The organism is Ramlibacter sp. GCM10027632, from assembly GCF_042675325.1.
GTDB lineage: Bacteria > Pseudomonadota > Gammaproteobacteria > Burkholderiales > Burkholderiaceae_C > Ramlibacter.
In genome coordinates this window covers 1-53,923 of the sequence record NZ_JBHTGW010000012.1, presented here as the reverse complement: position 1 = coordinate 53,923, position 53,923 = coordinate 1, and the positions used below count along the sequence as shown (strand labels likewise).

General features: G+C 71.5%; 52 protein-coding genes (1 of these 52 cut by a window edge). 29 read left to right on the top strand and 23 right to left on the bottom strand.

Going from position 1 to position 53,923, the window contains the following annotated elements; all coding sequences use genetic code 11:
* Positions 1–860 carry the 3' portion of a malonyl-CoA synthase gene (locus ACFQZY_RS16860; RefSeq protein ID WP_377417960.1) on the top strand. 691 nt of this gene lie to the left of the window's left edge, so only the last 860 of its 1,551 coding nucleotides appear in the window; its start codon lies beyond the left edge, outside the window; it ends in the stop codon at positions 858–860.
* 34 nt (positions 861–894) lie between these two features.
* Positions 895–2,178, top strand: a complete 1,284-nt coding sequence (locus ACFQZY_RS16855; RefSeq protein WP_377417958.1) for a malonyl-CoA decarboxylase domain-containing protein — start codon at positions 895–897, stop codon at positions 2,176–2,178.
* A gap of 25 nt (positions 2,179–2,203) precedes the next feature.
* Here ACFQZY_RS16855 and ACFQZY_RS16850 read toward each other — a convergent pair whose 3' ends face one another.
* The 4 genes from ACFQZY_RS16850 to ACFQZY_RS16835 form a co-directional block, all read right to left on the bottom strand.
* Entirely contained in the window at positions 2,204–3,052 is an 849-nt protein-coding gene (locus ACFQZY_RS16850; protein ID WP_377417957.1) for a 3-hydroxybutyryl-CoA dehydrogenase, read from the bottom strand.
* A 103-nt stretch (positions 3,053–3,155) separates the two neighbouring features.
* Complete coding sequence (locus tag ACFQZY_RS16845; RefSeq protein WP_377417956.1) at positions 3,156–4,139, bottom strand: Bug family tripartite tricarboxylate transporter substrate binding protein; 984 nt, start codon at positions 4,137–4,139, stop codon at positions 3,156–3,158.
* A gap of 18 nt (positions 4,140–4,157) precedes the next feature.
* Positions 4,158–4,553 carry a nuclear transport factor 2 family protein gene (locus tag ACFQZY_RS16840; RefSeq protein WP_377417955.1) on the bottom strand — a complete coding sequence of 132 codons (396 nt, stop codon included), beginning with the start codon at positions 4,551–4,553 and terminating at the stop codon, positions 4,158–4,160.
* 7 nt (positions 4,554–4,560) lie between these two features.
* On the bottom strand, positions 4,561–5,553 hold the full coding sequence (locus tag ACFQZY_RS16835; protein ID WP_377417954.1) for a Bug family tripartite tricarboxylate transporter substrate binding protein: 993 nt from the start codon (positions 5,551–5,553) through the stop codon (positions 4,561–4,563).
* A gap of 165 nt (positions 5,554–5,718) precedes the next feature.
* On the opposite strand from ACFQZY_RS16835, the gene ACFQZY_RS16830 reads away from it, so the two are divergent.
* The 4 genes from ACFQZY_RS16830 to ACFQZY_RS16815 are packed head-to-tail and all read left to right on the top strand — an operon-like array spanning position 5,719 to position 9,465.
* A complete protein-coding gene (locus tag ACFQZY_RS16830; RefSeq protein ID WP_377417953.1) occupies positions 5,719–6,276 on the top strand; it encodes a VOC family protein in 558 nt (185 codons plus the stop codon).
* Positions 6,273–7,802, top strand: coding sequence for a bifunctional 3-(3-hydroxy-phenyl)propionate/3-hydroxycinnamic acid hydroxylase (locus tag ACFQZY_RS16825; protein WP_377417952.1), 1,530 nt, complete (start codon positions 6,273–6,275; stop codon positions 7,800–7,802). The genes ACFQZY_RS16830 and ACFQZY_RS16825 overlap by 4 nt, the downstream gene beginning before the upstream one ends.
* Positions 7,803–7,808: 6 nt before the next feature.
* Positions 7,809–8,561 (top strand): IclR family transcriptional regulator, encoded by a 753-nt coding sequence (locus ACFQZY_RS16820; protein WP_377417951.1) that lies wholly within the window; start codon positions 7,809–7,811, stop codon positions 8,559–8,561.
* 46 nt (positions 8,562–8,607) lie between these two features.
* Entirely contained in the window at positions 8,608–9,465 is an 858-nt protein-coding gene (locus ACFQZY_RS16815) for a fumarylacetoacetate hydrolase family protein (RefSeq protein WP_377417950.1), read from the top strand.
* Between the two features lie 63 nt (positions 9,466–9,528).
* Here ACFQZY_RS16815 and ACFQZY_RS16810 read toward each other — a convergent pair whose 3' ends face one another.
* The 3 genes from ACFQZY_RS16810 to ACFQZY_RS16800 form a co-directional block, all read right to left on the bottom strand.
* Positions 9,529–10,698: an ATP-binding protein gene (locus tag ACFQZY_RS16810; protein WP_377417949.1), complete on the bottom strand. Its 1,170-nt coding sequence runs from the start codon at positions 10,696–10,698 to the stop codon at positions 9,529–9,531.
* 4 nt (positions 10,699–10,702) lie between these two features.
* On the bottom strand, positions 10,703–11,428 hold the full coding sequence (locus ACFQZY_RS16805) for a response regulator (protein ID WP_377417948.1): 726 nt from the start codon (positions 11,426–11,428) through the stop codon (positions 10,703–10,705).
* A 79-nt stretch (positions 11,429–11,507) separates the two neighbouring features.
* Positions 11,508–12,851, bottom strand: coding sequence for an AmpG family muropeptide MFS transporter (locus ACFQZY_RS16800; protein WP_377417947.1), 1,344 nt, complete (start codon positions 12,849–12,851; stop codon positions 11,508–11,510).
* A 26-nt stretch (positions 12,852–12,877) separates the two neighbouring features.
* Here ACFQZY_RS16800 and ACFQZY_RS16795 point away from each other — a divergent pair, with 26 nt between their 5' ends.
* Positions 12,878–13,762: a M48 family metallopeptidase gene (locus ACFQZY_RS16795; RefSeq protein WP_377417945.1), complete on the top strand. Its 885-nt coding sequence runs from the start codon at positions 12,878–12,880 to the stop codon at positions 13,760–13,762.
* Between the two features lie 15 nt (positions 13,763–13,777).
* Here the strand turns inward: ACFQZY_RS16795 and ACFQZY_RS16790 are convergent, their stop codons facing one another.
* Positions 13,778–14,416, bottom strand: coding sequence for an MBL fold metallo-hydrolase (locus tag ACFQZY_RS16790; RefSeq protein WP_377417943.1), 639 nt, complete (start codon positions 14,414–14,416; stop codon positions 13,778–13,780).
* Positions 14,417–14,469: 53 nt separating this feature from the next.
* Positions 14,470–15,291 carry an FRG domain-containing protein gene (locus tag ACFQZY_RS16785; RefSeq protein ID WP_377417941.1) on the bottom strand — a complete coding sequence of 274 codons (822 nt, stop codon included), beginning with the start codon at positions 15,289–15,291 and terminating at the stop codon, positions 14,470–14,472.
* Positions 15,292–15,379: 88 nt separating this feature from the next.
* Between ACFQZY_RS16785 and ACFQZY_RS16780 the strand changes: the two genes are divergently transcribed.
* Together ACFQZY_RS16780 and ACFQZY_RS16775 are read left to right on the top strand one after the other, a co-directional pair.
* Positions 15,380–16,417, top strand: coding sequence for an acyl-CoA dehydrogenase (locus tag ACFQZY_RS16780; RefSeq protein ID WP_377417939.1), 1,038 nt, complete (start codon positions 15,380–15,382; stop codon positions 16,415–16,417).
* Positions 16,418–16,521: 104 nt separating this feature from the next.
* Entirely contained in the window at positions 16,522–18,714 is a 2,193-nt protein-coding gene (locus ACFQZY_RS16775; protein ID WP_377417937.1) for an ATP-binding protein, read from the top strand.
* Positions 18,715–18,757: 43 nt separating this feature from the next.
* Here the strand turns inward: ACFQZY_RS16775 and ACFQZY_RS16770 are convergent, their stop codons facing one another.
* Positions 18,758–19,642 (bottom strand): DMT family transporter, encoded by an 885-nt coding sequence (locus ACFQZY_RS16770; protein WP_377417935.1) that lies wholly within the window; start codon positions 19,640–19,642, stop codon positions 18,758–18,760.
* Between the two features lie 52 nt (positions 19,643–19,694).
* Between ACFQZY_RS16770 and pyrF the strand changes: the two genes are divergently transcribed.
* Complete coding sequence (gene pyrF / locus ACFQZY_RS16765; RefSeq protein ID WP_377417933.1) at positions 19,695–20,519, top strand: orotidine-5'-phosphate decarboxylase; 825 nt, start codon at positions 19,695–19,697, stop codon at positions 20,517–20,519.
* A gap of 13 nt (positions 20,520–20,532) precedes the next feature.
* Here the strand turns inward: pyrF and ACFQZY_RS16760 are convergent, their stop codons facing one another.
* Complete coding sequence (locus ACFQZY_RS16760; RefSeq protein WP_377417931.1) at positions 20,533–21,222, bottom strand: YggS family pyridoxal phosphate-dependent enzyme; 690 nt, start codon at positions 21,220–21,222, stop codon at positions 20,533–20,535.
* Between the two features lie 35 nt (positions 21,223–21,257).
* On the opposite strand from ACFQZY_RS16760, the gene ACFQZY_RS16755 reads away from it, so the two are divergent.
* From ACFQZY_RS16755 to ACFQZY_RS16740, 4 genes are all read left to right on the top strand, one after another.
* Positions 21,258–22,301, top strand: coding sequence for a type IV pilus twitching motility protein PilT (locus ACFQZY_RS16755; RefSeq protein ID WP_377417929.1), 1,044 nt, complete (start codon positions 21,258–21,260; stop codon positions 22,299–22,301).
* A gap of 22 nt (positions 22,302–22,323) precedes the next feature.
* The gene (locus ACFQZY_RS16750; RefSeq protein ID WP_377417927.1) at positions 22,324–22,968 is read left to right on the top strand and encodes a Crp/Fnr family transcriptional regulator; all 645 of its coding nucleotides are present in this window, start codon (positions 22,324–22,326) and stop codon (positions 22,966–22,968) included.
* 28 nt (positions 22,969–22,996) lie between these two features.
* Complete coding sequence (locus ACFQZY_RS16745; RefSeq protein WP_377417925.1) at positions 22,997–24,133, top strand: PilT/PilU family type 4a pilus ATPase; 1,137 nt, start codon at positions 22,997–22,999, stop codon at positions 24,131–24,133.
* Positions 24,134–24,209: 76 nt separating this feature from the next.
* Positions 24,210–25,112 (top strand): NAD(P)-dependent oxidoreductase, encoded by a 903-nt coding sequence (locus tag ACFQZY_RS16740; protein ID WP_377417923.1) that lies wholly within the window; start codon positions 24,210–24,212, stop codon positions 25,110–25,112.
* 85 nt (positions 25,113–25,197) lie between these two features.
* Here the strand turns inward: ACFQZY_RS16740 and ACFQZY_RS16735 are convergent, their stop codons facing one another.
* From ACFQZY_RS16735 to ACFQZY_RS16725, 3 genes are all read right to left on the bottom strand, one after another.
* Entirely contained in the window at positions 25,198–25,854 is a 657-nt protein-coding gene (locus tag ACFQZY_RS16735) for a BON domain-containing protein (protein ID WP_377417921.1), read from the bottom strand.
* Positions 25,851–26,450, bottom strand: coding sequence for a phosphoheptose isomerase (locus ACFQZY_RS16730; protein ID WP_377417919.1), 600 nt, complete (start codon positions 26,448–26,450; stop codon positions 25,851–25,853). Before ACFQZY_RS16730 ends, ACFQZY_RS16735 begins: the two co-directional genes overlap by 4 nt.
* 128 nt (positions 26,451–26,578) lie before the next feature.
* Positions 26,579–26,974 (bottom strand): YraN family protein, encoded by a 396-nt coding sequence (locus ACFQZY_RS16725; RefSeq protein WP_377417917.1) that lies wholly within the window; start codon positions 26,972–26,974, stop codon positions 26,579–26,581.
* Between ACFQZY_RS16725 and rsmI the strand changes: the two genes are divergently transcribed.
* On the top strand, positions 26,973–27,884 hold the full coding sequence (gene rsmI, locus ACFQZY_RS16720; RefSeq protein WP_377417915.1) for a 16S rRNA (cytidine(1402)-2'-O)-methyltransferase: 912 nt from the start codon (positions 26,973–26,975) through the stop codon (positions 27,882–27,884). The two genes, ACFQZY_RS16725 and rsmI, sit on opposite strands and share 2 nt — an antisense overlap.
* Before the next feature lie 56 nt (positions 27,885–27,940).
* Here the strand turns inward: rsmI and ACFQZY_RS16715 are convergent, their stop codons facing one another.
* Together ACFQZY_RS16715 and hemE are read right to left on the bottom strand one after the other, a co-directional pair.
* Positions 27,941–29,977 carry a primosomal protein N' gene (locus ACFQZY_RS16715; RefSeq protein WP_377418036.1) on the bottom strand — a complete coding sequence of 679 codons (2,037 nt, stop codon included), beginning with the start codon at positions 29,975–29,977 and terminating at the stop codon, positions 27,941–27,943.
* A gap of 366 nt (positions 29,978–30,343) precedes the next feature.
* Complete coding sequence (gene hemE / locus ACFQZY_RS16710) at positions 30,344–31,444, bottom strand: uroporphyrinogen decarboxylase (RefSeq protein WP_377417913.1); 1,101 nt, start codon at positions 31,442–31,444, stop codon at positions 30,344–30,346.
* A gap of 120 nt (positions 31,445–31,564) precedes the next feature.
* Here hemE and ACFQZY_RS16705 point away from each other — a divergent pair, with 120 nt between their 5' ends.
* Positions 31,565–33,340, top strand: a complete 1,776-nt coding sequence (locus ACFQZY_RS16705) for a glycoside hydrolase family 2 TIM barrel-domain containing protein (protein WP_377417911.1) — start codon at positions 31,565–31,567, stop codon at positions 33,338–33,340.
* A 31-nt stretch (positions 33,341–33,371) separates the two neighbouring features.
* On the opposite strand, the gene ACFQZY_RS16700 is transcribed toward ACFQZY_RS16705, so the two are convergent.
* The gene (locus tag ACFQZY_RS16700; RefSeq protein WP_377417909.1) at positions 33,372–35,513 is read right to left on the bottom strand and encodes a protein-disulfide reductase DsbD family protein; all 2,142 of its coding nucleotides are present in this window, start codon (positions 35,511–35,513) and stop codon (positions 33,372–33,374) included.
* A gap of 188 nt (positions 35,514–35,701) precedes the next feature.
* On the opposite strand from ACFQZY_RS16700, the gene ACFQZY_RS16695 reads away from it, so the two are divergent.
* A complete protein-coding gene (locus ACFQZY_RS16695; protein WP_377417908.1) occupies positions 35,702–36,868 on the top strand; it encodes a hypothetical protein in 1,167 nt (388 codons plus the stop codon).
* 4 nt (positions 36,869–36,872) lie between these two features.
* Here ACFQZY_RS16695 and ACFQZY_RS16690 read toward each other — a convergent pair whose 3' ends face one another.
* The gene (locus tag ACFQZY_RS16690) at positions 36,873–37,337 is read right to left on the bottom strand and encodes an Lrp/AsnC family transcriptional regulator (RefSeq protein ID WP_377417906.1); all 465 of its coding nucleotides are present in this window, start codon (positions 37,335–37,337) and stop codon (positions 36,873–36,875) included.
* A 121-nt stretch (positions 37,338–37,458) separates the two neighbouring features.
* On the opposite strand from ACFQZY_RS16690, the gene mdeB reads away from it, so the two are divergent.
* The 11 genes from mdeB to ACFQZY_RS16635 all read left to right on the top strand — a co-directional run bounded on the left by mdeB (position 37,459) and on the right by ACFQZY_RS16635 (position 48,768).
* Entirely contained in the window at positions 37,459–40,071 is a 2,613-nt protein-coding gene (gene mdeB / locus ACFQZY_RS16685; RefSeq protein ID WP_377417904.1) for an alpha-ketoglutarate dehydrogenase, read from the top strand.
* A gap of 89 nt (positions 40,072–40,160) precedes the next feature.
* Positions 40,161–40,997 (top strand): creatininase family protein, encoded by an 837-nt coding sequence (locus ACFQZY_RS16680; RefSeq protein WP_377417902.1) that lies wholly within the window; start codon positions 40,161–40,163, stop codon positions 40,995–40,997.
* A gap of 130 nt (positions 40,998–41,127) precedes the next feature.
* Complete coding sequence (locus ACFQZY_RS16675; RefSeq protein WP_377417900.1) at positions 41,128–41,631, top strand: CBS domain-containing protein; 504 nt, start codon at positions 41,128–41,130, stop codon at positions 41,629–41,631.
* Between the two features lie 74 nt (positions 41,632–41,705).
* Positions 41,706–42,182: a DUF1348 family protein gene (locus tag ACFQZY_RS16670; RefSeq protein WP_377417898.1), complete on the top strand. Its 477-nt coding sequence runs from the start codon at positions 41,706–41,708 to the stop codon at positions 42,180–42,182.
* A gap of 5 nt (positions 42,183–42,187) precedes the next feature.
* Positions 42,188–43,372: a PAS domain S-box protein gene (locus ACFQZY_RS16665; RefSeq protein ID WP_377417894.1), complete on the top strand. Its 1,185-nt coding sequence runs from the start codon at positions 42,188–42,190 to the stop codon at positions 43,370–43,372.
* Positions 43,365–44,024: a response regulator gene (locus tag ACFQZY_RS16660; RefSeq protein ID WP_377417892.1), complete on the top strand. Its 660-nt coding sequence runs from the start codon at positions 43,365–43,367 to the stop codon at positions 44,022–44,024. The genes ACFQZY_RS16665 and ACFQZY_RS16660 overlap by 8 nt, the downstream gene beginning before the upstream one ends.
* 119 nt (positions 44,025–44,143) lie before the next feature.
* Positions 44,144–45,511, top strand: a complete 1,368-nt coding sequence (locus ACFQZY_RS16655) for a CmpA/NrtA family ABC transporter substrate-binding protein (RefSeq protein ID WP_377417890.1) — start codon at positions 44,144–44,146, stop codon at positions 45,509–45,511.
* A 3-nt stretch (positions 45,512–45,514) separates the two neighbouring features.
* Positions 45,515–46,375 (top strand): nitrate ABC transporter permease, encoded by an 861-nt coding sequence (gene ntrB / locus ACFQZY_RS16650; protein ID WP_377417888.1) that lies wholly within the window; start codon positions 45,515–45,517, stop codon positions 46,373–46,375.
* Positions 46,365–47,219 carry an ABC transporter ATP-binding protein gene (locus ACFQZY_RS16645; RefSeq protein WP_377417886.1) on the top strand — a complete coding sequence of 285 codons (855 nt, stop codon included), beginning with the start codon at positions 46,365–46,367 and terminating at the stop codon, positions 47,217–47,219. The genes ntrB and ACFQZY_RS16645 overlap by 11 nt, the downstream gene beginning before the upstream one ends.
* A 24-nt stretch (positions 47,220–47,243) precedes the next feature.
* Positions 47,244–47,687, top strand: coding sequence for a cyanase (gene cynS / locus ACFQZY_RS16640; RefSeq protein WP_377417884.1), 444 nt, complete (start codon positions 47,244–47,246; stop codon positions 47,685–47,687).
* Positions 47,688–47,721: 34 nt separating this feature from the next.
* Entirely contained in the window at positions 47,722–48,768 is a 1,047-nt protein-coding gene (locus ACFQZY_RS16635; protein WP_377417882.1) for an RNA methyltransferase, read from the top strand.
* A gap of 15 nt (positions 48,769–48,783) precedes the next feature.
* Here ACFQZY_RS16635 and ACFQZY_RS16630 read toward each other — a convergent pair whose 3' ends face one another.
* Together ACFQZY_RS16630 and ACFQZY_RS16625 are read right to left on the bottom strand one after the other, a co-directional pair.
* Entirely contained in the window at positions 48,784–49,005 is a 222-nt protein-coding gene (locus ACFQZY_RS16630; protein WP_377417880.1) for a KGG domain-containing protein, read from the bottom strand.
* Between the two features lie 136 nt (positions 49,006–49,141).
* On the bottom strand, positions 49,142–49,528 hold the full coding sequence (locus ACFQZY_RS16625; RefSeq protein ID WP_377417878.1) for a thioredoxin family protein: 387 nt from the start codon (positions 49,526–49,528) through the stop codon (positions 49,142–49,144).
* A gap of 101 nt (positions 49,529–49,629) precedes the next feature.
* On the opposite strand from ACFQZY_RS16625, the gene ACFQZY_RS16620 reads away from it, so the two are divergent.
* Positions 49,630–49,845 (top strand): DUF6496 domain-containing protein, encoded by a 216-nt coding sequence (locus ACFQZY_RS16620; RefSeq protein WP_377417876.1) that lies wholly within the window; start codon positions 49,630–49,632, stop codon positions 49,843–49,845.
* 22 nt (positions 49,846–49,867) lie between these two features.
* Here ACFQZY_RS16620 and ACFQZY_RS16615 read toward each other — a convergent pair whose 3' ends face one another.
* From ACFQZY_RS16615 to ACFQZY_RS16605, 3 genes are all read right to left on the bottom strand, one after another.
* A complete protein-coding gene (locus ACFQZY_RS16615; RefSeq protein WP_377417874.1) occupies positions 49,868–50,734 on the bottom strand; it encodes a PhzF family phenazine biosynthesis protein in 867 nt (288 codons plus the stop codon).
* A 30-nt stretch (positions 50,735–50,764) separates the two neighbouring features.
* On the bottom strand, positions 50,765–51,379 hold the full coding sequence (locus tag ACFQZY_RS16610) for a LysE family translocator (RefSeq protein ID WP_377417872.1): 615 nt from the start codon (positions 51,377–51,379) through the stop codon (positions 50,765–50,767).
* Positions 51,380–51,487: 108 nt separating this feature from the next.
* On the bottom strand, positions 51,488–53,365 hold the full coding sequence (locus tag ACFQZY_RS16605) for an ABC-F family ATP-binding cassette domain-containing protein (RefSeq protein WP_377417870.1): 1,878 nt from the start codon (positions 53,363–53,365) through the stop codon (positions 51,488–51,490).
* Positions 53,366–53,923 lie beyond the last annotated feature (558 nt).

Sequence of the window (53,923 nt, the reverse complement as noted above, 5' to 3'; positions counted from 1 at the left end):
AGATGCTGTGGATGTCGAAGTTCGACCCGAAGCAGGTGGTGGCCTGGCTGCCGCGCGCCACCGTCTTCATGGGCGTGCCCACGCTCTACGTGCGCCTGCTCGCCGAGCCCGGCCTCACGAAGCAGGCCTGCGCGAACATGCGCCTGTTCGTCGCCGGCTCGGCGCCGCTGCTGCCCGAGACCTTCAACGAATGGCGCGAGCGCACCGGCCACTTCATCCTCGAGCGCTACGGCATGAGCGAGACGGTGATGCTCACCTCCAACCCCTACGCGGCGGACCCGCGCCATGGCGGGCAGGCCGAGCGCCGAGGCGGCACCGTGGGCTTCCCCCTGCCGGGCGTGCAGCTGCGCGTGCGCGGCGACGACGGCCGCGACCTGCCCACTGGCGAGATCGGCGGCATCCAGGTCAAGGGCCCCAACGTCTTCATCGGCTACTGGCGCATGCCCGAGAAGACGAAGGAGGAATTCACCGAGGACGGCTTCTTCAAGACCGGCGACGTGGGCCTGGTCGACGAGCGCGGCTACGTGCGCATCGTCGGGCGCAGCAAGGACCTGATCATCAGCGGCGGCTACAACGTCTACCCCGCCGAGATCGAGGGCTACATCAACGAGATCCCCGGCGTCGCCGAGAGCGCCCTGGTGGGCGTGCCGCACCCGGACTTCGGCGAGGTCGGCGTGGCGGTGGTCATTCCCAAGCCGGGGGCCCGCGTGGCGCCGGAGGCGGTGATCGCCAGCCTCAAGTCCCGCCTGGCCAACTTCAAGATTCCCAAGCGCTGCTTCGTGGTGGGCGAGCTGCCCCGCAACACCATGGGCAAGGTGCAGAAGAACCTGCTGCGCGACCAGTACAAGGGCCTGTTCTGAGGCCCCCCGGGCCCGCGACCCGCCGGAGACCGCGATGTTCGAACGCTTCACCCGCGACCGCCTGCTCGACGCCACCCGGCAGACCGCCAAGCGCCTGATCAGTGCGCTGGGCGAGGCCAATGCCCAGAGCATCGCGGCCCGGCTGATCGACCACTACGAGCGGCTCGACGCCGCGCAGCGCCTGGCCTTCTTCGAGTTCCTGGCCAGCGAGTTCAACCCGGACCCGGCGCAGGTCAAGGCCGTGGCCGAGGCCTACCACGCCGACCCGAGCGCGAAGAACCTGATCGCCCTGTGCACGGTGGCCGAGCCGCGCCGGCAGGAGCTGCTGCGGCGGATCAACCGCGCGCCGCGCGGCACCGCCGCCCTGATCGGGATGCGGCGCGCGCTGCTCGGGCATCTGAAGGAGCGGCCCGCCTTCGCCGCCATCGACGCGGACATGCACCACCTCCTGAGCTCGTGGTTCAACCCCGGCTTCCTGGAGCTGCACCAGATCACGTGGAACTCGCCCGCGCAGCTGCTGGAGAAGATCATCCAGCACGAGTCGGTGCATGCCATCGACGGCTGGGACGACCTGCGCCGCCGCCTGCAGCCGGACCGCCGCTGCTTCGCCTTCTTCCACCCGCAGCTGCCCGGCGAGCCGCTGATCTTCGTGGAGGTGGCCCTGGTGCCGGCGCTGGCCACCGGCGTGGGCGTGCTGATCGACAAGAAGACGCCGGTGGGCGAGCGCAAGACCTTCAAGGCGGCGATCTTCTATTCGATCAGCAACTGCCAGCCGGGGCTCAAGGGCGTCTCGCTGGGCAACTTCCTGATCAAGCGGGTGGCGCAGAAGCTGCTGGAGGAGATCCCGTCCCTCAAGCTGTATTCCACGCTCTCGCCGATCCCCGGCTTCACCGCCTGGCTGGACGCGGGCGCGCCGCTGCCCGAGGAAGCCGCCGCCGGCGGCCGCCGCCGCAAGCTCGACGAGGCCCTGCAGTCCCTGGGCCTGCGCGAACGCAAGTGGGCCGAGCGGCTCAAGGCCGGCTGGCATCCCCATGAAGCCGGGGAGGGCGAGCAGCGCGCGCTGATGCACCTGTGCGCCGCCTACCTGGCGCTGCACACCCCCACGCGCGGCGGCGACGCGGTGGCCAAGTTCCACCTGGCCAACGGCGCCACCCTGCACCAGATCAACTGGGCCGCCGACCTCTCCCGCAAGGGGCTGCAGCAGTCGGCCGGCATCATGGTCAACTACCTCTACGAACTCGACAAGGTCGAGGAGCAGCACGAGGCCTTCACGCGGGGGGTGATCACCCGCTCGAAGGCCATGCAGCGCCTCACCTGACCCCCATGACGGCCGGGCCGGTGGCTCAGTACTGGTAGAACCCGCGCCCGCTCTTGCGCCCCAGGCGGCCGGCGTCGACCATTTCCTTGAGCAGCGGGGCGGGGCGGTACTTCGGGTCGCCGAAGCCCTCGTGGAACACCTGCATCACCGCCAGCAGCGTGTCCAGGCCGACCAGGTCGGCCAGCGCCAGCGGGCCGATCGGGTGGTTGCACCCGAGCTTCATGCCGGCGTCGATCTCCTCCGGCGTGGCCAGGCCTTCCTGCAGCACCACGATGGCCTCGTTCAGCATCGGGCACAGGATGCGGTTCACCACGAAGCCCGGGCTGTTCTTCACGGTGATGGGCGTCTTGCCCACCGCCTCGGCGAAGGCCACCGCCAGCGCGTGCGTCGCATCGTCGGTCTGCAGGCCGCGGATCACCTCCAGCAGCTGCATCATCGGCACCGGGTTGAAGAAGTGCATGCCCACGCAACGCTGCGGCGCCCTGAGCACCGCGGCCAGCTGGGTGATGGAGATCGACGAGGTGTTGCTCGCGATCACCGCGTCGGCGCCGACCACGCCCTCGATCTGCTGGAGGATGCGCAGCTTCAGCGCGATGTTCTCGGTGGCGGCCTCGATCACCAGCTGCACGTCGCGCAGGTCCTCGTAGGCCACGGTGGGGCGTACGCGGGCCAGGGCGGCGTCCTTGTCGGCGGCGGTGAGCTTGTCCTTCTTGACCAGGCGGTCCAGGCTGTTGGACATGGTGGCCATGCCGCGGTCCAGCGCCTCCTTCGAGACGTCGATCAGGGTCACTTCGAGGCCCGACAGCGCGCACACCTGCGCGATGCCGTTGCCCATGGTTCCGGCGCCGATGACGCCAATGCGTTGGATCTTCATGGTCAGAAAGAGCGTGAGAGCGGGTTGGAAAAAAGGGAGGGCTGCCGGCCGGCCCGCGGGCCGCCAGCATTCCCCCATTCTGCCCGGCGATCCTTGCCGGGCCTTACTCGCGCTCGATGCGGCGCGAGTCCACCACCCGGTTGAAGCGCGCCACCTCGCCCTCCACGCGGGCCTTGAAGGCCTCCGGCGTACTGGGCGCGGCGCCGCCGCCGAGGTCGGCCAGGCGCTTGGCGATCGCCGGGTCGGCCAGCGCGCCGCGGATCGCGGCGTTGACCGCATTCACCACCGGCGCCGGCGTGGTGCCCGGCAGCGCCACCCCCAGCCAGGACTCGTACTGCAGCGAGGGGATCGTCGCGCCCATGGTCGGCACCCCCGGCAGCAGCGCCACCGGCGACGCCGAGCTCACCGCCACCGCGCGCAGCTGGCCCTGCTGCACGAAGGGCAGGGCGGCGGTCATGGTCTCGATCAGCACGTCGACCCGGCCCGCCATCACCTCGGTGGCCGCCGCCGTGCCGCCCTTGAACGGCACGTGCAGCATCTGGATGCCCTGCTCGGCGTTGATCCACTCGCCCAGGAGGTGGTGGGCCGTGCCCACGCCCACCGAGGAAAAGCTCAGGGGGCGCTTGCGCGCGGCCTCGATCACGTCCGCCATCGAGCGGATCGGGGAATTCGGCGGGACGGCCATCACCATCGGGTAGGTGGTGACGGTGGAGGTCCAGGCGAAGTCCGCCACCGCGCGGAACGGCAGCGACTTGCGCATCGCCGCCATCGTCGAGTGCCCGCTGGGCGCCAGCAGCCAGGTGGTGCCGTCGCCGGGCGCCTTGGCCACCGCCTCGGCGGCCAGCGCGCCGCCGGCGCCCGCGCGGTTCTCCACCACCACCGGCTGGCCCAGCGCCTCGCCCAGCTTGGGCGCGAGCAGGCGGGCCACGGTGTCCGAGCTGCCGCCGGGCGCGAAGCCCACCAGCAGGCGGACCGGCTTGTCGGGGCGCCAGGGCGCGGCTTGCGCGAAGGCGGGGAGGCTGGCCAGGCCGGCCAGGCTGGCGGCGCCCAGGCCCAGGGCCTGGCGCCGGGTCGGCAATCGGGTCATCGTGTCTCCTGTCAGTTCTTATTTCAGCGGCGTGCCCTGGTGCGCGCGCAGGCGCCAGGGCTCGCCGGCCGGATCATCGCGCGCCGGGTCGCGGGCCTGCCATACGGTCATGTACTGACTGCGGATGTCCAGGTCCTTGCCGTCACGGTGCACCTTGGCGACCATGCGTCCGGTCACGATGGCGGCGGTGCCCAGGTCGCGGGCCTCGACGTCCTCGAAGTCCACCTGCAGGTAGCGCAGCTTGCCGCTGGTGATGTTGGCCAGCACGCTGGCCTTGCTGTCGGTACCGCCGGAGGAGTGCACGTAGATCACGTCCTCATGCAGCAGCGCCGACAGGGCCTGCGTGTCGTTGGCGCGCATAGCCGCCAGGCGCTTGCCTTCGGCCTGCAGGGCGGGGTGCGGGGTCGTCGCCATCGTGACTTCAGTCCAGCTTGATGCCGGCGCCGCGGATCGCCTGGCCCCAGAGGTTGGAGTCCTGCTTCAGGAAGGCGGCGAAGGCCTCGGGCGTCATGGCCTTCATCTCGCCGCCATAGGAGCGCCACTTCTCCTGCAGCGCCGGGTTCTGCGTGGTGGCCTTCTGCATCGCGGCGGCGAGCTTGTCCACGATGGGCTTGGGCGTGCCGGCCGGCGCGAACAGGCCGATCCAGGCGGTGGGCGAGTAGCTGGCGGGCAGGCCGGCCTCGGCGAAGGTGGGCACGTCGGGGAAGTTGGGGTGGCGGGTGGCGCCGGTCATGGCCAGCACCTTGAGCTTGCCGGCCTTGACGTTGCCGATGGCGGCGGGCAGGGCGTCGAACATCAGCTGCACCTGGCCGGCCACCAGGTCGGCGTAGGGGCTGGAGGTGTTGTACGGGACGAAGGTGATCTTGGTGCCCGCGCCGGCCGCGAACCACTCGCCGGCCAGGTGCGAGTAGCTGCCCACGCCGGAGGTGGCAGCGACGATGCTGCCAGGCTGCGACTTCAGGCGCGCGATCACCTCCCTGGCCGTGGCCTGCGGCAGGCTGGCGTTGGCGATCATGGCCGTGTTCAGCATGCCCACGATGCTCACCGGCGCGAAGTCCTTCTCCGCGTTGTAGGGGACCTTGGCGTACAGGTGCGGCACCACCGACATCGCCGAGGTCGGGCCGATCACCAGCGTGTAGCCGTCGGGCGCGGACTTGGCCGCGGCCTCCATGCCGATCATGGACGAGGCGCCCGGGCGGTTCTCCACCACCACCGACTGCCCCAGCACCTTGGTCAGCTCCTGCGCGATCTCGCGGGTGTTCGCGTCGGGGCCGGTGCCGGTGGGGAAGGGCGCGATCAGGCGGATCGGCTTGTTCGGGTAGTCGTTGGCCTGGGCCTGCGCGGACAGCGCGAAGGGCAGGGCCGCGACGGCGGCGAGGGCGGCCAGCAGGCCGCGGCGAGGGGATCGGCGCATGGGTTTGTCTCCTGTTGCTGTTGATCTCGGATTCCGCGAGCAGGATCGGCGGAATGGATTTGATTATGCATAAAACACGTTTGAATTGTCAGAATCTGATAATTCAACTAGACTTTCGAAAAAATCCATGCCGCATCCCGTGCGGCGTTTTCACGAGGAGACAACATGAGCGACCTGCTCCGGCGACCCGGCTCGCTGGCCTTCAGCCACATGGGCTTCTACGTGCGCGACATCGAGCGCATGGCCCGCTTCTACAAGGAGGTGCTGTGCTTCACCGAGACCGACCGGGGCGACCTGGGGCCGGTGCAGCTGGTGTTCCTCAGTCGTGACCCCGCGGAGCACCACCAGGTGGTGCTGGCCTCGGGCCGGCCGGCCGACCTGTCCTTCAGCGTGATCAACCAGATCTCGCTGCGGGTGCCGGACCTGGCCACGCTGCGCGAGGTCAAGCGCCTCGTCGCCGCCGAGCCGGACGTGACCGACCTGGTCTGCGCCACGCACGGCAACGCCGTCTCCATCTACTTCCGCGACCCCGAGGGCAACCGCCTCGAGGTGTTCATGGACATGCCCTGGTACTGCGAGCAGCCGCTGCGCGAGCCGATCGACCTGGACCAGCCGGACGAGGCCATCCTGGCCCGCGCCGAGGCGCTGGCCCGCAGCCGCCCGCGCTTCCAGCCCCGTGCCGAGTGGATGGCGGAGATGGCCCGCCGCATGGGGCACGCATGACGCCCGGCGCCGACGACCGCGTGTACGACGTCGCCCTCATCGGCTACGGCCCGGCGGGCGCCACCCTGGCCAACCTGCTGGGGCGGGCCGGCCTGTCGGTGCTGGTGCTAGATCGCGAGGCCGGCATCTACCCGCTGCCGCGCGCCATCCACTTCGACGGCGAGGTGATGCGCGTCTTCCAGTCGCTGGGGCTGCGCGCCCGGGTCGAGGCGATCAGCCGCCCCGGCCTGCAGGGCATGCACTTCGTCAACGCCCGGGGCGAGACCCTGATGGTGCGCGGCGGCACGGCCTCGCTCGGCCCGCATGGCTGCGCCACCAACTACTACTTCCACCAGCCCGAGCTGGAGCAGGTGCTGCGTGACGGTGTGGCCCGCTTCCCCAAGGTGCAGGTGCGCCTGCGCGCCGAGGTCACCGCGATCGAGGAACACGCCGACCAGGTGGCCCTCACCGTGACCGACCGCGCCGGCGGCCCCGCCTTCACCGCCCGCGCGCGCTGGGTGGTGGGCTGCGACGGCGCCCGCTCCCTGGTGCGCCGCACGCTCGGCTCGCCGATGGAGGACCTCGGCCTGCGCCAGCCCTGGCTGGTGTTCGACGTGCAGCTCAAGGACGGCGCGCCCGCCCTGCCCGAGCACACCGTGCAGCACTGCGACCCCGCCCGGCCCATGACCTGGTGCAACGTCACCGGCCGCCGCCGGCGCTGGGAGATCATGGTCATGCCCGGCGACGACGAGGCCGACCTGGTCAAGCCCGAGACGCTGTGGAAGCTGGTGGGCCGCTGGATGACGCCGGCGCATGCCGACATCGAGCGCGCCGTCATCTACACCTTCCACTCGCAGATCGCGCAGGGCTGGCGCCGCGGCCGGCTGATGCTCGCGGGCGACGCCGCCCACCTCACGCCCCCCTTCCTGGGCCAGGGCATGTGCGCCGCGATCCGCGACGCCTCCAACCTGGCCTGGAAGCTGGCCGCAGTCGCCCGGGGCGAGGCCGGCGACGAGCTGCTGGACACCTACGAGGCCGAGCGCCGCCCGCACGTGCACGCCTTCATCTCGCTGGCGGTGCGCCTGGGCGACGTGATCCAGACCACCGACCCGCAGGCCGCCGCCGCGCGCGACGCCCGCTACCGCGCCGGCGAGCCGGAGGAATTCACCTTCCCCGCGCCGAGGCTGGGGCCCGGCGCCTGGCAGGGCGCGCAGGCCGCGGTGGCCCGGCCCTTCCCGCAGCCGCGCCTCGCGGATGGCCGCCTGCTGGACGAGGCCCTCGACGGCGAGGCCGGCCCGCGCTTCGCGGTGATCGCGCGGCCCGCGCTGCTCGACGCCGTGCCCGGTGCGCTGCGCCAACTCTGGCAGGATGCGGGGGTCGCCGTGCTGCCCGCGCAGGACCCGGCGCTGCAGCAGTGGCTGGACGCGCAGGGCGCGCAGGCCGTGGTGCTGCGGCCGGACCGCTATGTCGCGGGCCTGGCGTCGGACCCCGGCGAGCTGGAGGCCGCCTCGGCCTGCATCCCCTCGCGCGAGCCGCAACCCCACTGAGATCCCGTGACCGACAAATCCGATTCGAGCCTGGTGCGCATGCTGGGCGTGCTGGACCTGTTCTCCGAGCAGCAGCCCACCTGGACGGCCGACGCCATCGCCAGCGCGCTGCAGGTGTCCCTGCCCACCGGCTACCGCTACGTGCGGCTGCTCTCCGAGGCGGGCTACCTGCAACGCACCGCCGACTCGCACTACTCGCTGGGCCCGCGCATCGTGGTGCTCGACTACCTGATCCGCGTGGGCGATCCGGTGCTGCAGCACGGCATCCCGTTCATGAAGGAACTGGTGGCGCAGACCGGGCTCGATTGCGTGATCACCGGCCTTTACGGCAACCAGATGCTCGATACGCACCGCGAGTCGGGCAACCAGCCGGCCAGCCTCAGCTACGGCCGCGGCCGTCCCCGGCCCATGTTCCTGGGCGCCGCGCCCAAAGTGATCCTGGCCAGCTTCGCGCCGGCGCAGCTTCGCAGGCTGTTCGACCACCATGCGCGCGAGATCGCCGCGGCCGGCCTGCCCACGGATTGGACGGCTTTCCGCAAGTACTACAGCGCCATCCGCAAGGCCGGCTCCTACTTCTCCAACGGCGAGCTGGAGCCGAACCTCGCCGCCCTGGGCGTGCCGCTGGTGCATGCCGATGGCCGCATCCTCGGCGCGATCTCGCTGGTCAGCACCGTGCAGCGCATGGCGGTGATCGACCTGGGCAAGCTCGCGCCGCTGGTGGTGCGCGCCGCGCAGGACATCACCGCGCGCGTGCCCTGAGGTCCTCCCCGTTCCCCTTTCCTTTTCCCACCCACCCCGAAGAACCATGAAATTCATCAGCTTCCTGAACCAGGGCGCCGCCTCCTACGGCGCCGTCATCGGCACCGACGACGTGGTCGACCTCGCTCCCCTGCTCGGCGCCCGGGCGCCCGACCTGAAGGCCGCCATCGCCCAGGGCCTGCTGGCCGAGGCCGCGAAGCTGGCGCAGGCGAACAAGCCCACGCTCAAGCTCTCGCAGCTGGAGCTGCTGCCGGTGATCCCCAACCCCGGCAAGATCGTCTGCGTCGGCCTGAACTACGGCGAGCACGTGCGCGAGACCGGCCGCGAGATCACCGAGAGCCCCGCGCTGTTCGTGCGCATGCCGGCCTCGCAGGTCGGCCACGGCCAGGACATCGTGCGCCCGCCCGAGTCGCACCGCCTGGACTACGAGGGCGAGATCGCCATCGTCATCGGACAGGGCGGCCGCCGCATCAGCGAGGCCGATGCGTGGAGCCACATCGCCGGCTACAGCTGCTACAACGACGGCTCGATCCGCGACTGGCAGGTGGCCACCTCGCAGTGGACCCCGGGCAAGAACTTCTGGCGCACCGGCGGCTTCGGCCCCTGGATGGTCTCGGCCGACGAGATCGCGCCGGGCCAGCGCATGACGCTCACCACCCGCCTCAATGGCCAGGTGATGCAGCAGGCCACCACGGACATGATGATCCACAGCATCCCGCGCCAGATCGCCTACATCTCCACCTTCATTCCGCTGGAGCCGGGCGACGTGATCGTCACCGGCACCCCGGGCGGCGTGGGCAACAAGCGCAACCCGCAGGTGTTCATGAAGCCGGGCGACGTGGTGGAGATCGAGGTCGACGCCGTCGGCATCCTGCGCAACGGCATCCGCGACGAGCAGGCCTGACGCGCTGGCCTCTCCCGCCCCCGCCGGGGGCGGCCGGGGAGGCGTCGCCCCGCCCGCCGGGGCTCAGCGCCCCGCGGGCAGCCGCACCGTGAAGCACGCCCCGCGCCCGCCGGCATGGTCCTCGCAGCGCACGCTGCCGCCATGCCGCTGCACGATGGACTTCACCAGCGACAGCCCCAGCCCCACGCCGCCGGCGCGCTCGCTCGCGCCGGGCAGGCGGTAGAAGGGCTCGAAGATGCGTTCGCGCTGCTCGGGCGGCACGCCCGGGCCGCGGTCGCACACGCGCAGCACGGCGTCCCGCCCGTCGCGGCGCACTTCCACCGTCACCTCGCCGTCGCTGTAGCGGCGCGCGTTCTCCAGCAGGTTGCGCACCACCCGCCGCAGCAGCCGGCTCACGCCCTCGACCACCACCGGCGCGCCATGCTCGGACGCCGCCAGCTCCGCGCCCACCTGCGCGCATTCCTCGGCGGCCAGGCCGGTGAGGTCCACCGGCTCCCGCGTGCCCACGTCGGCGCTGCGCGCGTCCAGGCGGCTGGCCAGCAGGATCTCGTCGACCAGCTGGTCGAGTTCGTCCACGTTGCGCTCGATCTCGGCGCGCAAGGCCGCATTGCCGTCGGCCTCCAGCAGGGCCAGGCCCATGCGGATGCGCGCCAGCGGCGAGCGCAGCTCGTGCGAGGCGTTCGCCAGCAGGGACTTGTGGCTGGTCACCAGCTGCTCGATGCGTTCGGCCGCCTGGTTGAAGCGGCGTGCGAGGAAGGCCACCTCGTCGTGGCCGGATTCGTCGACGCGGGCGGACAGCTCGCCGCCGCCCAGGCGCTCGACGCCCTCGCGCAGCGACTCCAGGCGCTGCGTGAGCCGCCGCACGATCGGGTAGGTGCCGATGGCCACCGCCACCGCCACCAGGCCCAGCATCCACAGCAGGCCGCTGGTGCCGCGCATCCAGGGACGCAGCGGCGGCGGCCCCTCGCCGGGGCCGCGCGGGCGCGGCGGCAGCTGGACGACGACCTGGCGGCCGTCGTTCAGCGTCATCCCGAACTCGATGCCCTGGCCCGGCACGAAGGCCGGCCGCGCGACGGCCTGGCCCAGCACCTCGCCGGACTCGCTGCGGATCACGATCTCGCGCGGGCGCGGCTGGTAGGCGGTGGACTGCCACAGCCAGGCGAAGGCCGCGGTCAGCACCGCGACGGCCAGGACCACGGCGCCCCAGATGCGCAGATACAGCGGGATGCGCATGCGGTCAGTCCTGCTGCTTGGCGAACATGTAGCCCACGCCGCGCACGGTGATGATGCGCTTGGGGTTCTTGGCGTCGGCCTCGATCGCCGCGCGGATGCGGCCCATGTGCACGTCGATGCTGCGGTCGAAGGCCTCCAGCTCGCGCCCGCGCACCGCCTCCATGATCTGGTCGCGCGTGAGCACCCGGCCGGCGCGCTCGGCCAGCACCAGCAGCAGGTCGAACTGGTAGGCCGTGAGCTCGCGGTGCTGGCCGGCGACGCTGACGCTGCGGCTGTCGCGGTCGATCTCCAGCGAGCCGAAACGCAGGGGCGGCGCGGCCGCCGCCGGGGCCGCGGCCACCGCCTCGCCGCGCCGGCGCAGCACGGCGCGGATGCGGGCGAGCAGCTCGCGCGGCTCGAAGGGCTTGGGCAGGTAATCGTCGGCGCCCAGCTCCAGGCCGACGATGCGGTCCATCGGGTCGCCCTTGGCGGTGAGCATCAGCACCGGCACGTGGCCGGCGGCACCGGGCAGGGCGCGCAGGCGGCGGCACACCTCCAGGCCGTCGATGCCGGGGAGCATCAGGTCCAGGATGACCAGGTGGGGCAGGTCGGCGGGCGCGCTGTCCTGGATGCGCGCCAGACCGGCCTCGCCGTCGCCCGCATGGGCCACGCCGAAGCCATTGCGCTCCAGGTATTCACGCACCATGCCCGCGAGGCGGGCGTCGTCTTCGATCATCAGCAGGCGCTGCATGGGGCCATGGTAGCCCGCGCCCGTGTCACGCCGGATCAAGCCCCGGTAAACCGCCGGTAAACGCGGCGGCGGGCCCGGCTCACCCCCGCGGGTGCACCCGCGCCGCCAGGGCCACCAGCAGCAGCACCGGCAGCCCCAGGCCCGCGGTGGCCAGGAAGAAGGGGCCGTAGCCGAAGGCGTCCACGTACTGGCCGGAAAAGCCCGCCAGCCACTTCGGCAGCAGCAGCATGATGGAGCTGAAAAGCGCGTACTGCGTCGCCGAGTAGCTCACGTTGGTGAGGCTGGAGAGGTAGGCGATGAAGGCCGCCGAGGCGATGCCCGAGGCCAGGTTGTCGGCGGAGATCACCAGCACCAGGGCCTGCACGTCGTGCCCGCGCGCACCCAGCCACGCGAACAGCAGGTTGGTCAGCGCGCTCAGGACGGCGCCCAGCATCAGCACCCGCATCACGCCCAGGCGCAGCGAGAGCACGCCGCCGACGAAGGCGCCCACCAGGGTCATGATGACGCCGTAGACCTTGGTGACCGCGGCGACCTCGTCCTTCGTGTAGCCCATGTCCACGTAGAAGGGGTTGGCCATGATGCCCATGACCACGTCGGAGATGCGGTAGACGGCGATCAGGGCCAGCACGATGGCGGCCTGCCAGCGGTAGCGGCGCACGAAGTCGGCGAGGGGCTCGACCACCGCCTCGCGCAGGAAGGCGGCCAGGTTGCGCGCCGGCGGCAGCTCGCGGCGCGCCGGCTCGGGCGAGAGCAGCACGGTGAGCACGCCCACCGCCATCGAGGCGGCCATCACCAGGTAGGCGGCCTGCCAGGCGCCGTGCTGGTAGGCCGCGGCGTTGGCCACCTCGGCGCGCGCCGCCAGCCACAGCACGCCCGCGCCCGACCAGATCATGGCCAGGCGGTAGCCGGTCTGGTACGCCGCGGCCAGGGCGGCCTGGCGGTCGGCGTCGGCCGACTCGATGCGGAAGGCGTCCAGCGCGATGTCCTGCGTGGCGGAGGCGAAGGCCACCACCAGGGCGCAGGCCACCACCGCCTGCAGCTGCAGCTTCGGGTCGCTCAGGGCCATGCCCGCCAGGCCGGCGGCGATGGCCACCTGCGACAGCAGCAGCCAGCTGCGGCGCCGCCCCAGCCAGCGCGTGAGCAGCGGCAGGGGCAGGCGGTCCACCAGCGGCGCCCAGGCCCACTTGAAGCCGTAGGCCAGGCCGACCCAGGAGAGGTAGCCGATGGTGGTGCGGTCGATGCCCGCCTCGCGCAGGCGGAAGCTCAGGGTGCCCAGCACCAGCAGCAGCGGCAGGCCCGCGGAGAACCCGAGCAGCAGCATGCGCCAGGAGGCGGGTTCGAGGTAGACGCGCAGGGCGGCGATCCAGCCGGCGAGGCGGCCCGCGTCGGGCTTGGGGTTGAGGGTGTTGTCTGACGTGGGCATGGGCTCGCGTCATTATCATTTGCCGCATGTGCCTCGCCTGTTATCAAGCGCTGTCCGACGTGTCGCCGGACGCCCCGCGTTCGCCGCATCGCTGGTCCTCGCGCCGGGGCTTCCTGCTCGCCGCCGGGGCGGCGGGGGCGGCGGCCGCCGCGCCCGCGCTGGCCCAGGTGGAGGTGGATTCCGGCTCGCGCCTGAAGAACTTCGTGCCCGCCGCCGAACTCGAGGCGGCCTCCTCGCAGGAATATTCCAAGCTGGTCGCCCAGGCCCGCGAGCAACGCGCTTTGGGGCCGGACAACCACCCCCAGGTGCAGCGCCTGCGTGCCATCGCCCTGCGCCTCATCCCGCACACCTACCGCTGGAACGACCGGGCCCGCAGCTGGCGCTGGGAGGTCAACCTGATCGGCAGCAAGCAGATCAACGCCTTCTGCATGCCGGGCGGCAAGATCGCCTTCTACACCGGCATCCTGAACCAGCTGGCCCTCACCGACGACGAGGCCGCGATGGTGATGGGCCACGAGATGGCGCACGCGGTGCGCGAGCATGCCCGCGCACGCATCGCCAAGACCCAGGGCACGAGCGTGGGGCTGTCGGTGCTGTCGCAGGTGTTCGGCCTGGGGCAGCTGGGCAGCCTGGCGGCCGACATCGGCACGCAGCTGCTGTCGCTGCGCTTCTCGCGCGACGACGAGATCGACGCCGACCTGGTGGGCCTGGAGATCGCCGCGCGCGGCGGCTACCAGCCGCAGGCGGCGATCAGCCTGTGGGAGAAGATGGGGCGCGCGAACGGCGGCAGCGAGGGCCCGGCCTTCCTGTCCACCCACCCGCGCGGTCCCGAACGCATCGAGCGCCTGCAGCAGAACGTGCCGCGGGTGCAGGGCCTGTACGAGCAGGCCCGCGGCGGGCCGGGCAACTGAGGCGCGCCGCCGCGCTCAGGTCCCGCCCACGAAGGGGTTGGTCTGGCGCTCGCGGCCGAAGGTGCTCTCCGGCCCGTGGCCCGGGATGAACACCGTCTCGTCGCCCATGGGCCAGAGGCGGCCGGTGATGCTGTCGATCAGCTGCTGGTGGTTGCCCTGGGGGAAGTCGGTGCGGCCGATGCTGCCGGCGAACAGCACGTCGCCCACGAAGGCGCGGTTCATCTCGGGCGAATGGAACACCACGTGGCCGGGGGTGTGGCCGGGGCAGTGGCGCACGTCCAGCGTGTGGTGGCCGAGGGTGACGGTGTCGCCGTCATGCAGCCAGCGCGTGGGCGTGAAGGCCTCGGCCTTCGGGAAGCCGAACATCACGCTTTGCTGCGGCAGGCCGTCGATCCAGAACTGGTCGCCCTCGTGCGGGCCGATGATGGGCAGGCCCAGGCGCCGCGCCAGCTCGCCGGTGCCGCCGGCGTGGTCGATGTGGGCGTGGGTGAGCCAGATCTGTTCGAGCTTCAGCCCGCGCCGCTCCACCTCCTCGAGCAGGTCGTCGAGGTCGCCGCCGGGGTCGATCACGGCGGCCTGCTGCGTCTGGTCGTCCCAGACGATGGAGCAGTTCTGCTGGAAGGGGGTGACGGGGAGGGTGAGGTAGCGGAGCATCCCCGCATTGTCCGACAGGGCGCCCGGCCGCCGTGCCGCCGGGGCGGCCCGCCCTACATGCCCGGGTCGCTGGCTTCGGGCGACTGCCCGCGCTCGTAGTCCTCCACCAGCCGCTCCCAGATCGCCTCCAGCTCGTAGCCCAGCGAGCGGGCCAGGCCGTCGAGGTCGGGGAACAGGGTGGCGTAGGTCACGTTCATGCGATAGAGCGCGTGCATGGCCTCGTGCCGCATCTCCGGCGAGAGCACGAACTGGTGCAGCAGTTCCTCGGTGCCGCCATAGCCTTGCAGGATGTCGTCCAGCGACTTGTCCAGCACCCCCGGCACCACGAACAGGCCCGACTGCGCCGCCAGGCGCCGGTCCATCTGCGAGGGCTCGCCGAACCACAGCACCGGCAGCGTGTTGCGGGCGAAGTAGCGCTCGAAGTGGCCCGGGATGCGCGGGTCGATGCGGTCGCGGGTCAGCGTGCGGTCGAAGGCCGGCGTGAGGTGCCACAGCGCCGGCGTGTTGAGCGCGAACACCGAGACATCGGCGCGCGCGCTTTCCAGCGCGAAGAAGGCCGCCACGAAGGGCGACTTGGTGAAGTCCAGCAGCCGGGTGGCCGCGCCGTGGTGCTGCATCAGCGCCAGGCAGCGCAGCTCGTCCTCGAGGGCGGAGCGGTCCTGCAGGTGGATGTGGGCCTTGCGCCGGAAGATGCGCATGGCCCGCGCCTCGCGCAGCGGCCACAGCTTCGGGTCGGGGCAGAAGGTCTGCAGCCGGCGGGTGAGTGAACTGACCAGGGGCCAGCTGGCCGAGTGCTGGCCGCGGAAGGCCCAGCCCTCCAGGGCTTCGGTGTGTTCGACGAATTCGGACCAGCGGGTCAGGCGTGCGACTTTCATGGGGCGGCGCGTCGGGACAGCGGCCCAGTATAGGCAGGCCCGGTGACAGCCCGGGGTGACAATCGGCACCCCGAGCCCGACCCCGACCATGATCCTTTCCCCCGATGACGCCCAGTGCCTGCGCGAGGCCGCCGCCGACGGCGATGCCCGGGGCGAGCTGGCCGCCGCCACCCGCGACCTCATCGCCCGCCGCGACTGGATGCGCCTGCTGGTGCCCCGCGCCGCGGGCGGCGCCGAGCTCGACCTGCCGGCCGTGGTGCGGCTGGAGGAGGCGCTGGCCGAGGCCGACGGCAGCTGCGCCTGGGTGGTGACGCTGTGCGCGGGCGCGGGCTGGTTCCTGGGCTTCCTGCCGCCCTCGCTGGCGGCGCAGGTGGCGGCCACCCCGGGCTGCTGCCTCGGCGGCAGCGGCGCGGCCGCCGGCTTCGCCGACCGGGAGGGGGCAGGCTGGCGCGTCAGCGGCCAGTGGCCCGTGGCCACCGGCGCCACCCTGGCGACGCACTTCACCTTCAACGCCGTGCTGCGCGAGGGCGGCCGGCCCCTGCTCGACGCGCAGGGCGCGCCGCGCGTGAGCGCCTTCGTCGTCCCGGCCCGGGACGTGCGCGTGCAGCGGGGCTGGCGGGCGATCGGGCTGCGCGCCTCGGGCTCGCACGGCTTCGCCATCGAGTCCGCCTGGGTACCGCAGGCCCACGCCTTCACGGTGGCCGCCGGCCCGGTCGTACCCGGCCCGCTGTACCGCTTCCCCTTCGCCTCGCTGGCCTACGCCACGCTGGCGGCCAACGTGGGCGGGCTGGCGCGGGGCTTCCTGCAGCGCGCCGCGCCCCTGCTGGCCCACCGCGCGGCCCAGGGCCGCAGCGACGCGCGCGAGGCGCGGGCGGCGCTGGAGGCCGCGCGCGGGCGCTGCCTGGCGGTGCTCGAGGCGCAATGGGACCGCGTCGCCGCAGGCAGCGGGCCCTGCGACGAGGCCGCCCTGCGCGAGGCCTCGCTGGCCTGGGCCGCGGCGGCGCGTGCCGCGGTCGATGCCGCCTACCCCCTGTGCGGCCTGCGCGCCGCCGACGCCGCCAGCGACCTGAACCGCGCCTGGCGCGATTTCCACACCGGCGCGCAGCACGCGATGCTGGCGCCCTGAGCCGCGCCCGGCGGGGCTGACACAAGGCGGCGGCGTCTTGCATCCGCTTACGCCCGGATGGGCGATTCCCTCCGCAGGATGTGGCGGAGAGCTTGCTGTCCGCGATGAATCCTCCCGCTGCGCATGGCCAATCCTGGACGGTGCGCGCCGTCCTGCTCGCCCTGGTCCTGGCCTGCCTCCTGCCCGGCGTGCTCGGCGCCGCCGCCCTGTTCGCCTGGCAATACCGGCAGGCGCGCACCCAGCTGGCCCAGACCACGGTGCTCACCGCGCGGGCCATGGCGCAGGCGGTCGACCACCACCTGCTCAAGGTCCTGGCCGTGGGCCAGGCCCTGTCCACCTCCGCCGCCCTGGCCGCCGGCGACCTGGGCCACTTCCATGCGGAGGCGCGGGCCACCATCGACCGGGTCGGCCTGGGCACCACCGTGGTCCTGCGGGACGAGGCCGGCCGGCAACTGCTCAACACGCTGGTCGATTACGGCCGCTCCCTGGAGGTGGCGCCGCGGCCCGACCAGGTGAAGCAGGTGTTCGCGACCGGGCAGCCGGTGATCTCGGACCTGTTCACCGGCGCCGTCCTGCGCCGCCCCATCATGAGCGTGGACGTGCCGGTGTTCGTCGGCGGCCGGGTGCGCTACGCGCTCAGCGTGGGCGTGGTGCCCTCGCAATTCAATGCCCTGCTGCGGGAGCAGGAGCTGCCCGCCGACTGGGTGGCCGGCATCATGGACCGCCAGGGCGTGCTCGCCGGGCGAACCCGGGCGGCGGACCGCTTCGTCGGCACGCCGGCCTCGCCCTCGGTGCGCGCGCACATGCGCGAGCGGCCCGAGGGCGCGGGCGAGGCCTTCACCGCGGAAGGCGAGCTGGCGCTCCTGTTCTACAGCCGGGCCCCGGTGAGCGGCTGGACGGTGGCCATCGGCATTCCCCGGGCCGAGGCCGACGCCGTCTTCGCCCGCACCTCGTCCCTCATCGCGGCGGGCGTGGCCGCCATGTTCGCCCTCAGCGCCGTACTGGCCTGGTGGATCGGGGGCCAGATCGTGCGCTGCTTCGAGGCCCTGCAGGCCGCCGCCGCCGACCTGGGCGCGGGCCGCCCGCCGGTGCTGCCGTCCCTGCCCGTGGCCGAGGCGGCGCAGGCTGCCCAGGGGCTGGGGGAGGCGGCGCTGCTGCTGGAGCGGCGGCGCCAGACCCTGCAGGAGAACGCCCAGCGCAAGGACGAATTCATCGCCGTCCTGGCCCACGAGCTGCGCAACCCGCTGGCGCCGGTGCGCACCGCGGTCGAGATCCTGCGCCGCGATGCCACGGCCGACGCGCGCCAGCGCCGGGCCCTGGAGATCCTGGAGCGGCAGGTGGCGCACATGGCCCGCCTGGTCGACGACCTGCTGGATGTCTCGCGCATCGCCCGCGGCAAGATGGCGCTGAACTTCCAGCCCTGCGACCTCGCCGCCATTGCCCGCCAGACGGCCGAGGACTACCGCCGCAGTGTGGAGGCCGCCGGCCTGCGCCTGGCGGTGGACGCCGGGCCCGCGCCGCTGTGGGTCGAGGGCGACCCGGTGCGGCTGGCGCAGATGGTGGGCAACCTCCTGAACAACGCGACCCGCTTCACCGACCCCGGCGGCCAGGTGGAGGTGCGCGCCGGCGAGGGCGGCGCGCACGGCGAGGCGGCCGAGGTCTGCGTGAGCGACACCGGCATCGGCCTCTCCGCGCCGATGCTGGAGCGGCTGTTCGACGCCTTCGGCCAGGCCGACCAGGACCTGGCCCGCAGCAAGGGCGGGCTCGGCCTGGGGCTGGCGCTGACGCGCGGGCTGGCGCAGCTGCATGGCGGCACGGTGCTGGCGCACAGCGAGGGGGAGGGCCGGGGCGCGCGCTTCACGCTGCGCCTGCCCAAGGGGGTGGCCCCGGCGCCGGACCCGGGGCCGGCAGCCGGCGCCGCGCCGGCCTTGCCGGGCGCGCGGCGCATCCTGGTGATCGAGGACAACGAGGATGCGGCCCAGACCCTGGCCGACCTGCTGGCCCTGGGCGGGCATGCGGTGCGGGTGGCGGCCACCGGCGAGGCCGGCATCGCCGCCGCGCGCGAGTTCCGGCCGCAGGTGGTGATCTCCGACATCGGCCTGGCCGGCGCGCTGGACGGCTACGCCGTGGCGCGCGCCCTGCGGGCCGAGCCGGCGCTCCCGGGCCTGCGGCTGGTGGCCCTCTCGGGCTATGCCGATGCCCGGGCCCGCGAGCGCTCCCGCGCCGCCGGCTTCGACCTGCATCTGGCCAAGCCGGCCGACATGGCCACGCTCCAGCGGGCCATCGAGGACGGGTGATCAGTCTGCCGGTGTGCCGGCCGGGCCGGCTTCGACGACGGCGTCAGCTCCCCGCGCGCCGGGGCAGCAGCACCGAGGTGATGGCCACCATCATCAGGCCGACGGCGGCCCAGTCCTGCCAGTGCAGCACCTCGCCCAGGGCCAGCGCGCCGCTGAACACGCCGAGCACCGGGATCAGCATCACGCTCAGCGTCGAGGCCACCGGGGGCAGGGAGCGGGCCAGGTAGAACCAGGTAGCCTGGGCGAAGCCGAAGATCACCACCGCGTTGTAGCCGATGGCCCACTGCACCGGCACCGAGGGCAGCGCCCAGGGCCAGGGCTCGAACAGCAGCGACAGCCCGGTCATGACCGCGGCGGTGAGGGTCGTCATCCAGAACGAGATGGCCAGGATGGGGGCCTCGATGCGGGTGCGCCGCAGCAGCTGCGTGCCCAGCGCCCAGGTCGCGGCGGCGAACAGTGCCAGCAGCACGAAGCCGGGCTTGCCGGCCAGGCCGGTGAACTCGTGCCACAGCAGCAGCACCACGCCCAGGGCGGCCGCGCCCACGCCGGTCCAGCCGCGCCGCGACAGCGCGGTGCCGAACACCAGGGCGCCGACCACCGCCGAGAAAATCGGCATGGTGTAGCCCAGGATCGCGGCCCGGCCCGAGGACAGGTTGCGCACCGCCAGCATGATGCAGGCGTGCCAGATGAACATGTTGAAGGTGGCCAGCACCACCAGCTCGGGCCAGTGCCGGCGCGGGATGCGCAGGGGCACCTTCATCGCCGCCATCGCCGCGGCCAGCACCGGCAGGCCGGCCCACATCGACAGCATCCGGAAGGTCAGGGGCGGGTAGCCGGTGGCGCCAACCTTCATCACCGGCCAGTTCAGGCCCCAGGTCAGGGTCAGCAGGGCCAGCAGCACGAGCTGGAAACGGGAGAAGGCATGCATGGCGGCGATTGTGGCCGGACCGGGATCCGGGGGCGCTTCGTACAATCCGGGGATGACTTTCCTCGAGATGCTGCAGGACGCCCAGCGCCGCAACCAGTCGATGCTGTGCGTGGGGCTGGACCCGGAGCCCGCGCGCTTTCCCGGCGCCCTGAAGGGCGATGCCTCGCGCATCTACGACTTCTGCGCCCGCATCGCCGACGCCACCGCCGACCTGGCCATCGCCTTCAAGCCGCAGATCGCGTATTTCGCCGCCTACCGCGCCGAGGACCAGCTGGAAAAGCTGATGCAGCACCTGCGCCGCAACATCCCCCATGTGCCGGTGATCCTGGACGCCAAGCGCGGCGACATCGGCTCGACCGCGGAGCAGTACGCCAAGGAAGCCTTCGAGCGCTACGACGCCGACGCGGTGACGCTCTCGCCCTTCATGGGGTTCGACTCGGTGCAGCCGTACCTGAAGTACCCCGGCAAGGGCGCCTTCCTCCTGTGCCGAACCTCGAACCCGGGCGGTGACGACCTGCAAAGCCAGCGCCTGTCCTCGGTGCCCGGCGAGCCGCTGCTGTACGAACACGTGGCGCGCCTGGCCCAGGGCCCGTGGAACCTCAATGGCCAGCTCGGGCTGGTGGTCGGCGCCACCTACCCCGCCGAGATCGAACGCGTGCGCCAGGTCGCACCCACCGTGCCCCTGCTGATTCCCGGCGTGGGCGCTCAGGGTGGCGATGCGGTGGCCACCGTCAAGGCGGGCTGGCGCGCGGATGCGCCGATCGCGGTGAATTCCTCGCGCGCCATCCTCTACGCCTCCTCCGGCGACGACTTCGCCGAGGCCGCCCGCCGCGAGGCCACGAAGACGCGCGACCTGCTGCAGTCCGCGCGGGGCTGAGGCCCCCTGGCCTTCAGGCGTAGGCTCGGCCGCCGAAGATCGCGGTGCCCACGCGCACCATCGTGCTGCCGGCGGCGATGGCCGCCTCGAGGTCGCCCGTCATGCCCATGGACAGCGTGTCCAGCGGCAGGCCGGCCCGGCGCAGTTCTTCGAACAGCGCGCGGGTGCGGCCATGCACGGCGCGCTGCGCCTCGAAGCCCTCCACCGGCTCGGGGATGGCCATGAGCCCGCGCAGGCGCAGGTTCGGCAGCCGCGCCACCTCGCGCGCCAGGGCCAGCGCCTCGCCCGGGGCGACGCCGGACTTGTTGGCGCCGCCGTCGATGTTCACCTGCACGCACACGTTCAGCGGCGCCAGGCCCTCGGGCCGCTGCTCCGACAGGCGCTGCGCGATCTTCAGGCGGTCCACCGTGTGGGCCCACTGGAAATGCGTGGCCACCAGGCGGGTCTTGTTGCTCTGGATCGGGCCGATGCAGTGCCACTCCAGGGGCAGGTCGGCCAGCAGGGCCATCTTCTCGACGGCCTCCTGCAGGTAGTTCTCGCCGAAGGCGACCTGGCCGCAGGCCGCCGCCTCGCGCACGGCGCCCGCGCCGAAGGTCTTGGAGACCGCCAGCAGCGTGACTTCCTCGACGCCGCGTTGCGCGTTTGCACATGCCGCGGCGATTCGCGCCCGCACTTGTTGAACCCGCTGAGGAATAGTAGTCATAATGGTTCAGCGCAGTACGAGTGACGGGACATTTCGTGGATATTACCCAGCTGCTGGCCTTCAGCGTCAAGAACAAAGCCTCCGACCTCCACCTCTCGGCCGGCCTGCCGCCGATGATCCGCGTGCACGGGGACGTGCGCCGCATCAACGTCGAAGCGCTGGACCACAAGCAGGTCCACGCCATGGTGTACGACATCATGAACGACACCCAGCGCAAGCACTACGAGGAGTTCCTCGAGTGCGACTTCTCCTTCGAGATCGAAGGCCTGGCGCGCTTCCGTGTCAACGCGTTCAACCAGAATCGCGGCGCGGCCGCCGTGTTCCGCACCATCCCTTCCAAGATCCTCACGCTGGAGCAGCTCAACACCCCGCGCATCTTCGCGGACCTCGCGCTCAAGCCGCGCGGCCTGGTGCTGGTGACCGGCCCCACCGGCTCGGGCAAGAGCACCACGCTGGCGGCGATGATCAACCACCTCAACGAGTCCGAGTACGGGCACATCCTCACCGTGGAGGACCCGATCGAATTCGTCCATGACTCCAAGAAGTGCCTGGTGAACCAGCGCGAGGTGGGGGGCATGACGCTGTCCTTCGCCGCCGCGCTGCGCTCGGCCCTGCGCGAGGACCCGGACGCGATCCTGGTGGGCGAGATGCGTGACCTGGAGACCATCCGCCTGGCCATGACCGCCGCGGAGACCGGCCACCTGGTGTTCGCGACCCTGCACACCTCCAGCGCCGCCAAGACCATCGACCGGATCATCGACGTCTTCCCTGCCGAGGAGAAGGAGATGGTGCGCGCCATGCTCTCCGAGTCGCTGGTGGCGGTGGTCTCGCAGACCCTGTGCAAGCTCAAGGACGGCTCGGGCCGCGTCGCGGCGCACGAGATCATGATCGGCACCGCCGCCATCCGCAACCTGATCCGCGAGAACAAGATCGCGCAGATGTACTCCTCGATCCAGACCGGCAGCGCCTACGGCATGCAGACCCTGGACCAGTGCCTGGCCGACCTGGTCAAGCGCAACGTGATCAGTTCCGCCGAGGCGCGCGCCAAGGCCAAGCAACCCGAGAACTTCCCCGGCTGACGCCGGACAGCGAGGCACCTGGATGAAAAGCGTGTTCGGCCTCCTGCGGCGGGCCCATCCCACCCCGGCGAGCGACAGCAACGACTCGCTGCTGTTCTCCACCGCGTTCGTCGAGCAGGGGCTGGACCCGTCCATGCTCATTCCCTGGGACGCCCGAGCGGTGGAGGTCGGCGCCAAGCGCCTGTCGTCCTCGCAGGGCGCGCGCATGCTGCACGCGCTGTGGGGCAAGGACCGGTTCATGAGCCGCCTCTCGCCCGACGCCATCGCCCGCATGGACCGCTTCTTCGAGTACGCCGTGGTGCCGGCCGACCGGGACATCATCCGCCAGGACGAATACAGCAACTTCATGGTGGTCCTGCTTTCGGGCAGCGTCGCCATCGACCGCATCCAGCCCTGGGGCGAGCATGTGCGCCTGGCCGAGGCCCGGCCCGGCGACATCCTGGGCGAGATGTCCCTCCTCGACAGCGGCATGCGCTTCTCGCACTGCGTCACCCTGACCGAGTGCGAGGTCGCGGTGCTCGACGCCCCCGCGCTCGACGAGATGATGGCCGGCGACCCGATGCTCGCCGCCAGCCTGGTCGGCCTGCTGGCGCGCAAGCTCTCGCTGCGATTGCGCGCCATCACCGCCCGCGTCAGCGACCTCGGCGGGGCAGGCGGCGCGCGCTGAGGCGCCGCCCCCGCATGGAGAACCGCTCATGGAACGCGATCAGGCCAGCAAGTTCATCAACGACCTGCTCAAGCTGATGGTCAGCCGCGGCGGCAGCGACCTGTTCATCACCGGCGACTTCCCCCCGGCGATCAAGGTCGACGGCAAGGTCACCAAGGTCTCGCCGCAGCCGCTCAACGCCGGCCACACGCTGGCCCTGGCGCGCGCCATCATGAACGACCGCCAGGCCGCGGAGTTCGAGCGCACCAAGGAGTGCAACTTCGCCATCGCGCCGGCGGGCATCGGCCGCTTCCGCGTCAACGCCTTCGTGCAGCAGGGCAAGGTCGGCCTGGTGCTGCGGGTGATCCCGCAGACGCTGCCCACCCTCGACGGCCTGGCCATGCCGCCGGTGCTCAAGGACGTGGTCATGTCCAAGCGGGGCCTGAGCATCCTGGTGGGCGCCACCGGCTCGGGCAAGAGCACCACGCTGGCCGCCATGGTCGACTGGCGCAACGAGAACTCCTTCGGCCACATCATCACCATCGAGGACCCGGTGGAGTTCGTGCACCCGCACAAGAACTGCGTGGTCACGCAGCGCGAGGTGGGGCTCGACACCGACAGCTGGGAGGCCGCCCTGAAGAATGCCCTGCGCCAGGCGCCGGACGTGATCCTCATGGGCGAGATCCGCGACCGCGAGACCATGGAGCACGCCATCGCCTTCGCCGAGACCGGGCACCTGTGCATGGCCACGCTGCACGCCAACAGCGCCAACCAGGCGCTGGACCGCGTCATCAACTTCTTCCCCGAGGAGCGCCGCGCGCAGCTGCTGATGGACCTGTCCCTGAACCTGCGGGCCATGGTCTGCCAGCGCCTGGTGCCGCGCCAGGACGGCAAGGGCCGGCAGGCGGCGGTGGAGATCATGCTCAACTCGCCCCTGGTGTCCGACCTGATCTTCAAGGGCGAGGTCGCCGGCCTCAAGGACATCATGAAGAAGAGCCGCAACCTGGGCATGCAGACCTTCGACCAGGCGCTGTTCGAGCTGTTCGAGGCCAACGTCATCTCCTACGAGGACGCCCTGCGCAACGCCGACTCGGTCAACGACCTGCGCCTGACCATCAAGCTCAATAGCCAGCGCGCCAAGTCGCAGGACCTCTCCGAGGGCACCGAGCACCTGGCGATCGTCTGAGCGACCGCGGGCGCCGCGCGGCTCCCGCGCGCCTCCTAGAATCCGCCGATCCCCCACACACAAGACAGGAGACGGCGTGAGCAGCACCAACCCCAAGACCTACGAATCCACCCCCTCGCGAAAGGTCGCCTTCCTCGGCCTGGGCGTGATGGGGCTGCCGATGGCGGGCCACCTGGCCCTGGCCGGCCACCAGGTCACGGTCTACAACCGCAGCGCCGCCAAGGCCCAGGCCTGGCAGGCCGAGTTCAAGGGCAGCACCGCGCCCACCCCGCGCGAGGCCGCCGCCGGCTGCGACTTCGTCTTCTGCTGCGTCGGCAATGACGACGACCTGCGCTCGGTCGTCCTCGGCCCGGACGGCGCCTTCGCCGGGATGAAGCCCGGCGCCACCTTCGTCGACCACACCACCGCCTCGGCCGACGTGGCCCGCGAGCTGTACGCCAAGGCCCGCGAGCTGGGCCTGCACTTCGTCGACGCCCCGGTCTCCGGCGGCCAGGCCGGTGCCCAGAACGGCCTGCTCACCGTCATGTGCGGCGGCGACGCCGCGGCCTTCGAGGCGGCCCGCCCGGTGGCGATGGCCTTTTCGCGCGCCTTCACCCACCTGGGCGGCGCCGGCAGCGGCCAGCTCGCCAAGATGGTCAACCAGATCTGCATCGCGGGCCTGGTGCAGGGCCTGTCCGAGGCCATCGCCTTCGGCCAGAAGGCCGGCCTGGACATGGTCCAGGTGCTGGAGGTGATCGGCAAGGGCGCGGCCCAGAGCTGGCAGATGGACAACCGCGGCAAGTCCATGGTGGCCGACCAGTTCGACTTCGGCTTCGCCGTCGACTGGATGCGCAAGGACCTCGGCCTGGTGCTGGACGAGGCCAAGCGCAACGGCGCGCGCCTGCCCGTCACCGCCCTGGTGGACCAGTTCTACGCCGACGTGCAGGCCGCCGGCGGCAACCGCTGGGACACCTCCAGCCTGATCACCCGCCTGCGCTGAACGCACGGGCCGCGCCTGGCGCGCCGCAATGAAGAAGGCCGGGGCCCTCGCGGGTCCCGGCCTTCGTGTCGTGTGCGGCCTGCGCTTACTGCGGCCTGGAGGCGCCGCCCGCGGGCTTGGCCGGCGGCGGCTCGATGCGGGCCAGTTCTTCCTCGGTGAGGATCTCGAAGACCCGCACCACGCGCTGCGCGCCGCCGATGCCGCGCGCGATCTGGGTGGCGCGGTCGGCCTCGCGCTGGGTCACGCGGCCCATGAGGAAGATGGTGCCGCGCTCGGTCACCACCTTGAAGGCCGGGGAGGACAGGTCACGCGCATCGACCAGGGAGGCGCGCATCTTGCCGGAGATCAGGGCGTCGTTGGAGCGCTGGCTCAGGGAGGTGGGCGCCATGATGGCCAGCTCGTTGACCACCGTGCGCACGTTGTCCAGGCCGGCCACGATCTGCTCGGCGCGGGCCTTGGCGGCTTCGTCCGGCACCTCGCCGGTGAGCAGCACCTGGCGGTTATAGCTGGTCACGTTGATGTGGGCGCGGCTGCCCAGCGCGTCGCGCAGGCGCGAGCCGGCGCGCAGCTCGATGGTTTCGTCCTCCAGTTGCGCGCCGGAGGAGCGGCGGTCCACCGCTACCAGGCCGGTGAGGGCGGCGCCGCCCACCACCAGGGGCGCGCAGGCGGACAGGCCGCCCGCGAGGGCGGCGGCGGCCAGGGTGGCCAGCAGGAGGCGGTTCAGGGATTTCACGGGCTTCATGCAGAGGGTTCCTGGTCTCCGAGCAGTTGGGCGTCGACGCCATCGCACAGGCAATGGATCGTCAGGAGGTGCACCTCCTGGATGCGGGCCGTGCGCTCGTGCGGCACGCAGATGTGGACATCGGTCTCGCGCAGGGCCTGGGCCATCCGGCCGCCGCCGCGGCCGGTGAGGGCCACCACGGTCATCTCGCGCTCGTGCGCCGCTTCGACCGCGGCCAGCACGTTGGCCGAGTTGCCGCTGGTGGAGATCGCCAGCAGCACGTCGCCGGCCTGGCCGAGGGCGCGCACCTGCTTGGAGAAGATCTGGTTGAAGTCGTAGTCGTTGCCGACGGCGGTGAGGATGGAGCTGTCGGTGGTCAGCGCGATGGCGCCCAGCTCCGGGCGCTCGCGCTCGAAGCGGCCGACGAACTCCGCGGCGAAGTGCTGCGCGTCGGCGGCGGAGCCGCCGTTGCCGCAGGCCAGCACCTTGCCCCCGCTGGTCACGCAGGCCAGCACCGCCTGGATGGCCGCGGCGATGGGCTTGGTCAGCGTCTGGGCCGCTTGGTATTTCAGGTCGGCGCTGTCGATGAAATGCTGTTGAATGCGTTGTTCGAGCATGGCCGGGGATGATACCCGCCGGCCTTTTTCCCCGGGCCGCAACATCCGCTCACGAATCCGCCCGCGCCGGCGCCGGCGCCCGCGTCCGTGTCCGCCACCGGCATCCCGGGCACCTGTGGTCTGCGCCTTCAGCCCGCGTCGAAGGCGGCGCGCAGCCAGTCGATGCGGGGCCCGTCGACGGCCACCACGTCGAAGCGGCAGGGCGGCGGCGCCGGCAGCCGCAGCAGGAAGTGGCGCGCCGCGAACACGATGCGCCGGCGCTTGGCGGCCCCCACGCTGGCCGCCGCGCCGCCGAAGGCGCGGCTGGCGCGGGCGCGCACCTCGACGAAGACCAGGGTGCCGTCGGCTTCACGCATCACCAGGTCGACCTCGCCGCCGCCCCGGCCCGGGGTTCGATAATTGCGCTGCACCAGCCGCAGGCCCGCGGCGGCCAGGTGGGCCAGCGCGCGCGCCTCGGCGGCGTCGCCGGCCTGCTTGGTCGTGGCCTGGGCCGTGCGGCCCGACTCCCTCCCCAGGAATTTCATGAGCGCTTCCTTCCTCCCTGCCCTGAAGGCCGCCCGCGAGGCGGCCGGCGCGCAGCATTACCCGCCGGGGGCACTCTACGTGGTGGCCACCCCGATCGGCAACCTCGCCGACATCAGCCTGCGCGCCCTGCACGTGCTGGAGACGGTCGACGCCATCGCCTGCGAGGACACCCGCCACACCCAGCAGCTGCTGCGGGCCCTGGGCCTGGAGCGGCCCGCCGGCGGGCTGATCCCGCTGCACCAGCACAACGAGGCCGAGGCCGCGCAGCAGGTGGTGCGCCGCCTGCAGGCGGGCGAGCGGGTGGCCTATGCCAGCGATGCCGGCACGCCGGCGGTGAGCGACCCGGGCGCGCGCCTGGTCGCCGCGGTGCGCGAGGCCGGCCTGCGCGTGGTGCCGCTGCCCGGTGCCAGCAGCGTCACCGCCGTCCTCAGCGTGGCCGGCGCGTGGAGCGGCGAGGCCGCCTTCGTCTTCGGCGGCTTCCTGCCGGCCAAGGCCGGCGAGCGCGCGCAGGCGGTGCAGGCCCTGGCGCAGGAGTCGCGCGCGGTGGTGCTGCTGGAGGCGCCGCACCGCATCGGCGACCTGGCGGCGGCGCTGGCCGCCCTGGGGCCGCGCCCGGTGACCGTGGGGCGCGAGCTGACCAAGCAGTTCGAGCAGGTGGAGACCGTGCCCTGCGAGGCCCTGGCCGGCTGGCTGACGGCCGACCCGCAGCGCAGCCGGGGCGAATTCGCGCTGGTGCTGCACCCCTGGGCGCAGGCCAGGGCCCGCGACGAGGGCGAGGCCCTGCTGGCCCTGCTGCTCAAGGAGCTGCCGGTGAAGGCAGCGGTGCGCATCGCCGCCGAAGCCAGCGGGGGCTCGCGCAATGCGCTGTACGAGGCGGCGCTGCGGATGAAGGGCGAAGCGGCAGACTGAGGCCTGGCCGGCCGCCTCGGACCGCCTCGGACCGCCTCAGACCGCCTCAGACCGCCTCAGACCGCCAGCGGGTCCACGTCCACCGCCCACCGCAGCAACCCGGGCACGCGCAGCCCCTGCAGCACCGGCTGCCAGGCCTGCAGGAACCGCTGCAGCGCCGGCCGCGATCCGCTTTCCACCAGCAGCTGCGCGCGTTCCACGTTGGCCACGCGCTGCACCGCCATCGGCACGGCGGAATACAGCATCACCTGCCCCGTGGGGTCCAGCCCCTCGGCGGCCTCGCGCGCGGCCTCCAGGAAGGCCTGCGCGGCCTCCTGCGTGCGCGCCTCGGCCCGCACCAGCGCCTGGTAGGCGAACGGCGGCATGCCGGCGGCCGTCCGGTCCTTGAGCTGGGCGGCGGCGAAGGCGGGGTAGTCGTGCCGGCGAAGCGCGTCGAACAGCGGGTGCTGCGGGTGCCAGGTCTGCACCCACATCTGGCTGGCGCCGGCCTGCGCCGCGTCGCGTCCGGCCCGTCCTGCCGCCTGCATCAGCAGGGCGAACAGCCGTTCCGGCGCCCGGAAGTCGCTGGAGAACAGCGCGGTGTCGGGGTTGATCGCTGCCACCAGGGTGATGCGGCGGAAGTCGTGGCCCTTGGTGATCATCTGCGTGCCCACCAGCACGTCCACCTCGCCCGCATGCACCTGGGCCAGCTGGGCCTCCAGCGAGCCCTTGCCGCGCGTGGTGTCGGCGTCCATGCGCGCCACCCGCGCCGGCCGGCCGCCCTGCGACAGCAGCTGCGCGATGTGCTCCTCCAGCTGCTCGGTGCCCTTGCCCAGGGGAGCGATGTCCACGTTGCCGCAGCCCGGGCAGGCGCGCGGCACGCGCTCGGTGAAGCCGCAGTGGTGGCAGCGCAAGGTGCGGTCGGCCTTGTGGAAGACGCGGAAGGTACTGCAGTGGGGGCAGTCACTCTTCCAGTCGCAGGCGGTGCAGGCCAGCACCGGCGAGTAGCCGCGCCGGTTCAGGAAGACCAGGGACTGCTCGCCGCGCGCGATGCGCTCCTGGATCGCCTCCACCAGCGCCGGCGCCAGCAGCGTCTTCTTCGGCTGCAGGTTCATGTCCACCAGCCGCACGCGGGGCAGGGCGCCGGCGCCCACCCGCTCGGGCATCTCCAGGCGCTGGTAGCGGCCGGCCTCGCAGGCCTGCCAGCTCTCCAGCGAGGGCGTGGCCGAGCCGAGCAGCACCTGCGCCGGCTCGAGCCGGGCGCGCAGCACCGCCAGGTCGCGCGCGGAGTAGCGGGCCCCCTCCTGCTGCTTGTAGCTGGGGTCGTGCTCCTCGTCGACGACGATCAGCTTCAGGTGCGGCAGCGAGGCGAACACCGCCATGCGCGTGCCCAGCACGATGCGCGCGCTGCCGGCATGCGCCGCCAGCCAGCCCTTGAGGCGCTGCGCCGGCGTGAGGCCGCTGTGCATCGGCACCACCCGGGACTCGCCGAAGCGCTCGGTGAAGCGCGCCATCAGCTGGGGCGTGAGGTTGATCTCCGGCACCATGACCAGGGCCTGGGCCTGCGGGTCGGCCTCCAGCAGGCGCTGCACCGCATGCAGGTAGACCTCGGTCTTGCCGCTGCCGGTGGCGCCGAACAGGAGGAACGGCCCCGGCCCGGCGGCCATGCGCGCCAGGGCGGCCTGCTGCTGCGCGGTGAGGGCCGGCGCCGCCGCCGGCGGCGGCGCCTCGCCAGCCTCGCCGGCGCGGCGCTTGAGGCGGCGGGCCAGCTGGGTCGAGTCCAGGTCGCGCAGCTGCGGGGGCAGGGCGGCCAGGGCCACCTCGCCGACGCCGCGCTGGTAATAGCCGGCGGCGAAGTCCACCAGCCGGCGCCAGGCGGCGGACAGCGGTGCCAGCCCCTCCAGCACCCCGGCGACGGGCTTTTCCGCCACGCCCTCGGGCAGCGGCTCATCGGCCGGGCCATGGTCCCAGACCACGCCCAGCACCTCGCGCCGGCCCAGCGGCACCCGCACCAGGGTGCCCGGCGGCAGGGGCGTTTCGCTGCACCAGCTCAGGGGGCCGCGCAGGCCGCTGTGGGCCGGCGTGGCGACGACGATGGACAGCCGGTGCGCCATGGGAGGGCGGTTCAAGTTAGGTGCGCAACTTCCGTTGAAACATAGGAATCTGCCTTAAGTCGTTGAATCCCAAGGCCTTTTCCAGACGTCCCTGATTTCTGTGGATAACTTTGTTGATAGAGCCCCGGACACCGCCCGGGACCCTAGTGAAATCAAGGGTTTGGCTAGGATGCCCAGAAAAACGGCAGACATCGAAGCCTATATGAATCAACAACTTACGAGGGGTAGATCGTTGGTTGGGGTGACCGGGCGACCGGGAACTATTGCGTGCGTCGGGGCCCGGTTTTTGTGCATAAGTCAAGCCGCCGAGACCCGTTCCGGGGCACTTTGTCGAGTCAGGGAATGCCCCGATGGCGGCTGCGGCCCTCAAGCCTGTACGGACAAGCGCATGCGCCGCGAGTGGCGGTGCACGGCCTCGACCAGGGCGCTCACATGCTCCGGCGGCGTGTGCTGGCTGATGCCATGGCCCAGGTTGAAGATGTGGCTGGGGCCGGTGCCCGGGCCGGTGTGCGGGGCGCCGAAGCTCTCGAGCACGCGGATGGCCTCGGCCTGCACCGTCTCGGGCGGGGCGAACAGCACGTTCGGGTCCAGGTTGCCCTGCAGGGCCTTGGTGTCGCCGACCGCGGCGCGGGCGCGGCCGAGGTTGACCGTCCAGTCCAGGCCGAGCACGTCGCAATCGAGCTTGCCCATTTCCTCCAGCCACAGGCCGCCCCCCTTGGTGAAGACGATGCGCGGGATGGTCGCGCCGTCGTGGGTGCGCTTGAGCTTGGCCAGCACGCGGGCGGTGTAGGCCAGGCTGAACTCCTGGAAGCGCCCGTCCGCCAGCACGCCGCCCCAGCTGTCGAAGATCATCACGGCCTGCGCGCCGGCGTCGATCTGCGCGTTCAGGTAGGTGGCCACCGCGTCGGCGTTCACCGACAGGATTCGGTGCATCAGGTCGGGCCGCGAATACATCATCGTCTTGACCAGGCGATAGTCGTCCGAGCCCGCGCCCTCGACCATGTAGCAGGCCAGTGTCCAGGGGCTGCCGGAGAAGCCGATCAGGGGCACGCGGCCCAGGAGCGCCTGGCGGATCGAGGTGACGGCGTCGAACACGTAGCGCAGCTTGTCCATGTCGGGCACGGCCAGCGCGTTGACCGCGGCCTCGTCGCGCACCGGCGAGGCGAAGCGCGGGCCCTCGCCCAGCGCGAAGCTCAGGCCCAGTCCCATCGCGTCGGGCACGGTGAGGATGTCGGAGAACAGGATGGCCGCGTCCAGCGGGTAGCGGTCCAGCGGCTGCAGCGTGACTTCGGTGGCGTAGTCGACGTTCGTCGCCAGGCCCATGAAGCTGCCGGCCTTGGCGCGCGTCGCGCGGTACTCGGGCAGGTAGCGGCCCGCCTGACGCATCAGCCACAGGGGCGTGTGGTCGGTGGCCTGCCGCAGGCAGGCGCGCAGGAACTGGTCGTTGCGAAGCGGAGCGAAAGTCATCCCGCGATTGTCGCAGGGCGCCATCGCGCGACCTTGCGCTTCGTCACGCCCCGCCCAGCCACATGGGCGCGCCGAAACTCCTTAAGCTGCCGTCCTCCGGTCTCCTCCAAGGAGCGTCCCGTGGACCTGGCGTACCCGCGCCCCCAGCTGCAGCGCGCCGACTGGCTTTCGCTCGACGGCCCCTGGCGCTTTCGCTTCGACGATGCCTGCGCCCTGCGCCACCCCGCCGACATCGACCACTGGCCGCTCGAGATCCTGGTGCCGTTCCCGCCCGAGTCGCGGGCCAGCGGCATCGGCGACACCGGCTTCCACCGCGCCTGCTGGTACCAGCGCGAGTTCACGCTGGCGCCCGACGGTGGCCGCGCGATGCTGCGTTTCGGCGCGGTCGACTACCAGGCACGCGTGTGGGTCAATGGCGCGCTGGCCGCCGTCCACGAGGGCGGTCACACGCCCTTCGGCGCCGACATCACCGACCTGCTCGATCCCGGCGGCCATCAGGTCGTGACCGTGCGCGCCGAGGACGATCCGCACGACCTCACCAAGCCGCGCGGCAAGCAGGACTGGCAGCTCGAGCCGCACGCCCTGTGGTACCCCCGCACCACCGGCATCTGGCAGACGGTGTGGGTGGAGCGTGTGCCGCGCACCTACGTCGACAAGATCCGCTGGACACCGCGGGTGGAGGGCTTCGCCATCGGCTTCGAGGCCCGCGTCGCGGGCGACCTGGCCGGCGACCTCGCGATCGAGCTGCACCTGGCGCTGGAGGGTCGCACGCTGGCCCGCGACCGCTACCGCGTGGTGGACGGCGAGGTCGACCGCTTCATCGTGCTGTCCGACCCCGGCATCGACGACTTCCGCAACGAGCTGCTGTGGAGCCCCGAACGACCGACCCTGATCGATGCCGAGGTGCGCCTGTTCGACGGCGACCGGGTCGTCGACCAGTTCCGTTCGTACACCGCGCTGCGCTCGGTCGGCACGCTGCGTGACCGCTTCATGCTCAATGGCCGGCCCTACCTGCTGCGGCTGGTGCTGGACCAGGGCTACTGGCCCGACACCCTGCTGGCCGCCCCCAGCGACGAGGCGCTGCGTCGCGACGTCGAGCTGGTCAAGGCCATGGGCTTCAACGGCGTGCGCAAGCACCAGAAGATCGAGAACCCGCGCTACCTGTACTGGGCCGACCGGCTCGGCCTGGTGGTGTGGGAGGAGATGCCCTCGGCCTACCGCTTCACCCGCACCGCCATCAAGCGCACCATCCGCGAGTGGGCCGAGGCCATCGACCGCGACTACTCGCATCCCTGCGTGGTGGTGTGGGTGCCGTTCAACGAATCCTGGGGCGTGCCGGACCTGGCCTCGCTCCAGAGCCACCGGCACGCGGTCGAGGCGATGTACCACCTCACGCGCACGCTGGACATGACGCGCCCGGTGATCGGCAACGACGGCTGGGAGTCCAGCGCCACGGACATCATCGGCATCCACGACTACGACGCCAACACCGCGCACATGCGCCAGCGCTATGGCAGCGAGATCGAGCCCGAGCAGCTGTTCGACCGGCGCCGACCGGGCGGCCGCGTCCTCACCCTGGAGGGCTATCCGCACCGCGGGCAGCCGATCATGCTCACCGAGTTCGGCGGTATCGCCTTCGACCCGCAGCCCGGTGCGCGCCGCACCTGGGGCTACACCCGCGCCGGCGATGCCGGCGCCTTCGCCGCGCTGTACGAGGAGCTGCTGGACACGGTGATCCACACCGCGCTGTTCAGCGGCTTCTGCTACACGCAGTTCACCGACACCTTCCAGGAAGCCAACGGCCTGCTCACCGCCGACCGCCAGCCCAAGATCCCGCTGGAGCGGGTGCGGGCCGTCACCAGCCGCTCACGCACCTACATCCCGGGCGGGGTCTGAGCCCGGAGGACGGCGCATGGCGGTGCGCGACTCAGAGCGAGGCGAGCAGGGCGCGCACGTCGCCCGCCGAGAGGATCTCGGAGAGCACCACCGGCGCCCGGCCCGGAACGTGCAGCACGTACACCGGCACGCCGCTGCGCCCCAGGGCGGCCAGTGCGGCGGTGATGGCGGGGTCGCGGCGGGTCCAGTCGGCCCGCAGCAGGGCGACGCGGCGCTGGTCGAGGTCGGCCAGCACCGCCGGGTCGGACAGCGTGGTCTTCTTGTTGTACTGGCAGGTCACGCACCAGGCGGCGGTGAAGTCGACGAACACCGGCCGGCCCTCGGCCTGCAGCGCGCGCACGCGCTCGGCCGACCAGGGCTGCCAGCGCGCGCCCTCGGCGCCTGCGGCGGCGCCCGTGGCCGGCGCCGGCTCGACGCGGGTCACGTACGGCCCCAGGCCCCAGGCCAGCGCGGCGAGGCTGGCGGCGGCGATGGCGCCGACGACCCAGCGCGTGCGCCCGGCCAGGGTGACCGCCCACACGGCCAGCGCCAGCGCCACCAGCAGCGCCAGCAGCGCACCGGCGCCGTCGATGCCGCTTTGCTGGCCCAGCACCCACACCAGCCACACCACGGTGGCGAACATCGGGAAGGCCATGAAGCGGCGGAAGGTGTCCATCCAGGCGCCGGGCCGGGGCAGCAGGCGCGCTGCGGCAGGCACCCAGCTCGCGGCGAGGTAGGGCAGGGCCATGCCGGCGCCCAGGGCGGCGAACACCGTCAGCGCCTGCGCCGCGGGCAAGGCGATCGCCAGGCCCAGCGAGGCGCCCATGAAGGGCGCGGTGCAGGGGGAGGCCACCGCCACCGCCAGCACGCCGGAGAGGAAGGCGTCGGCCACCGGGTGGCGCGCCTGCAGGCCGGCCAGGCGCGAGGGCAGCATCGCGCCGAACTCGAAGACGCCGGCCAGGTTCAGGCCGATCACCGTGAACAGCGCCGCCAGGGTGGCGACCATCGCGGGCGACTGCAGCTGGAAGCCCCAGCCCAGTTGCTCGCCGGCCGCGCGCAGCCCCAGCATCAGCGCGCCCAGCGCGAGGAAGGAGGCCAGCACGCCGGCGGTGTAGGCCAGGCCGGCGAGGCGGTGGCCGCGGGTGTCGCCGGCGTGGCGGGCGAAGCCCACCACCTTGATCGCCAGCACCGGGAACACGCAGGGCATGAGGTTCAGGATCAGCCCGCCCACCAGGGCGCCGAGCAGGGCGGCGAGCAGCGAGGGCGGCGGACCCGCCGGGGTGGCCGCCGCATTGCGCGCGAGGGCCTCCTGCAGCGCGGGCGAGACGCCGGCCGCCTGGGCCACCGGCGGCCAGGCGCCGGCGACCGCCAGCTCGGTGCGCCAGGCGCGCGCGCCGTCGGCCACCACCACGGCCAGCCGCCCGGGGCTGTCGGCGCGCATCGGCGAGAGCGGGAGGTCGGCCGTCCAGGCGGCGCCCTGCCAGGCCTGGGTCCAGGCGCCGGCCGGTTCGACGATGGCGTTGGCCTCGGGGTAGACCTCGAGCCTGCGGCCCTGCGCGTCGGCCGGCAGGCCGGGCACCGTGACCTTCAGCCGGCCGCCCTCGACTCGCGCGGCGCCGGCGGCGGCGAGGGCCCGGGGGCGCGCGTCCCAGGCGGCCTGGAAGGCGGCCGCCTGCAGCGCGGTGCTGCCACGCAGCGGCACCCTGAGGGCGAACTCGCCCTCTTCGGGGATGCACTCCTTGCGGCACACCAGCCAGCTGGCCTTGAGCCTCACCTCCAGGTCCTGCGCCAGCGGGGCGGGGCGGAAGCCGGCGTCCACCGTCACCGGCACGGGCAGCAGCACGGTGCCCTCGTAGCCATAGTTGGCGAGGTTGCCGATCGGGATCTTCTTCGGCGTGGGCCAGTCGATCTCGCCCGCAGCCAGCCCTGGCGGCAGGGTCCACTGCAGCGAGGTTGCCAGGCCGGAGTCGCCGGGATTCTTCCAGTAGGTGTGCCACTCGGGCTGGTGGGCGATGCGCAGGCCCAGCCACAGGGGCTTGCCGGGGGCCACGCCCTCGGGCGCATGGGCCACCAGCTCGGCGCGCACCCGCTCGGTCGTCACCTCGGACCGGGCGAGGCCCTGGGCCGCCGCGGGCCCGGCCCACGCGCCCAGGCCGGCGAGGAGTGCGGCCAGCATGAAACGGATCAACGTCATGGGCGGGATTGTCCCCGCTCGTGCGACGTGCCGCCGGGTGACGCCCGGCTGACGGCAGCCCGCCCCGGGGCTTTCGGCGCAGGCGGCGGCGCCTTATCCTCCGCGCCCGGCGAAAAAGAGGTCTTTGGTTCTACCGTGTGTCGTCGGCGCCCGCGCAGACCCCACACGCACCTTCCGCAGAGGACGCCATGAAAACCACCCCCACGCCCCCGACGCAAGCCAACGCTCCCGCCTCGTCTTCCTCCACCACCACCACTTCGACTCCCCGGGTCTCGCCGCAAGTTCGCGTCGGCGGCCCCTCGGCGGGCGGGTCCTCGCCCGCCCTTCCTCCTGCCCTTGCCGGTGCCCGGGTCTCGCAGGCCGAGGCCCCGTCCAGCTGGTTCAGGACCCTGGCCCGCGCGGCCGCCACGTTCGCGAACGACCTGGAGGACATGCTGTTCCCCGTCCACCTGCTGCGCGCTTGCGGGGCGCAGCCGCTGACGCCGGCCCGGCCGGCCTGCGGGGATGGCAAGTCGGTCACGGCGGCGCCGGAGGTCCGGCGGGGCGGGGCCGCGGTCGCGGCCAGGAAGCAGCTGGCCACCTGGTGTGCCAAGAACCCGGCCGCCTCCCTCGGGGACCGCGCCGCCCTGTTCACCGATGCCAAGACCCAGGGCCTGCGCGATACCGTTGCCCGGGTGATTCACGCCGATTGCGGCGAGACGCTGCGCGCCATCGCCCACCGCTGCGTGGCGGCCGTGGCCGGGCCGGCGAAGGCCGCGGCCGAGAAAAACAGGCCCCTGTCGAAGGGCGCGCTCCAGAACCTGCTCGTGCAAGCCTTCCGCGCCGGATTCGGGGAGGTCGCGCAGAAAGGCATCGGCTCACCCGAGCTCTGGAAGTTCATGCTGGACGTGAGCACCCAGGTCAGAAAATGGGAGTCGCGCACCGGCCGCGGCGACATGGCGGCCGCCCACGTGGTGCCCAATCTCCTGATGGCGGCCGGCCTGGCCGCTGCCGCCCGTGACCTGGCCGCCTCCGCCTCGCCAGCGGAAAGGCGGCTCTACGAGACCCTGGTGGAACTCACGCCCGCACTGGCGGGCGCCACCCACGTGATGGAAGACCCGACGGTCGAAATGCAGGCCGCTCTCGAGGTCACCCATGCCTCATCCGACGTGATGGCGTACTGCGCTCGCCTGCTGGTCGCCGCCGACGTCGAGGAGCGGCGCAAGCTGGGCGACTCCAAGGCCCAGGGTGGGGCCCGGCCGGAGGCGGCTGCTGGCCAGCCGGGTCGGCCTGGCACCCCGTCCACGACCCTGGAGCACCCGGAGCCCTCCCGGACGGATTTCCTGACCTCGGCCGCCGCCGAGCTCGACGACTGACCCTTCACGCCGGCAGCGGCAGCGCGGTCTTGTAGCGAACCTGCTTGAGCGCGAAGCTGGAGCGGATCTTCTCCACCCCCGGGATGGGGGTGAGCTGGTTCAGGATCAGGCGCTCGAGCGCCCCCATGTCGGCGATGGCGACCCGGATCAGGTAGTCGCTGTCACCCGTCATCAGGTAGCACTCCATCACTTCCTCCAGCTCCCCGATGCGGCGCTCGAACTCCGCCAGCGCCGCCTTCGACTGCTCCTTCAGGCTGATCGAGATGAACACCGACAGCCCCAGCCCCAGCGCCTTCGGGTCGGCCAGTGCCACGTAGCGCTGGATCACGCCGGCCGCCTCGAGCGCCTTGACCCGCGCCAGGCAGGGCGAGGGCGACAGGTGGACCCGCCGGGCCAGCTCCACGTTGGTGAGGGAGCTGTCGTCCTGGAGCTGGGCCAGGATTCTGAGGTCTATCGTGTCGAGTTGCATTCGGTGCTGCGTGAGGTCTGTTTCTTGGCAGTTTATGCTGCCAAAGGCGTCTGTCGGGCTCATTTCGGAATGGAATTTTCCGGCGCCTTGCCTACAGTGCCTAGGCACTGGAGCCCGTTTCATGACCGACCACAGCATCGCCCGCTTCCTCGCCGCCCCGGGGACCGACATCGACCCCGCCGAGACCGCCGAATGGCGTGACGCCTTCCTCGCCCTGGTCGCCACCGAAGGCCCCGAACGGGCCCGCTTCATCCTCGACCAGCTCGCCATCCTGGCCCGCGACCCGCGCGTGGGCTGGTCCCCCGAGCTGGTCACGCCCTACGTCAACACCATTCCCGTGGACAAGCAGCCGGTCTTCCCCGGCGACCTCGCCATCGAGGAGCGGCTGGCCTCCCTCATGCGCTGGAACGCGCTGGCCATGGTGGCGCGGGCCAATGCCGCCTACGGCGAGCTGGGCGGCCACATCGCCAGCTACGCCAGCGCGGCGGACCTGTTCGAGGTCGGCTTCAACCACTTCTTCCGCGCCCGCAACGCGCAGCAGGGGGGCGACCTGGTCTTCTTCCAGCCGCACAGCGCGCCCGGCGTCTATGCCCGCGCCTTCATGGAAGGCCGCCTCACCGAGAACGACCTGGCCCACTACCGCCAGGAGATCACCGCCCCCGCCGCCGGCGCGCGCGGCCTCTCCAGCTACCCGCACCCGTGGCTGATGCCGGACTTCTGGCAGTTCCCCACCGGCTCGATGGGCATCGGCCCCATCAGCTCCATCTACCAGGCCCGCTTCATGCGGTACCTCACCCACCGCAACCTGTTGAACTGCGAAGGCCGCAAGGTCTGGGGCGTGTTCGGCGACGGCGAGATGGACGAGCCCGAGAGCATGAGCGCCCTCACCCTGGCCTCGCGCGAGAAGCTGGACAACCTGGTCTGGGTGGTGAACTGCAACCTGCAGCGCCTCGACGGCCCGGTCCGCGGCAACGGCCGCATCGTCGACGAGCTCGAGAAACTGTTCCGCGGCGCCGGCTGGAACGTCATCAAGCTGCTCTGGGGCAGCGACTGGGACGGCCTGTTCGCCCGCGATGCCGACGGCGCCCTGGTGCGCGCCTTCGCCGACACGGTGGACGGCCAGATGCAGACCTTCGCCGCCAAGGACGGCCGCTTCAACCGCGACCACTTCTTCAACCAGAACGAGGCCCTCGCCCGCCTGGCCCAGGGCATGACGGACGAACAGATCGACCGCCTCAAGCGCGGCGGCCATGACCTGGTGAAGGTGCATGCTGCCTACGCCGCGGCCGCGGCCCACCGGGGCCAGCCCACCGTGATCCTGGCCCACACCAAGAAGGGCTACGGCATGGGCACGGCCGGCCAGGGCCGCATGACCACCCACAGCCAGAAGAAGCTGGACGAGGCCGCCCTGATCGAATTCCGCAACCGCTTCAACCTGCCCCTCACCGACGCCCAGGCCGTGGGCCTGGAGTTCGCCAAGCCCGCCGAGGGCAGCCCCGAGGCGACCTACCTGCATGCGCGCCGCGCCGAACTCGGCGGCTACCTGCCGCAGCGCCACACCGAGTGCCCGCAGCTGCCGGTGCCCGAGGTCGCCAGCTACGCGCAGTTCGCGCTGCAGGCCGACGGCAAGGAAATGTCCACCACCATGGCCTTCGTGCGCCTCCTGGGCAACCTGCTGAAGGACAAGGCGCTCGGCCCGCGCATCGTCCCCATCGTCGCCGACGAGGCTCGCACCTTCGGCATGGCCAACCTGTTCAAGCAGGTCGGCATCTATTCGAGCGTCGGCCAGCGCTACGAGCCCGAGGACATCGGCTCGGTGCTCTCGTACCGCGAAGCCCTCGACGGCCAGATCCTGGAGGAGGGCATCAGCGAGGCCGGCGCCATCGCCAGCTGGACGGCCGCCGCCACCAGCTACAGCGTGCACGGCGTGCCGATGCTGCCGTTCTACATCTACTACTCGATGTTCGGCTTCCAGCGCATCGGCGATGCGATCTGGGCCGCCGCCGACCAGCGCGCCCGCGGCTTCCTGCTCGGCGCCACTTCGGGCCGCACCACGCTGGGCGGCGAGGGCCTGCAGCACCAGGACGGCAGCAGCCACCTGGTGGCCGCCACCATCCCGAACTGCAAGGCCTACGACCCGGCCTTCGCCGGCGAGATGGCGGTGCTGGTGGACCAGGGCATGCGCGAGATGCTGGTGGAGCAGCAGGACGTCTTCTACTACCTCACGCTGATGAACGAGAACTACGCGCAACCCGACCTCCCGGCCGGCGCGCGCGAGGGCGTGATCCGCGGCGCCTACCGCTTCGCCACCTACGGCGAGGGCGCGCCGCGCATCACGCTCCTGGGCTCGGGCGCCATCCTCACCGAGGTGATCCAGGCGGCGCAGCAGCTCGCCGCCGAGGGCATCGCCAGCGAGGTGGTCAGCGTCACCAGCTGGAGCGAGCTGGCGCGTGACGGCATCCACTGCGAGCAGCGCGCGATCCGCGGCGAGGCCCGCACCACGCCCTGGATCCGCTCGCTGCTGGCGGGCGGCCAGGGACCCATCGTCGCCGCCACCGACTACGTGCGCGCCGTGCCCGAGCAGGTGCGCGCCCACCTGCCGGAGGGCCGCCGCTTCCTCACCCTGGGCACCGACGGCTTCGGCCGCAGCGACACGCGCGCCGCGCTGCGCGCCTTCTTCGGGGTGGATGCCGCGCACATCGCCCGCGCCGCGCGCCACACCCTCGCCGCCTGATCCCCTCTCTTCCCGGCCCTCCCGCGCGGGGAAGGGCCGGGGCGGGGGCCGGGCGCGCCCGCCCGGCCCGAGGCACTAAGATCCGCCCCATGCCCACCCGCACCCGCTTCTGGTCCGACCTCACCACCCGCGAGTTCGCGCAGCGCCAGTCCAGCGGCGTGGCCGGGCGCACCGTCGCCGTGCTGCCCGTGGCCGCCACCGAGCAGCATGGACCGCACCTGCCGGTGAGCGTGGACCAGACCCTGGTCGACGGCATCGTCGCCGCCTGCCTGCCGCACCTGCCCGCGGACCTCGAGGCGCTGTTCCTGCCCACGCAGGCGGTGGGACGCAGCCCCGAGCACATTCGCTTCCCGGGCACCCTCACGCTCTCGGCCGAAACCCTGATCCGCCTGTGGACCGAGATCGGCGAGTCGGTGGCGCGCGCCGGCGTGCGCAAGCTGGTGCTGCTCAACTCGCACGGCGGCCAGGTCAGCGTGATGGACATCGTCGCGCGCGACCTGCGCACCCGCTGCGACCTGATCGTCTACAGCGTCAACTGGTACGACCTGCCGCTGGGGGACGACATCAACGCCCTGTTCCCGCCGGGCGAGCACCGCTTCGGCATCCACGGCGGCGACATCGAGACCTCGATGATGCTGGCGCTGCGTGCGCAGCACGTGGACATGACCCGCGCCCAGGACTTCCGCTCCACCTCGCAGGACCGCGCCGCCACCTACGCCATCCTCGGCAACGGCCGCAGCGCCAAGCTCGGTTGGCAGATGCAGGACTACAACCCGCAGGGCGCCGCCGGCAATGCCGCCGCCGCCAGCGCGGACAAGGGCCGCGCCGTGGTCCAGGCCGCGGGCCGGGCCTTCGCGCAGCTGCTGCAGGAGGTGGCGCAGCTGCCGCTGTCCACCCTCAGCGACCGTCCGCAGTTCCCCGACTGAGCGCCCCGCGGGGCTTCGCCGGTCGCTGGCTGGGCGCCCGCCCCGTCCTACGCCAGCTTGCGAGGCCGGGAGGCCGGGATCCGCGCCCGGCGTGCCTAGAGTGGCGCGGTTGCCAGCGAAGGAGCGCACGATGACTGCAGTCGCCGATGTCATGACCCGGGGGGTTCGCAGCATGAGCCCCGACGACACCCTGGTGAAGGCCGCCCAGGCCATGGAGGAACTCAACGTGGGCGCGATCCCGGTGTGCGACGGCGACCGGCTCGTGGGCATGGTCACCGACCGCGACATCGTCGTACGCGGCGTGGCCCAGGACCTGGACCTCAGGAACTGCCGCCTCTCCGAGATCATGAGCGGGCATGTGCGCACCGTGCGCGAAAGCGACGAGGTCAACGACGTGCTGTCCGAGATGGCCAGCTGCCAGATCCGGCGCATGCCGGTGGTGGACGCGCAGGACCACCTGGTCGGCATCATTTCGCTGGGTGACATTGCCACCAAGAGCCCGGGCGAGCAGGGCGACGTCGCCCTGTCCCTGGGCGACATCTCCACGCCGGCCGAGCCTGACCGCTCGCACCAGTCGCAGGCCAGCGGGTCGCAGGGCGGCGGGTCCTCCAGGTCACAGACGCAGTCGGGTTGACGCGTCGGTCGGCGCGGGGCTGGCCCGGCTCCTGCTTGTCCGTGGCAAGACAAGCAGGTACCCCCGAGCCCCCGATGACCCCGAAAGAACCGAAGCCGCCGCTTCCCCCCTTCACCGCCGAGACCGCCGCGCGCAAGGTGCGCATGGCGGAGGACGCATGGAACTCCCGCGACCCGGCCCGGGTGGTGCAGGTCTACACCGAGGACACCCGCTGGCGCAATCGCGCCGAATTCCCGGCGGGCCGCGAGCAGGTTCGCCAGTTCCTCGAGCGCAAATGGGCCCGGGAGCTGGACTACCGCCTGATCAAGGAGCTGTGGGCCTTCACCGGCAACCGCATCGCGGTGCGCTTCGCCTACGAGTGGCATGACGACTCCGGCCAGTGGTTCCGCAGCTATGGCAACGAGAACTGGGAGTTCGATGCCGACGGCTTGATGCAGCGCCGCTTCGCCAGCATCAACGACCTGCCGATCGCCGCCGGGGAGCGCCTGTTCCACTGGCCGCTCGGCCGCCGGCCCGACGACCATCCCGGCCTCGGCGACCTGGGGCTGTGACGGTCATGCCCGCGACCTTGCAGGTCTCGCAGGCCGCGCCGCCCGCGTCCGTGGCCGACCCGCTGTGGCAGCACCAGCTCGGGCTGCTGCTCGCGTCCACCGGGGAGGGCATCTTCGGCATCGACCTGGGCGGGCACTGCATGTTCATCAACCGCGCCGCCGCCGAGATGCTGGGGTGGGAGGCGCCGCAGGTGCTCGGTCGCAACATGCACGACCTCACCCACCACTCGCACGAGGACGGCTCCCCGTACCTCGATACCGACTGCCCCATCTTCAACGCTTTTCGCCGCGGCCTGCCCTGTCGCATCGACACCGAGGTGTTCTGGCGCCGTGACGGCACGGCGTTCCCGGTGGAGTACTCCAGCTACCCCATCCTCGACGGCGAGGAGGTACGCGGCGCCGTCATCACCTTCGTCGACATCACCGACCGCAAGCGCGCCGCCGACGCCCTGCACCGCGCCAAGGCCGAACTCGAGCAGCGCGTGGCCGAGCGCACGCGCGAGCTGTCGCAGGCCCTGGCCCGCCAGCGCGAACTGGCTGCCTGGTCGGAGTCGGTGCGGGAGGAGGAGCGCACCCGCATCGCGCGCGAGGTGCACGACGAACTGGGCAGCCTGCTGGTGGCCCTCAAGATGGACGTGAACTGGCTGGACAAGCGCCTGGCCGAGCTCGGCGACGGCGAGCCGCAGCTGCGCCTGCGCTGCAAGTGCCAGCGCATGGGGCGGCTGATCGAGGACGCCGTCGACAACGTGGGACGCATCATCACCGACCTGCGCCCCAGCATCCTCGACCACCAGGGCCTGTGGGCCGCGCTCGAGTGGCAGGCCCACGAGTTCGTGCAGTCCGCCGAGCTCGCCCTGGACTGGGCCATGCCCGAGGCCGCCGGCTTGCCCGACCTTCCCGAGCCGCAGGCGATGGCGGTGTTCCGTATCTTCCAGGAGATGCTCAGTAACGTCGGCCGGCATGCGCAGGCGCGCCGCGTCGCCATCACGATCGCCGTCGGCGAGGCCTTGCGCATCACCGTGCGCGACGACGGCCGCGGCGCGCCGCCCGAGGCCTTCGAGGCGGCCACCGCCTATGGCGTCATGGGCATGCGCGAGCGCGCCGGCCACTTCGGTGGCCGCCTGGCCATCGACAGCGCGCCCGGCCGGGGCGCCGCCTTCACCCTCACCATGCCCCTGACCCATGACTGACCCGATCCGCGTCCTCATCGGCGACGACCACCGCATCGTGCGCGAAGGCCTCAAGCAGCTGTTGTCCGACGCGCCCGAGGTGGTGGTGCGGGCCGAGGCCATCGATGGCAACCAGGTCCTCGCCGAGGTCGCCACCCTGGGCGGCCCCGAGGGGCTGGACATCGTGCTGCTGGACATCGCCCTGCCCGGTCGCGACGGCCTCGACGTCCTGCAGGCGCTGCGCCGGGAGTGGCCGCGCCTGCCGGTGCTGATGCTCTCCACCTACCCCGAGCGCCAGTACGCGGTGCGCTGCATCAAGCTGGGAGCGGCCGGCTACCTCAATAAGAGCGCCGATGCCGACGACATGGTCGCGGCCGTGCGCAAGGTGGCGGCTGGCGGCGTGTACGTGACGCCAGCCACTGCCGAGGCCCTGGCCACCGCGGTGGGCAGCGCAGGCACCCGGTTGGGGCCCGAGGCGCTCTCGCACCGTGAGCATCAAGTATTCAGGCTCCTCATTTCGGGGCATACCGTGAGCGAAATCGGTGCGCAGCTCCAGCTGGCGCCCAACACGGTGAGCACCTACCGCGCGCGCATCCTGGAAAAGACCGGCACCAAGAACGACGTGGAGCTGGCGCTGTACGCCGAAAGGCATGGCCGCACCGCCGGCGTGTAGGGCCGCCCCTACACGCCCTCGACGCGGCGTCGACGATCTGCATCTGCCTGGCCTGGGCGGGCCCGAACAGGCTTGGCGCTTGCAAGGCATCGGCATCTTCAAGAGAGGAGGTGCCCACGATGCCCGAACACCACGATGCCTACGATGCCGACCGCCCCCTGATGCTGCGCTGCGCCTGCGGCCAGGACCATGCGCCCGGCGAGCATGACGCCGCCACCCGCGCGGCCCTGAGCGAGGAGGAGGCCTCGCGCAACTTCATCGAGGCCGCCCTCGTCAAGGCGCTGTTCCCGGTGGACAGCGTGCGCCGCGGCTTCCTCAAGGCCGTGGGCGCAGGCACCGCGCGGGCGGCCATTGCCTCGGTGCTGCCGGTGGCCTCGCTGCAGGCCATGGCGCAGGACAAGGGCACGCCCGAGAAGCGGGACCTGAAGGTGGGCTTCATCGCCATCACCTGCGCCTCGCCGCTGATCATGGCCGACCCCCTGGGCTTCTACAAAAAGGAAGGCCTCAACGTCCAGTTGATGAAGACCGCGGGCTGGGCCCTGATCCGCGACAAGATGATCAACAAGGAGCATGACGCGAGCCACTTCCTCTCGCCCATGCCGATCGCCATGAGCATGGGCCTGGGCTCGAGCCAGGTGCCGATGAATGTGGCCAGCATCCAGAACACCAACGGCCAGGCGATCACGCTGCACGTCAAGCACAAGGACAAGCGCGACCCGAAGCAGTGGAAGGGCCTGAAGTTCGCCGTGCCCTTCGAGTACAGCATGCACAACTTCCTGCTGCGGTACTACCTGGCGGAGAACGGCCTGAACCCCGACACCGACGTCCAGATCCGCGTGACCCCGCCGCCGGAGATGGTGGCCAACCTGCGCGCCGGCAACATCGACGGCTTCCTCGGCCCGGACCCGTTCAACCAGCGCGCGGTGTACGACGAGGTCGGCTTCATCCACATCCTGTCCAAGGAGATCTGGGACGGCCACCCGTGCTGCGCCTTCGGCGTGAGCGACGAGTTCATCAAGCAGAACCCGAACAGCTTCGCCGCCCTGTACCGCGCGGTGCTCACCGCCTCCCACATGGCCAGCCAGCCCAAGGACCGCGAGCTGATCGCCAAGGTGATCGCGCCGGCCCAGTACCTGAACCAGCCCGAGGCGGTGTTGAACCAGGTCCTCACCGGCAAGTTCGCCGACGGCCTGGGCAACATCCGCAACGTGCCCGATCGCGCCAACTTCGACCCGGTGCCCTGGCAAAGCATGGCGGTGTGGATGCTCACGCAGATGAAGCGCTGGGGCTACATCAAGGGCGACGTCAACTACCGGCAGATCGCCGAGAAGATCTTCCTGCTCACCGACGCCAAGAAGTACATGGCCCAGGCCGGCTTCAAGCCGCCGGAGGGCGCCTACCGCAAGTTCAAGGTCATGGGCCGCGAGTTCGATCCGGCCAAGCCCGAGGACTACGTCAAGAGCTTCCCGATCCACAAGATGGCCTGACGCATGAAGACGCTGAAATTCAAGGCCACCCTGGTCTCGCTGCTGCTGCTCGCGGCCCTCCTGGGGATCTGGCATGTGGCGACCCTGCCGGCCGGCGGCTCCGCCGCCAGCACCGCGGGCATGACGGCCGAACAGGTCGAGTACCTGAAGATGATGGGCAAGGACCCGGGGGCGCAGAAGTCCACCGGCTTTCCCACCGTCGGCCAGGTCGCGGTCGCCATCGGCAAGCAGCTGGCCGACCCGTTCTACGACAACGGCCCCAATGACAAGGGCATCGCCATCCAGCTGGGGCACTCGCTGGGCCGCGTCGGCCTGGGCTTCCTGTGCGCGGTGCTGGTGGCCGTGCCGCTGGGCTTCGTGATCGGCATGTCGCCGCTGCTGCATCGCGCGCTCGACCCCTTCATCCAGGTGCTCAAGCCGATCTCGCCGCTGGCGTGGATGCCGCTGGCGCTCTACACGATCAAGGACTCGTCCATCTCCGGCGTGTTCGTGATCTTCATCTGCTCGGTGTGGCCGATGTTGATCAACACCGCCTTCGGCGTGGCCTCGGTCAAGCGCGAGTGGCTGAACGTGGCCCGCACGCTGGAGGTCACGCCCCTGCGCAAGGCCTTCCTGGTGATCCTGCCGGCCGCGGCGCCCACCATCCTCACCGGCATGCGCATCTCCATGGGCATCGCCTGGCTGGTGATCGTGGCCGCCGAGATGCTGGTGGGCGGCACGGGCATCGGCTACTTCGTCTGGAACGAGTGGAACAACCTGTCGCTGACCCACGTGATCTTCGCCGTCCTGGTGATCGGCGTGGTCGGGATGCTGCTGGACCTGGCGTTTGCACGCCTGCAGAAGTGGGTGACCTATGTGGAGTGAAGAACGCATGAACCAAGCCGCGCCTGCCGCCCCGGCGTCCGCGCCGGCCTTCCTCAAGATCGAGGGCCTGGCCAAGACCTATGTCCCGGGCAAGCCGGTGTTCTCCGGCGTCTCCTTCGACATCGCCCGCGGCGAGTTCGTCTGCATCATCGGCCACTCGGGCTGCGGCAAGACCACCATCCTGAACGTCCTCGCCGGCCTCGACGAGGCCAGCGAAGGCCTGGTCTTCATGGACGGCCGCGAAGTCTCCGGCCCCAGCCTGGAGCGCGGCGTCGTCTTCCAGGGCCATGCCCTGATGCCCTGGCTCACGGTGCGCCGCAACGTCGCCTTCGCGGTGCAATCGCGCTGGCCCGAATGGACCCGCGAGCAGGTCGATGCCCAGGTGGAGAAGTTCGTGTCCATGGTCGGCCTGCCCCACGCCATCGACAAGAAGCCCTCGCAGCTGTCCGGCGGCATGAAGCAGCGTGTGGGCATCGCCCGGGCCTTCTCCATCCAGCCGAAGATGCTGCTGCTCGACGAGCCTTTCGGCGCGCTGGACGCCCTCACGCGCGGCACGATCCAGGACGAGCTCATGGCCATCGTGCGCGAGACCCAGCAGACCGTCTTCATGATCACGCACGACGTGGACGAGGCCATCCTCCTGGCCGACCGCATCGTCCTCATGACCAATGGCGCCGAAACCGCCGGCGGCTATGTCCCCGGCGGCATCGCCGAGATCGTCGCCAACCCGCTGCCGCGCGAGCGCACCCGCGCGGGCCTGCACCACCTGCCCGGCTACTACGAGCTGCGCAATCACATCGTCGATTTCCTCGTCTCCCGCGCCCGCGCGGGCGGCGGCCACTGAAAAACAACCAAGGAGCCAACGCACATGAACCGCAACGACATCACTGAAAAGATCATCGCCACCAAGGTGTCCAAGGGCATCACGTGGGAGTCCGTGGCCAAGAAGGTCGGCCAGTCCAAGGAGTGGACCACCGCCCTGTGCCTGGGCCAGATGACCGCCACCGCCGCCCAGGCCAAGGTCCTGGGCAAGATCTTCGGCCTCACCGCCGACGAGCAGAAGTGGCTGCAGGTCGTCCCCTACAAGGGCTCGCTGCCCACGCAGGTGCCGACCGACCCGCTGATCTACCGCTGGTACGAGATCGTCAGCGTCTACGGCACCACCATCAAGGAGCTGATTCACGAGGAGTTCGGCGACGGCATCATGAGTGCGATCGACTTCTCCATGGACATCGTGCGCCAGCCCGATCCGAAGGGCGACCGCGTCAACGTGGTCCTCTCGGGCAAGTTCCTCCCGTACAAGACCTATTGAGCGTCGCGTCCCCGCATGCCGGGATAATCCTGGCATGCGCATCGAGACCCTCCAGCAACGCCTGCGCGCCCTCCAGGCGCTGCCGCGCCACGAGCAGCGCGTGCTGCGCCTGTGGTCGCAGGCCCTGCCGCAGGACCAGGGCGCGCGGCGGCTGGAGACCTTCATGCCGCGGCCGCTGCTCGAGGCGCTCCCGGACATCGAGCGCGAGCTCGAGGGGCTGGCCCGCATCCAGTCCATCCACCCTGGCAGCGACGGCTCCGAGCGCCTGCTCGTGGCGCTGGCCGACGGCCAGGCCGTCGAGAGCGTGCTGCTGCCCCGCGACGGCCTGTGCGTGTCGACCCAGGTGGGCTGCGCTGTCGGCTGCGTCTTCTGCATGACGGGCCGCGAGGGCCTGGTGCGCCAGGTCGGCAGCGCCGAGATCGTGGCCCAGGTCGCCCTGGCGCGGCGCCGGCGGCCGGTGAAGAAGGTGGTCTTCATGGGCATGGGCGAGCCCGCCCACAACCTGGACAACGTGCTCGAGGCCATCGACCTGCTCGGCACCGTCGGCAACATCGGCCACAAGAGCCTGGTCTTTTCCACCGTGGGCGACGAGCGCGTGTTCGAGCGCCTGCCGCAGGGACGGGTGAAGCCGGCGCTGGCGCTGTCCCTGCACACCACCAAGGCCGACCTGCGCGCCGAGATCCTGCCGCGCGCCCCGCGCATCGACCCGCGGGACCTGGTGGAGGCCGGCGAGCGCTACGCGCGCGCCACCGGCTACCCGATCCAGTACCAGTGGACGCTGATCGAGGGCCTGAACGACGGCGACGATGAACTCGACGCCATCGTGCAGCTGCTGAAGGGGAAGTACGCGGTGATGAACATGATCCCGTTCAACACCGTCGAGGGGCTCGATTTCCAGCGCCCCTCGTGGGAGAAGGCCGCCGCCATCGCCCGCCACCTCCATCGGCGCGGCGTGCTGACCAAGCTGAGGCAGTCGGCCGGCCAGGATGTCGAGGGGGGCTGCGGCCAATTGCGGGCCCGCGCGGCGCGGCCGGCGGGCCGGGTCATCCCGGTGCTGCCTGCGGCGCCCGCCGCAGGCTGACCGGGGGCGCCAGCCTCAGCGGCTGCCGCCGGACTTCGTCGAGCGGTTGTTCTGGCTGCGGGCCTGGCCGCCCTTGCGGCCCGCCTCGCGGGCCTCCTCGGAACTGAACTCGTGGGCCGTGCCCTTCTCGTGGGCCGCGCGGCCGCCCTGGCTGGCGATCTCGCGCTGGCGTTGCGGGTCCATCGAGGCGAAGCCGCGGTTCGAGCCGCCCTTGCTGCTGCCGGGGTTGGATGCCATGGTCGGTACTCCTTGGGAAATGCGAAGAGAAGAATCCATGGCCAGCACCGTGCTGACCATGAAGGCATTGAGTGCTTCGCTCCCCCTGGCGCTCGTCAGGTGGGAAACCAGAGCCTTGTAGGACGAAGGCGCTTGCCTACACGGGCTCGAGTTGCGCGGCGCGCAGGCGTTGCAGCAGCGGGCCGGCTTCGGGCGGCAGGGCCACGCTGCGGTCGTCCGCGCGCAGGCTCTCGAGCAGGCGGCCGATCGCGGTGGCATGGGGCAGCACCGGGCCCAGGAAGCGGGCCTGGTCGCCATGCGCGATCAGCAGCGTCGGGAAGGTTTCGATGTCGACGTCCCCCACCGCGTCGGCCTCGTCCTCGATGTCGACCCACGCGAACGACACGCCCGGGTGCAGTTTGGCCTCGGCGGCGAGGTCCCCGCGCCAGCCGCGGCAGGTGCCGCACCAGTCGGCGCACAGGCAGATCACCTGCCAGTCGCCCGCGGGCGCTTGGGACTTCTCGGTGGCGTGGTGCGTGGTCATGGGTCAGGCCGCAGTGTAGCGGGGGCTCAGGCGGCGCCCGGTGAACCCGCGGCGCCCGGGTCGCTCCAAGGCCTGCCCCACCCCGTCAAGAAGGAGCCGCCATGGCCCGTCGCTACGCCCCACTGGCCCAGCACAAGGTCGAGGAAAACATGCACGAGTTCAAGCGCGGCACGCTGCGAAGCGGCACCGGCGCGAAGGTCACGAACCCCAGGCAGGCCGTGGCCATCGGCCTGTCCGAGGCGCGCAAGGCCGGCGCCAAGGTGCCGCCCGGCCCCGGCAAGCCGCAGGCGCCCAGCCGCCCGCGGACGCCGCGCTGAACGGCCGCTCAGAGCTGCCCGCTCAGAGCCGTACCTGGCCCTCGACGCAGGTCACCGAGTCGCCGCCGACCCAGATCGTGCCGGTGGCGGCGTCTCGGACCACGTGCACGCGCCCGGCGCGTCCCAGCGCCGTGCCCTGGCTCGCCACGTACTGCGCCGGCGCCAGCCCGGCGCCGATCAGCCACTGCGCCATCGCGGCATTCAGGCTGCCGGTCACCGGGTCCTCGGCGATGCCGCCGTGGCCGGGGAAGAAGGCCCGTACCTCGAACGCGCAGTCGCCGTCGTCGCGCGGGGCGACCACGCCGACCTTGCCGCGCGGTCCTGCCACGCCCACGAACAGGCCGGCCAGCACCCCGCCGTCCGGCTTGAGCGCCAGCACCTGCCCGGACGATCGCAGCATCACGCCGCGCCATCCCGGGCCGTTGTCGCACCAGGCGTGGTGCAGGATGTCCGAGCGGGCCACGCCGAGGCCGCGGGCCACCAGGTCCAGGTCGGCCTCGTCCAGCGGGCCGCCGCGCACCAGGGGCGGCGCTGCGAACGCGAGCCGCGCGCCGTCACGGCGCAGCCGGACCAGGCCGACGCCGCACTCCTGCACCACGTACTCGCCCTTCGGCTTGCCGCCGGCCTGCAGCCAGGCGTGGCAGCTGCCGAGGGTGGGGTGGCCGGCGAAGGGCAGCTCTCGCCCGGGGCAGAAGATGCGAAGCCGGTAGTCGGCCTCGGGGTGCGTGGGCGGCAGCACGAACGTGGCCTCGGACAGGTTCGTCCAGTCGGTGAAGCGCTGCATCTCCTCGGTCGACAGGCCGGTGCCATCGAGTACGACGGCCACCGGATTGCCGAGGAACGGGGTCGGCGTGAATACGTCGACCTGCTGGAAGGGGCGAAGGCGCATGGGAGTCCTGCGAGGGGGCGGAGGGCGGGGTCAGACCTGGAGCATCCAGGCCGCCGTGACGACCAGCACCACGGCCAGCACGCGGTTGAACCACAGCAGGCGCCGGCCCTGTGCGAGCCAGGTCCGCAGCAGCGAGCCCGCCAGCGCGTAGGTGAAGTTGCTGCCGAAGGCGTACAGCACCATGAAGGCCGCGACGATCGCCAGGCGCTCCCCCGGGTTGCCCGCGGGCTGCCCGCCGGCGTTGATCACCCAACCCGCGGTCAGCGTCAGCGCCAGCATCCACGCCTTGATATTCACGAACTGCAGCAGCACGCCCTGGCCGAAGGTCACGTGCAGCTTGTGCGCGTCCACCTGCGAGAGCGTCGCCTGGCGTGCCAGGTTGCGGGCGAGCCAGAGCATGTAGCCCACGCCGGCCAGCTTCACGCCCCAGCGCAGCGCCGGCACGCCGGTGACGACCGCGCCCAGGCCCAGCCCGCAGGCCAGGATCAACAGCGCCCAGCCCGTGGGCACGGCCAGGCAGAAGCGCAGGGCGCGGCGCAGGCCGAAGTTGGCGGCCAGCGCGGTGGACAGGGTGGTGTTGGGGCCGGGCGAGAAGGTCATCGCCGAACAGAACACCAGCAGCGCGGTCAGTTCACTGGCATTCATGGATGCGGGCGGGAGGGCGGGGCATGCGCCGCACTGTAGCGGCTCATCGCACCGGCCCGCCTCGGGGGAAGCCCCGGCCGGCCGGGGCAGGGGGGACTGCGGAAGTCGTCAGAGCGCGCCGAGCGCCTCCCAGCGCTCGAGGGCGGCCATGAGCTGGTCCTCGATCTCGGCGCTGCGTGTGGCGAGTTGCGCTGCGCGAGCGCCATCGGTGCTGTAGAGGCTGCCGTCGGCGAGGAGGTCGGTGATCGACTGCTGCTCCTTCTCCAGCGACTCGATCAGGGCCGGCAGGCCCTCGAGTTCACGCTGCTCCTTGTAGCTCAATTTGCGCTTCGCGCCCGGAGCCGCCGAGGTCGCCGCGACCGGGGTCGGTGCCGGCGCGGCGGCCTTGGGGGCGGGCGCCGCGGCCTGGGCAGCCAGGGCCTGGGCGCGGCGCGACTGCGTCAGCCAGTCTTGCACGCCGCCTTCATATTCGCGCCAGCGGCCGTCGCCTTCGAAGGCAATGGTGCTGGTCACCACGTTGTCCAGGAAGCTGCGGTCATGGCTCACGAGGAACACGGTGCCGGCGTAGGTCTGGAGCAGTTCCTCCAGCAGTTCCAGGGTGTCGATGTCCAGGTCGTTCGTGGGTTCGTCCAGCACCAGCACGTTGGCCGGCCGGGCGAACAGGCGCGCCAGCAGCAGGCGGTTGCGTTCACCGCCCGAGAGCGAGCGCACCGGCGAGGCCGCGCGCGCCGGCGAGAACAGGAAGTCGCCCAGGTAGCTCTTGACGTGCTTGCGCTGGTCGCCGATCTCGATCCACTCGCTGCCGGGGCTGATGAAATCTTCCAGCGTCGCGTCCAGGTCCAGCGCGTTGCGCATCTGGTCGAAGTAGGCGACCTGCAGGTTGGCGCCCTGGCGCACCTGGCCCCGGTCCGGCGCCAGCTCGCCCAGGATCATCTTCAGCAGCGTGGTCTTGCCCGCGCCGTTCGGGCCGATCAGGCCCACCTTGTCCCCGCGCAGGATGGTGGCCGTGAAGCCCCGCACGATGGTCCGGTCGCCGAAGGACTTGGAGACATCGGTCAGTTCGGCCACGATCTTTCCGCTCGGAAGCCCGGAGGCCACGTCCAGCTTCACCCGGCCCAGCGCCTCGCGGCGGGCGGCGCGGCTGCGGCGCAACTGCTCCAGCCGGTTGATGCGGCCCTGCGCCCGCGTGCGGCGCGCCTCGACCCCGCGGCGGACCCAGACTTCCTCCTGCGCCAGCAGCTTGTCCGCCTTGGCATTGATCACGGCCTCCTGGGCCAGCTGCTCCTCCTTCAGCGTCTGGTAGCGGCTGAAGTTGCCGGGGTAGGAGCGCAGCTGCCCCCGGTCGAGTTCGACGATCCGCGTGGCGACGCGATCCAGGAACGCCCGGTCGTGGGTGATGGTGACCACGCTGCCCTTGAAATCCAGCAGCAGGTCCTCCAGCCACTCGATGGCGTCCAGGTCCAGGTGGTTGGTGGGCTCGTCCAGCAGCAGCACGTCGGGTCGCGTCACCAGCGCCTGGGCCAATGCCACCCGCTTGCGGGTACCGCCCGAGAGCGTGCCGATGCGCGCCTGGCCGTCGAGGCGCAGCCGGTGCAGGGTTTCCTCCACCCGCTGCTGCCAGTTCCAGCCGTCCTGGGCCTCGATCTGGCGCTGCAGGCTGTCCAGGTCGCCCTGGCCGTGGGTGTACTGCTCGATCAGCGCCAGGACGGGTGCGACGCCCGCGCGGACGGATTCGAAGACGGACGCCTCAGGGTCCAGGTCCGGCTCCTGCGCGACGTAGGCGATCCGCAGGCCTTGCTGGAGCTGCAGCAGCCCGTCGTCCGGCTTTTCGAGCCCCCCCAGGATCTTGAGCAGCGAGGACTTGCCGGCGCCGTTGCGCCCGATGAGCCCCACGCGTTCGCTGGTCTCCAGGGCGAAGTCAGCGTGATCCAGCAGTGGCACATGGCCGAAAGCGAGCTGGGCATTGGAAAGAGTCAGGAGAGCCATGCGGACGCACAAAAAGAGAGGCGGAGTAGGTTATCATCGCGCCCCCTCAGGAACTTCCTGACGGCCGGATCGTCACAATCGATCGCCTGCGGCAACCCTTCTCATGGAGATGTGGGAGCCGCCACTTGAAAAGCGAGAAGTTGCCAGCACTTCCAGTGCCGGGATCCAGCCCGAAAGTTGTGTCATAATCGAGGGCTTCGCTGATTGCGGCGCTTGTTTCCAAGGAGGCGGCGCTGCGGGTGGTGGAGGAAGTCCCTGACTTCTGGGTGGCTCGAAGAAATCTTCAGAAATTTTCGAGTTGCTCGCCGAAGATGAAAAATTCGGTATAGAATCGAGGGCTTCGCTGATCACGGCGCTGAGTTGGAAACGACGAGGCGAACGAGGTTGGCGAGTAGCGAGTCTGGTCGGTAGCGACGAGGCAAGCGACGAAGAAAAGTTTGCCGGTTCTTAAAAAATCGTGCTAGAATTCAAGGCTTCGCTGATCGCAGCGAAGGCGGCAAGAAAGAAGCGGGTTGCTTTGATTTTGCGAAGTGTTCGTTAACAACACACAGCCGATAA

What these genes read in the sequence shown, in the direction of transcription:
- ACFQZY_RS16695 (WP_377417908.1), top strand. Translation starts at nt 35,702, where the DNA reads ATGAAAACCACCCCCACGCCCCCGACGCAAGCCAACGCTCCCGCCTCG.
- ACFQZY_RS16645 (WP_377417886.1), top strand. Translation starts at nt 46,365, where the DNA reads ATGTGGAGTGAAGAACGCATGAACCAAGCCGCGCCTGCCGCCCCGGCG.
- ACFQZY_RS16610 (WP_377417872.1), bottom strand. Translation starts at nt 51,379, where the DNA reads ATGAATGCCAGTGAACTGACCGCGCTGCTGGTGTTCTGTTCGGCGATG.
- mdeB (WP_377417904.1), top strand. Translation starts at nt 37,459, where the DNA reads ATGACCGACCACAGCATCGCCCGCTTCCTCGCCGCCCCGGGGACCGAC.
- ACFQZY_RS16840 (WP_377417955.1), bottom strand. Translation starts at nt 4,553, where the DNA reads ATGGCGACGACCCCGCACCCCGCCCTGCAGGCCGAAGGCAAGCGCCTG.
- ACFQZY_RS16805 (WP_377417948.1), bottom strand. Translation starts at nt 11,428, where the DNA reads ATGCAGCGCCTGCTGATGATCGAAGACGACGCCCGCCTCGCGGGCATG.
- ACFQZY_RS16795 (WP_377417945.1), top strand. Translation starts at nt 12,878, where the DNA reads ATGTGCCTCGCCTGTTATCAAGCGCTGTCCGACGTGTCGCCGGACGCC.
- ACFQZY_RS16615 (WP_377417874.1), bottom strand. Translation starts at nt 50,734, where the DNA reads ATGCGCCTTCGCCCCTTCCAGCAGGTCGACGTATTCACGCCGACCCCG.
- ACFQZY_RS16800 (WP_377417947.1), bottom strand. Translation starts at nt 12,851, where the DNA reads ATGCCCACGTCAGACAACACCCTCAACCCCAAGCCCGACGCGGGCCGC.
- ACFQZY_RS16635 (WP_377417882.1), top strand. Translation starts at nt 47,722, where the DNA reads ATGCGCATCGAGACCCTCCAGCAACGCCTGCGCGCCCTCCAGGCGCTG.
- pyrF (WP_377417933.1), top strand. Translation starts at nt 19,695, where the DNA reads ATGACTTTCCTCGAGATGCTGCAGGACGCCCAGCGCCGCAACCAGTCG.
- ACFQZY_RS16790 (WP_377417943.1), bottom strand. Translation starts at nt 14,416, where the DNA reads ATGCTCCGCTACCTCACCCTCCCCGTCACCCCCTTCCAGCAGAACTGC.
- ACFQZY_RS16725 (WP_377417917.1), bottom strand. Translation starts at nt 26,974, where the DNA reads ATGAAATTCCTGGGGAGGGAGTCGGGCCGCACGGCCCAGGCCACGACC.
- ACFQZY_RS16815 (WP_377417950.1), top strand. Translation starts at nt 8,608, where the DNA reads ATGAAATTCATCAGCTTCCTGAACCAGGGCGCCGCCTCCTACGGCGCC.
- ACFQZY_RS16775 (WP_377417937.1), top strand. Translation starts at nt 16,522, where the DNA reads ATGAATCCTCCCGCTGCGCATGGCCAATCCTGGACGGTGCGCGCCGTC.
- ACFQZY_RS16845 (WP_377417956.1), bottom strand. Translation starts at nt 4,139, where the DNA reads ATGACCCGATTGCCGACCCGGCGCCAGGCCCTGGGCCTGGGCGCCGCC.
- ACFQZY_RS16780 (WP_377417939.1), top strand. Translation starts at nt 15,380, where the DNA reads ATGATCCTTTCCCCCGATGACGCCCAGTGCCTGCGCGAGGCCGCCGCC.
- ACFQZY_RS16680 (WP_377417902.1), top strand. Translation starts at nt 40,161, where the DNA reads ATGCCCACCCGCACCCGCTTCTGGTCCGACCTCACCACCCGCGAGTTC.
- ACFQZY_RS16620 (WP_377417876.1), top strand. Translation starts at nt 49,630, where the DNA reads ATGGCCCGTCGCTACGCCCCACTGGCCCAGCACAAGGTCGAGGAAAAC.
- ACFQZY_RS16730 (WP_377417919.1), bottom strand. Translation starts at nt 26,450, where the DNA reads ATGCTCGAACAACGCATTCAACAGCATTTCATCGACAGCGCCGACCTG.
- ACFQZY_RS16625 (WP_377417878.1), bottom strand. Translation starts at nt 49,528, where the DNA reads ATGACCACGCACCACGCCACCGAGAAGTCCCAAGCGCCCGCGGGCGAC.
- ACFQZY_RS16715 (WP_377418036.1), bottom strand. Translation starts at nt 29,977, where the DNA reads ATGGCGCACCGGCTGTCCATCGTCGTCGCCACGCCGGCCCACAGCGGC.
- ACFQZY_RS16855 (WP_377417958.1), top strand. Translation starts at nt 895, where the DNA reads ATGTTCGAACGCTTCACCCGCGACCGCCTGCTCGACGCCACCCGGCAG.
- ACFQZY_RS16700 (WP_377417909.1), bottom strand. Translation starts at nt 35,513, where the DNA reads ATGACGTTGATCCGTTTCATGCTGGCCGCACTCCTCGCCGGCCTGGGC.
- ACFQZY_RS16810 (WP_377417949.1), bottom strand. Translation starts at nt 10,698, where the DNA reads ATGCGCATCCCGCTGTATCTGCGCATCTGGGGCGCCGTGGTCCTGGCC.
- ACFQZY_RS16735 (WP_377417921.1), bottom strand. Translation starts at nt 25,854, where the DNA reads ATGAAGCCCGTGAAATCCCTGAACCGCCTCCTGCTGGCCACCCTGGCC.
- cynS (WP_377417884.1), top strand. Translation starts at nt 47,244, where the DNA reads ATGAACCGCAACGACATCACTGAAAAGATCATCGCCACCAAGGTGTCC.
- ACFQZY_RS16785 (WP_377417941.1), bottom strand. Translation starts at nt 15,291, where the DNA reads ATGAAAGTCGCACGCCTGACCCGCTGGTCCGAATTCGTCGAACACACC.
- hemE (WP_377417913.1), bottom strand. Translation starts at nt 31,444, where the DNA reads ATGACTTTCGCTCCGCTTCGCAACGACCAGTTCCTGCGCGCCTGCCTG.
- ACFQZY_RS16630 (WP_377417880.1), bottom strand. Translation starts at nt 49,005, where the DNA reads ATGGCATCCAACCCCGGCAGCAGCAAGGGCGGCTCGAACCGCGGCTTC.
- ACFQZY_RS16770 (WP_377417935.1), bottom strand. Translation starts at nt 19,642, where the DNA reads ATGCATGCCTTCTCCCGTTTCCAGCTCGTGCTGCTGGCCCTGCTGACC.
- ACFQZY_RS16760 (WP_377417931.1), bottom strand. Translation starts at nt 21,222, where the DNA reads ATGACTACTATTCCTCAGCGGGTTCAACAAGTGCGGGCGCGAATCGCC.
- ACFQZY_RS16675 (WP_377417900.1), top strand. Translation starts at nt 41,128, where the DNA reads ATGACTGCAGTCGCCGATGTCATGACCCGGGGGGTTCGCAGCATGAGC.
- ACFQZY_RS16850 (WP_377417957.1), bottom strand. Translation starts at nt 3,052, where the DNA reads ATGAAGATCCAACGCATTGGCGTCATCGGCGCCGGAACCATGGGCAAC.
- ACFQZY_RS16655 (WP_377417890.1), top strand. Translation starts at nt 44,144, where the DNA reads ATGCCCGAACACCACGATGCCTACGATGCCGACCGCCCCCTGATGCTG.
- ntrB (WP_377417888.1), top strand. Translation starts at nt 45,515, where the DNA reads ATGAAGACGCTGAAATTCAAGGCCACCCTGGTCTCGCTGCTGCTGCTC.
- ACFQZY_RS16660 (WP_377417892.1), top strand. Translation starts at nt 43,365, where the DNA reads ATGACTGACCCGATCCGCGTCCTCATCGGCGACGACCACCGCATCGTG.
- ACFQZY_RS16825 (WP_377417952.1), top strand. Translation starts at nt 6,273, where the DNA reads ATGACGCCCGGCGCCGACGACCGCGTGTACGACGTCGCCCTCATCGGC.
- ACFQZY_RS16605 (WP_377417870.1), bottom strand. Translation starts at nt 53,365, where the DNA reads ATGGCTCTCCTGACTCTTTCCAATGCCCAGCTCGCTTTCGGCCATGTG.
- ACFQZY_RS16835 (WP_377417954.1), bottom strand. Translation starts at nt 5,553, where the DNA reads ATGCGCCGATCCCCTCGCCGCGGCCTGCTGGCCGCCCTCGCCGCCGTC.
- ACFQZY_RS16750 (WP_377417927.1), top strand. Translation starts at nt 22,324, where the DNA reads ATGAAAAGCGTGTTCGGCCTCCTGCGGCGGGCCCATCCCACCCCGGCG.
- ACFQZY_RS16665 (WP_377417894.1), top strand. Translation starts at nt 42,188, where the DNA reads ATGCCCGCGACCTTGCAGGTCTCGCAGGCCGCGCCGCCCGCGTCCGTG.
- ACFQZY_RS16830 (WP_377417953.1), top strand. Translation starts at nt 5,719, where the DNA reads ATGAGCGACCTGCTCCGGCGACCCGGCTCGCTGGCCTTCAGCCACATG.
- ACFQZY_RS16670 (WP_377417898.1), top strand. Translation starts at nt 41,706, where the DNA reads ATGACCCCGAAAGAACCGAAGCCGCCGCTTCCCCCCTTCACCGCCGAG.
- rsmI (WP_377417915.1), top strand. Translation starts at nt 26,973, where the DNA reads ATGAGCGCTTCCTTCCTCCCTGCCCTGAAGGCCGCCCGCGAGGCGGCC.
- ACFQZY_RS16690 (WP_377417906.1), bottom strand. Translation starts at nt 37,337, where the DNA reads ATGCAACTCGACACGATAGACCTCAGAATCCTGGCCCAGCTCCAGGAC.
- ACFQZY_RS16745 (WP_377417925.1), top strand. Translation starts at nt 22,997, where the DNA reads ATGGAACGCGATCAGGCCAGCAAGTTCATCAACGACCTGCTCAAGCTG.